Below are 57,671 nucleotides of genomic sequence, written 5' to 3'. Positions count from 1 at the left end.
AAACCTAACCTTGCACAACCTTAATATGGCGTTTTTTACCAGCAGATAATTTGATAAACGACTGACCTTTAAAGCTCTCAAAGTCTATGATATAATCAACTTTGTTTATAATATTATCATTAATTTTGCACCCATTGCCTTCTATTAAACGCTTTGCAGCGCTTTTTGACGATTCTAATTCCGTCATCTTGAGTAGGTCTATCAGTAATATACCGCTTGCAACATATTCTTTTTTTAAAATATAGCTTGGTAATAACGAACTATCCTCACCTTCAAAAGCTGAAATTGCAGCAGATTCTGCAAATTCCGCTTCTTTATCACCATGGCATATTTTTGTTACTTCTGTTGCCAAAATCTTTTTTGCCTCATTTATTTCCTGACCTTTTAAGAACTCTAGTTTTTTGATCTCATCAATTGATAAGTCAGTAAATAGTCTCAAGAAACGCCCGACATCTTGATCATCGACATTGCGAAAATATTGCCAATAGTCGTAGGGCTTAAGCATATCACCATCAAGCCATATAGCTCCACTTTCAGTCTTGCCCATTTTTTTTCCTTGGGAATTTAATAAAAGAGGTGTTGTAAGACCAAATAACTCAGGTAAATTCAACTTTCTTCCAAGTTCAATTCCATTTACTATATTTCCCCACTGATCTGATCCCCCTACCTGTAAACAACAACCATACTTTTTATTCAATTCAATAAAATCGTAAGCCTGCAATAGCATATAATTAAATTCTAGAAAGCTTAGGTTTTGCTCTCTATCCAGTCTAGTTTTCACACTATCAAAACTGAGCATACGATTTACAGAGAAATGTGCTCCTATATCACGTAAAAAGTCTATATATTTTATATTATCAAGCCAATCTGCGTTATTTACTATAATAGAATCCGCATTTCCATTACCAAAAGATATCATTCTCTCCAATATTTTTCTTATACCAGATACATTTTGATTGATATCCTGAGTAGATAGGACGCTTCTTACTTTGTCTTTACCCGATGGATCGCCAATTTTCGTTGTTCCACCTCCAAGTAAAACTATTGGCTTATAACCAAATTTTTGCAGATGGCGGAGCATCATAATCTGAATTAGGCTACCGATATGAAGACTTTGCGCTGTGCAATCAAAGCCAATGTATGCAATTATATAATTATTTTGAAGTAGCAGCTGATCTAATCCTTCAATATTTGTACACTGGTATAGATACCCTCTTTCTTGAATGAAATTTAAAAATTCAGATTTCTGCTTCATTTTGTTTAAAATCCTCCGTCATTCGAGTAGTTCTAAAGATGAAATAGGCTGGATCCCAGTATCACGCACTGTGATGACAAAATAGTTCTTCTATTTTATAATATTCTCTTACTTCTGGCCTAAATATGTGAACCATTATGCCTTGAAAATTCAAAACCACCCAATTACCTTCATCCATACCTTCTACGTCTATCTTATCATACTGTTTGAGATCTTTTATTACATGTTCAGCTAAAGCTTTTACATGACGGCTTGAATCACCAGATGCAATAATCATATATTTCGCAATGACAGTTTTATTTTGCACATCAAAAGTGACTATATTATGGCCTTTGTTCTGATCTATTATACTTTCAATCGTGCTTTTTATTAATTCCATATTATCCATCACATCAGTCATCGCCTACAGATTATATAATTTATTTATTAATTATACACTCAAAATTTCTAAACATGAACTATTTTTGATATGAAAATTTGCTCAAAAAGTATTACTTAAGGTGGTGTTTTTATTTTTTTATTGTGTTTTTGGCATAACGACATATACAATACGTATACTTTTGTGTATAATTAAGAATAGTTTTTACCAGTATTTATTTATGAGCAAGACTCTCATTTACTTAATCGGCTTTCCAGGTAGTGGTAAGCTTACTACTGCAAAGAAGCTGTGTAAAATCATTGACGCAGTGATAATAAGTAATAATTTGTTTAATAATATTATATTGAATATTGTTAATTTACGAAATTCTGAAGTTTCAGATGAACTATGGGAAAGCATTTTTTTAGTAAGAGAAAATATGTTAGCGATACTAGAGAAACATCACATAAAATCAAAGCATTACATATTGACGAATGAATTAATAGACGGTGATCCATATGATCAAAGGATATACGATTCGGTGGTAAACTTGAGTGAAAAAATGAGTGTAGAAATTCTTCCTGTAGTTCTATATTGCAATAACGAAGAATTAGTAAAGCGTGTCCAATCAGAGGAGAGAAGCAAGGAAAATAAAATTACTGATCCGAATTCTATGAGAAAAAGAATTGAAGGAAAAAGACTGTTTGTCCCCAAAGGTGCTCTTGAATTTAATAATTCACACTTAAGCGCAAAAGAAGTTGCAAAGAGAATTGCTGAAAAAATTAAGAATAAACGTAAACGCAAAAGAAAATTGGTTGGGGCTTCTATAACAAATCATGTAGAAAAAGAGCGTACTCATGGCTAAGTATCGCCCTTGCGTTGGTATAATGTTATTCAACAAACAAGGCCATGTTTTTATTGGAAACCGTTTTGATAGCGACTCTTATTGGCAAATGCCACAAGGAGGTGTTGATGAAGGTGAAGAATTAGAGCAAGCAGCATTACGCGAGCTACTAGAGGAAGTTGGTACCGATAAAGCAGAAATTATAGCTAAAAACAAAGATTGGATATACTACGATTTGCCTAAAGAAATTATACCAATGTGCTGGAATGGAAAATATTCTGGCCAAAAGCAAAGGTGGTTTTTAATGAAGTTTTTTGGAGAGGATCAAAACATTAATATTAACTATACCGATCATCCGGAATTCAAAGAGTGGCGTTGGCAAAAGGTAGATGATTTAGTAGCAAACGCTATATCATTTAAAAAGCAAGTTTATAGAACGGTAATAGAAGAGTTTTCTTCTCTAATAAAAGCTTCTATTATTGATATTGAGTAATATTGAAAGTAAACTCATGATAGTAGATTCTCATTGCCATTTAATTTATTTTCCTGATGATGAAGTACCAAAAGTAATTTCAAGGGCAGGACAAAATGGTGTAAACATTTTACATAATATATGTATAAGTATTGGTGATGTTCCTAAATTGTTGAAAATTTCTTCATCATATGGTCAGGTTTATTCATCTGTCGGTGTACATCCACTTGATGCTACTATAGAAAACGGTGAATGCATAAAAGTTGATGAATTGGTTGAGTTTACTAAGGACCAAAAGGTAATTAGTATCGGAGAAACCGGATTAGATTTTTTAAAATCCGGCAACAAAATTAATCAGAAAAAGAGTTTTGCATCGCATATAGAAGCATCAAGAACAACTGGATTACCCTTAGTTATTCACACAAGAAGCGCTGATGACGAGATGATTGATATGTTAAAGTCAGAAATGAAAATCAGTGCTTTTAATGGAGTAATGCACTGCTTTGCTTCCTCTAAAGAACTTGCTTATCAATCTATAGATTTAGGGCTATATATTTCATTTTCTGGGATAATTACCTTCAAAAATGCTAACTTGCTCAGAGAAATTGCACAAAACGTTCCTCGCACACGTGTTTTAGTTGAAACTGATTCTCCATATCTATCACCTGAGCCTTATAGAGGAAAAAAAAATGAGCCGGCAATGGTAAAATATGTTGTGGACTGTTTAGCAGAATTATGGAATGAACCACCAGAACAAGTAGCAGAGATAACTACAAATAATTTTTTTAGGCTATTTTCAAAACTATAGTATTTCCTAAACTAAACAATATATGATGAGCATATCTATAAAGAGAGGCATTTGATCGAATATTTTTTTGGAGGAATAACAACTTCGCATCCTTTGCTCTCAAGACTAGCAACAAAAGCATTACTGTCATAGCCTTTATCAGCCACTACAGTGGAGTTAGTGACGTTTTAGTGAGAACTTCAGCCTGCGTAATTTCGTTCCTCTGGCCAGGAGTTAGGATAAATTTCAGCGGATTACCAAGTGCATCAACAAGTGCGTGAATCTTGGTTGTGAAACCACCTTTGCTCCGTCCAAGTGCTTCTTGAGCCTGAGAATCTTTTCCATAACCAGCGGCACAAGCATGGGCTCGAACGATCGTACCATCAATAGACCCCCTGCGAAAAGGTAGAAAGTAGGTAAAAACGACTAAAAAGCATGTAAAATGAAAGTTTTAGGAGAGGGAAGATGGCAATAAGTTACGTAAAAATAGCAAGAACACCATATATTTTTAGACAATTGACAGGGCTCACAACATCTGAATTTGAAAAAATTGTGGCAAAAGTGCGTCCAGAGTGGGAAAAAATGGAGGCGAAAAAGAAATGTCACGGAAGAAAATCGCATGTTGAGGAGCTAGAAGACAGGATTTTATGTGTTCTAATTTATTACAGAACGTACATAACGCATCCATTTTTAGGGTTTTCGTTTAATTTGCACAACTCAAATATTTGCCGACTTTTTAAGAAAATGTAGCCATTATTGGCCAAAAAAATTACTATAAAAAAGGATAGAACGCTGACGCCAGAAAGGATTTTAAAAATTTTAGCAGACGTCACGGAGCAACCGATACAGCGGCCGAAAGACAGCAAAAAACGTAAGAAAAGTTATTCCGGAAAAAAGAAAGCAACCACGATAAAAACCGAAATTGTGATCGAGGGAAATGGGCAAATTCTGTCGATTTCGAAGTCGCATAGAGGTCGAATGTATGATTTTCGCATAAGGAAACAGGAAAAATTGTTGGCCAAAGATAGCATAAAATATGCCGATTCTGGGTATCAAGGTTGGCAAAAACTGCAGAAAAACGTTGTGATTCCGTACAAAAAACACCGTAAAAAGCCACTAACGGAGGAGCAAAAGGAGCATAATCGGAAGCTGGCATCGTTCAGGATGCGTGTGGAAAATAAGATTCGTGAGATAAAAATCTTCAAAATAATGTCAAATGTTTACCGCAATTTTCAGAAGAAATACAACATGAGATTTAATATTATAGCAGGAATTGTGAATTTGAGGCATAGTTTTTAATAATTTTTGGGCTGGGGATTTCTTACCAGATTTTATCAGCAACTTGCTTCACGTTGTTTCGCAGGAGGTCTTCTGAAAGACAGGTATAGAAAAACTAGAGTATCCACCTTAAATTCGTTGAATTCTTTAACCCTTATCTCTTAACTTGACGCGTATGGTTTATTTAACACTCCCTTTATAAATTTCTCAAACTTGGCTTTTCTCTTGATTTTTCAAGCCTCTCTCTATTTAGTATAGAATTTACTTCTTCCACACTTTTATCAATATCATCATTTACTATCACATAATCATATTTATCACTTTTGCTTATTTCTTTTTGAGCCTCAGATAATCTACGCTCTATTTCGCTCGCACTGTCACCATTACGCTTTTGCAAACGCATTCTAAGCTCTTCTATTGAAGGGGGGAGTATAAAGACACTTACAACTTTCTCTCTTATGATTTTAAATAAATGAAATGCTCCCTGCCAATCTATACTTAGCAGAACACTTATCCCATCACTTAGGTTTTGCTCTATAAAATCCCTTGGTATACCATAAAAATTTTCAAAAACTTTAGCATATTCAAGCATTTGGCCAGCTTGACATAACTCATGAAATCTTTCCTCAGTTACAAAAAAGTAGTCTTTTCCTTCTATTTCTCCAGGGCGAGGTTCACGCGTTGTCGTAGAAACAGATCTAACTAAGTTAGTTGATCGCTCAAGTAGTTTTTCTGATATGGTGGTTTTTCCAGCTCCAGATGGAGATGATAGAACCAATAATATGCCCTCATTGTTTACAGTCATTTTTTAAGCAATTTAACAAACATGTCATAGGGTTTTGTATTCAATCAAATTTTGCATTTTTTAATACAGCACTTTTTAGATCAGATTTTAAAAAGCTAGAATGGTCTAAATTAGAATCTGACAAATTGGTATCAATAAGAGAAGCATTATCAAAAATAGCATAACGCAAATCTGTTTTTTCAAGATTCGCTTTATTTAAATTAACATTTATAAACTTTGCTCTACTAAGTATCGAATTAGATAAATCAGCGTTTTCTAAATTCATGTCCTCAAATTCAAAGTAAGAATAATTTACATCAAATTTTTTACCCTGTGATACTTTTTCTTGAAAATCTTCAACCGAAGTGATAGCGTTTTCTAAACTCGTAAGTTTTTCCTGTCCTTTGCTGTCAATCAAAATTGAATTATCAAACTTACAATCTGTTAAATGAACGTCAACAACTGAGCTTTTATATATGCTTGAGGATTGAAAAGACATATCACTCATTATTGAATTACCAAAATTGCTGCGAAAAAAGCTAGTTTTTTTAAAAACATTATCATGAAGTAAAGAAGATCTAAAATCGCTTTCAATAAAATTTGAGTTAGTTACCCTTAAATTAGACCAGCTTGAATTGTCAGCTATTAAATTAACGAACGTTGAGCTTTCTATCTCGCTAGAATCAATGTTATGATGAGAAAGTGTGCTGTTATAAACCTGAGAATCCTGAACTTTGATCTTGTACATAGAAGTTAAGGAAAGATCTACTTCCTCTACCTTTGCAGAGTTAAATAGTGAATGATTAAAAAATGAACCATGCATGTTAGAATTCGCAACCTTAGTATTATAAAATTTTCCACGGCAAATATCAGCATCAGAGAGATCAGCTTCATTTAGTTCACTAAAGCTAAAATCAATATTGGATAAATCTGCATCCTGAAGATTTACCCCGTAAGCATTCGTATGCTTTACCTTGGAGCCATTCAGTATAGACTGAACAAAAGTTGAGTGATAGCTATTCACATAGGAAATGTGTGTATTGCTTAAATTGGCTCTATTAAAATTACTGTCCATTATAGTAGAAGAATTAAAGCAGGCGTTGGAAATATTGCTACCTGTGAAATCCGATTCTTTTATCTCTGCGCCATATATATTAGCGTTTTTTAACGAAGAAAATTGTATTTTTAATTTATATGAATCCACCCCAAAGAAATTTGCATTATCAAGATAGCTTCTCTGCACAACAGTATCGTTTATTTCACTATCATTAAAATTTACATAGCTGACATCTGAGTTCGATAAGTTAGAAAAGCTCATTTTCACATTCGAAAAATTAGTATGCAAACCAGTGATGTTATACATGGTCACTTTTTTTAAATCAGAATTGATAAACTCAGCATAATGTAAATCAGAATTATCAAATGTTACATCTGTTAAATTTGCAGAGACGAATTTTGCAAAACTTAAATTCGTATCTTTTACTTTAATGCCGTGTAAATTAGCATTGGAGAAATTAGCTCCTCGTAAATCAGCATCAATGAAAGACACGCCAGATAGATCAGTATTAGAAAAATCAGCACCAATTAAGCTCACCCCGTTAAAAATAGATCCATCTAGGTACAATTGACTAAAATTAGCTCCATTTAAGTTAGAGCCAAAACCTTTCTTAAAATCTTCTGGTACACCCTCTTCGTGACACCTTACCAAAAATTTAGCAAAATCTTTTTTACTGTAAGTTACATATTTTATGTCATGGAGGGTGTTCAAAAAATCACCGATCAAATTTTTTTCATTACTTATTTCATTGCCGTAACATAAGTTACAAACTAAAATTAATATCAAAAATCTAATCATTTTGCTTGATCTTCATCACACTGAGACTCATTGTTTTCTTTTGTTTCTCTAGCCCAATCATACATTTCTGAGCTTTCTTTGTTGCTTATCTTTCTATGCTCTAAAAGATATGGAGTCATTTCAGCAATCACATTTATTATATCGATTTGTTTTCTTTCGATTGCTATATCAATAGGGGATTGGAAATTATTATTAACCACTCTAGGGTCAGCACCTTGTAATAAAAGAAAGCGTACTATATCTATTTCACTGTGCTTAACTGCATAAATCAGAGGAGTATCGCCAAATTTATTTCTAAATTTTAACACCTCTTCAGTAGTTAATCCAATTTTTTCTAGTTTACTAATTATTCCTCTTAGACAAGATAAGTTATTCTTTTTAATACAGTAGAAAAGCTGCTTACTATAATCATCAATGAATATTGTTGGTGGAAGATGCTCATTAAGGCTGTCATACTGCCGCTTATATATCGACTTGCTCTGCACGTTTTTATTATTCCACTCTTTTATTGGTTCTTTGTGTAATTTTGTCCATTTTTGTAAACTCTTCTTTTGACTTTGTTCATCATCTTCGTCTTTTTTGGCTATAGGTCTCGCTCTATTTTTTCCATTACGTTCCTTGAAATCACCACTTACTTTTTTTTCAGCAGTGTCTTCTTCTTTTTTTTCTTCTAATGGTTTGCTTACATCGTCTGCTGAGAGCTTACTATCTTTTACATCAATCTCTTTACTAGCTTGTAAATCTTTTTGCAAATCAGCTGCATTTTCATTCAAATTAGCGATTAAAGGGAAAGGCTCTGTCTTCAAATTTTCCTTTTCGATCACATTTGGTAAGTCTCGGGCAATTTCATCTGCATGCAAGCTATTACCCAAATCTTCATCAACTTTCTTGTCTTCACTGATATTCCTTTCACTTGTGGTAGTCTGATTTTTATCATGCTCTACACTGATAATATCATCTGCTTTTTTACTCTCAGACTCTTGTGTTTGGTTCTTGGTATTTAATTTATCAACATTCACAGCATCGTTTTTTAAAGACTCCAATTCGTCTTTCTGATTTATGCTATTTGGTAAATCTTGCTTAAAATCCTTCCTGACATCAACATTATCATGCTGATACAAAGGTTTCACTGATTCATCTGCATTAATTTTCTTATTCCATTCTTCTTCAAAGCGCTCTGCCGCAAATAGATTAGACACTGCAGCTAGCAATACAAAGTATAAAATATTTTTCATAAATATTCCAAGCATAAGCTTAATTAAGATGATACTATAACCAAATAATTAATCTATAGTAAAAAATGTCTTGAGATTTTATCTGTAATTCATTAAAAAATCAATATTTAAATTGCAAATGAAATTAGCAAGAGCAAGAAATGGAATCAAGTTTTAGTAACGGTACATAATACCAAATTTCATTAGTAAACAAACAATTGGGCAATAGTGGAAATGAAGTTATACTAAAGTCAGTATAAAAACACTATTTTGTTGATAAAATTTGAACTAACTGATAAATCTTTTACAAAGCTCATTATAAGATAAAATGTTTTTATTAAAACCTACGAATTTCTCTTCTTTTTCCAAAAAGATGCTACCTTGGCTTGGGGTTATTTGCTGCACATGTTTTTTAATCGGAATGTTTTTGGCTTTATTTTTTTCACCAGAGGATTACAAACAAGGGGAAATTGTACGAATAATGTATCTTCATGTACCTTCTGCTTGGCTTTCTCTTGGAATATATGGATTAATTGCCTCACTAAGTTTTATTTCACTCGTGTGGAACAACAGCATTGCTAGTGTTTTGGCACACGCTGCCGCTCCTGCAGGGATGGTCTTTTCTGCTATATGCTTGATTACAGGTAGCATCTGGGGAAAAGCAACCTGGGGCACTTGGTGGGTATGGGACGCAAGACTTACCTCGATGTTGATTTTATTTTTTCTATATGTTGGATACCTTTCATTATGGAGTGCTTTTGACAATGAAGCGAGAGCTGAAAAATCGGCAGCAATGTTTGCCATTTTTAGCGCTATAAACATTCCTATAGTAAAATTTTCTGTAAATTTGTGGTCTACTCTTCATCAACCAGCAAGCATTATGAGAAAAGGTGGTATTGCTATTGAAGGTTCGTTATTACTTCCACTGGTTGTTATGTTTGTGTTTTGTGCCACGTTTTTTTTAGTAGTGTGGATATTGTACTCACTTCATTTGATCAATTCATATAAAATTAAGAGAGAAATTAGTGTGAGGTATTGATGTACAGCCCAGAGTATGATGGCGTGGATTAAGTACAAATAACTCAGGAGATTGTGTGCACTGGTTGCATATAAATTCATATGGGGTAAGACCCTTAAGCCGCTTTGTATTGCTCTATGCACCGCCTCTGTTGTTCCGGCGCACCCATGTAACCACAACTCCTCCTTTGATGGTAACTTCTCATATATTATGCCATTATACTCTGGGACTATACACCAATGTATCTACAATAATATATAGAATTTCGAAAGAAGTCTGTCTATTATCTCCTCCAACTTGCCCCATGTACATTAGCGTCCTGTAGTGGCTCAACCTCATATACCCATAATGTTGTTCTCTCGTGCCTATCTGTTGATGCAAATGCACGGTAATATGTACTACGTCCAGTATTTCTTATGTTAATATCAACTCTATTTGTAGTTGTGGGTGTGTTATTTTTCTGTGGATTGCTATTTTCCTTATTTGCATCGCTAATGCTATTGTTACTGTGCATAATTAACCCCTTACACATATTAACATTTTACATAATAATATCAATATTTATTTATAAATTGATATTCTTGCCTGCCCATAAGAATATTTTCGTTGTGGTAAAAGTTCTGAAGATGTATATTGATGAGTCTTGTTTTCAGTAAAGAATGAAAGTAATAATTCTGATGATAATGTTGCTCTGTAGTAGTTACACAGTAGCAAGTGAGCACATAAGCCTCGTTGATAAAAAATTATCCCAAGGGTATGTAGCTCCGGTGGTAATAGGTAATAGCCTTATTGTAGCTGATAAACATGGCGCTTTATATTCCTTTGACATTGATAATTCAAGAGCGCTGAATTGGAGGTCCCATCCACCATATAGAAAAAAAATTGGTAACATAAGCTTATCGAGTTATGAAGAAAATGTTTTCTTTATAGTGGATAACATTTTATATAGCATAGATGCAAAAACTGGTGAGGCTCAGTGGGAAAGAGAATTAAGAGCGCCAGTAAGAGGAAAAGCAGTAGTAATAAATAATAAGTTGGTAGTATTAACTATTGATAATTATCTGCATGTGTTTGACGTCAAAGATGGCAGCTCTGTTTGGACTTATCAAAATGGTATCAGCGAGATTCGAGGTTTGCATTCTGTATCGCCAGCAATTTCCGGTGACAAAATAATAGCACCATTTTCAAATGGAGAGCTCATAGCTTTCAGTGGAGATGGCAAAAAATTATGGAGCCAAAAATTATCTACAAATCTTTTGGATACACAGCTAACAGATGTAAATACCACGCCAAAAGTACATGGTGACGTTTTGATAGCTACAAATAATTCATATGTTTGTGGTATTGATATAAAATCAGGGAATGTTTTATGGTCAAAGCCATTGCAAGTAAAAAGTATATCGGATATTGAATCGTATTATAGTCCGCTGATTAAAAATCAAAGAGAAGGTGGCAGGGTTTTTATTATTACTAAAGATAATAAAATAATTGGCATTAATATACTGAGCGGTGAAACAGTCTGGACATCCGGTTCAATAGAAAAGACAGAGTTATTTGCTCCAATTGTCCATGCTCATACGCTGTGGGTGGTAGGCAATAAAGGTTCGATGTTTGCTTTTCCAGGCTTGGATAGTGAAGGGAAGGTAGTAAAAATACCTGGTAATGTGTTTCATACCCCGGTCTTTACTCATGATAAGATATACGTAACAACTGAAAAAAATGGTGTTTATTCTTTAGAAAATAGGTTTGTTCTTTATGACTGATTATTATGATCTGATTGTTATAGGTGGTGGTCCTGGTGGTTACAAATGTGCTATTACCGCTGCAAAGCTTGGGCTCAAAGTTGCATGCGTAGATAAAAATAGTATCTTTGGTGGTACGTGTCTGCGAGTTGGATGTATACCTTCTAAAGCGCTATTACATTCTTCTTATCAGTATGCTCATACAAAAAATAATCTGTCGAAACTTGGTATAAAAGTAAAGGATGTGAGTTTCGACTTGAAAGAAATGCTGAGCTATAAAGATGCTAGAGTTCAAGAGCTAGGGCAAGGGATAGACTACCTGTTTAATCTTTATAAAATCACTAAAGTGAGCGGAATGGGAAAAATCACTTCTTTTGATCAAGGTAATCTTGAAATTTCAGTTGAAGGTAAGGCACTGAAAACAAAAAACATAGTGATTGCAACTGGCTCTGACGTCAGCTCTTTGCCAGGAGTTGATATTGATGAGAAAAATATTATTTCGTCTACCGGTTCACTATCTTTAACTGAAGTGCCAAAAAAGCTTGTTGTGATCGGAGCTGGAGCAATAGGACTTGAAATGTCTTCTGTGTGGAGTAGATTGGGATCAGAAGTTACTGTAGTAGAATTTTTTGATAGAATTGCTGCAGCAATGGATAATGAACTAAGTAAATCATTGCTTGCCAGTCTGCAAAAACAAGGAATAAAGTTTTTACTTAGCACTAAAGTTGAGGAGATAAAACAAAGCGGTAATTTTTTCAATGTAAAAGTCTGTTCTGTAAAAGACAATCAAACGAGTACTATAGAAGCAGACAAAGTTTTAGTTGCAGTAGGGCGAAAACCATGCACTGAAGGTCTTGGTATTGATAGTACAGTAGAAAAAGATAATCGTGGCTTTGTTCAAGTGAGCAATAGATATGAAACTAATGTGAAAGGAATATTCGCAATTGGTGATGTGGTTGGTGGAGCAATGCTTGCTCATAAAGCAGAAGAGGAAGGGGTAGCAGTTGCGGAGATAATAGCAGGGCAATCACCTCATGTTGATTATGAAATAATTCCATCTGTTATTTACACTCACCCGGCTGTGTCTTCAATTGGTAAAACTGAAGAAGAATTGAAAAGCGTTGGACGTAAATATAAAGTTGGTAAATGTCAGTTTGCTGCAAATGGAAGAGCAAGAATTACCGATGATGCTGAAGGATTCGTGAAAGTGCTGACTTGCAGTACAAACGATACAATACTTGGTGTACATATCATAGGAGCATATGCTGATACATTAATTAACGAGGCAGCAGTTGCAATGGCATATGGTGCAGCGGCAGAGGATATATATAGAATTTGTCACTCTCATCCCGACGTAAATGAAGCATTCCGTGATGCATGTATCGATGCTTTCTTTAAAAGGTAATCGTGGACGTTGGTTCAATTATTGAAAAGTGGTATGAGTGGCTGAGGTGCAATAGGTCTTATTCTCCCAATACTTTAGAATCCTATATGAGAGATTTGAGAGATTTTATGAGTTTCTTAAATAAGCACATTGGCGAAGAAGTAAATGTTGGCACTCTGAAAAAATTAAGCATATCTGAGTTAAGGAGCTGGCTTAGTTCACGTTATACAAGAGGTGTAAGCGCAAGATCCAACACTCGTGCACTCTCAGTAATCAGAAATTTCTTCAGATATATAAAAAATAGTTATGAAATAGACAATGACGCTGTATTTTCATTATCAAGGCCAATTCAGAGAAAAACTCTACCTAAAGCATTGTCAATACCTGATATAAAAACCTTGGTAGAAAAAATCAAATTATCTGACATTGGTGAACCCTGGGTGGTAAAAAGAGAAATTGCGATTATTGTGCTGCTCTATGGAGCAGGCTTAAGAATTAGCGAAGCATTAAATCTTAGAGTTAGTGATATCGGTAGCGAGAACTTAATAATTACAGGTAAGGGAGACAAACAAAGGCAAGTGTTCATTCTTCCAGTAGTAAAAAAGTGCATACAAGTATACGTGAAAGCCTGTCCTTATCTTGGTATTAATAATAAAACAGAATATCTCTTTTTAGGTTTAAGAGGAAAAAAATTAGGGAGAACCTACGTTGCCAATCGTTTGCAGAAAATAAGAAGAATGTTAAATCTACCAGAAATTTTATCACCACATGCATTTCGTCATAGTTTTGCTACTCACTTACTTCAGGAAAACGTTGATATCAGATCAATACAACAATTGCTTGGCCATTCAAGTTTGGAGACAACACAGATTTATACTCACTTAAATGATCAAGATGTTTTTGATATGTATAAGAATTTTCAACAGAGCTTGGAGAAAAAGTTAAAGTCTTAAAAGTTAGATATAGCCAACTAAGATAAGGTTTACCTAGATAAATTTTATGGTAAGATGGTAGATTGAATAATAAAGAGATGGAGTTAAAAATGCCCAAACCATACAGCGAGGACTTGCGAGAACGTGTTTTCAAGGTTATTGACGAAAAAAAATGTCCATGAAAAAATTGGTGAAACATTTAAACTCAATATAAAAACAATATATTTATGGCGAAAAAGAAGGGAGGTGTGAGATAGAATCTTGAATATTTTCAATTCCCGGATCTTATTTTCCACCCGCATCCTGAACGATGCCAACTTTCGATTATGCTTCTTTTGCACCTCCGTTAGTGGCTTTTTACGGTATTTTTTGTACGGAATCAAAACGTTTTTCTGCAATTTTTGCCAACCTTGATACCCAGAATCAGCATATTTTATGCTATCTTTGGCCAACAATTTTTCCTGTTTTCTTATGCGAAAATCATGCATTCGACCTCGATGTGATCTTGAAACAGACAGAATTTGCCCATTTTCCTCAATCACAATTTCGGTTTTCATCGTGGTTGTTTTCTTTTTTCCGGAATAACTTTTCTTACGTTTTTTGTTGTCTTTCGGCCGCTGTATCGGTTGCTCTGTGACGTCTGCTAAAATCTTTAAATCCTTTCTGGCGTCAGCGTTCTATCTTTTGTAATGTTGTCATACCGGTTAATTGCCTAAAAATACACTGGGTTTTTGCAACTTTTGCGTAACTTATTGCCATTTTACTCTTCTAAAATTTTCATTTTATATGCTTTTTAATGTTTTTCATCTGTTTTTTTACTTTTTGCAGGGGGCTATTGACTTTTATTAATTTAAACAATATAATTATGATATAATTTAATAAATATTGACGGAGAAAAAATGACAGGCAATTCTGATTCAGACAAGTTACCTAATTCAGGTAAGATATTAGTACTTGATTGGGATCGTACATGTTGTAATTTCCATTTGCATAGACTTCTCGCTGTGCATAATTTGAGTGATTATAACTCTGGTAAAGATAATGCAGTAACAAAGGAATACTTAGATAAATCTTTTTGATTTTAAAGAAGAAGATGAATATTCACCAATCAAAAACCCAGAACAACTAAAATCTGTATTGAAAAATGCATTCAATAATAAAGTGGAAGTTGCTATTGCATCATTCACTAGGTATCCAAAAGCAGTAGAATATGTAGTGCAAAATCACTTAGGTCTGAGCAAAGAGCAAGCAGAAAGTATTAAAGTAGTTGGGGGAATGGATCGAAGCTTTGAGTCAAGCGATTCAAAAATTCGAAAAAACCTACACATTTTGTATCTTTTAAAAAAATACAAAAGTGAACATAAAGGTCAATTACCACAAGAAGTAATGTTGGTTGATGATAGTCAGGAGAACGTTGATAGCGTTAATGACTTTCATAATAATATAGGTGCGTTGTTGGCACAAGAAAAGAATATTAGTAGTATCTTAAAAAATATAGATGAGGAGGTAGCAGAAACTACAATTACTAAGGAAGAATTACAATCAATTAACTTTACGGGAGTTCAAGTACCTGAAGATCCAATAACAGAAATAAGTGAAGATAAACAGAAAGAGCATTATGATTACTTAGATCAAGCAGAAAAGTGGGTTAAAAAGAAAAAGGTACGCTTTGAGGATACTTCAAACGCACGGCAACATAATAAACCACAACCATGGAAAAAATGTGCAGTAATAATTGCTCCTCTAGTGATTGGTTTACTAATAGGAGGTTTAACATTTTCTGCTTTGCCATTAGCAGAGTCACCGTTATTAATTGCAGCCATGTCTGCTGTAGTTACTATAGTTGCAGCATATGTACTTGAGGAGATTTTTTTCAAACCTGAATTAAAGCCTAGCAGCGTTCTCAAAGAGTCGGGAGAGAAAGTAAACAATTTATTTGCAAAGAAAGAAAAAACTCAAGTTGTACAATGATTTGAAAACAAGAGAAGAGTTAATTTCTCGTCTATTACATTCTGGTGCCGTATATCTAAACTTTAAACATAGAAACCACTTTATCGTAGCTTGGCAATGAGTTAATCTCTCCGATTGCAGCTAGAGTGGTTTTTTCGCACTGTGCAAGCAGCTCTTCTGCTGCTTTTTTTATGTCAGCAGTGCTAACTGCGCTAATTTTTTCTATCAATTCATTTTTACTGACGTATTTATTATAGTTTCCATAATAGTGCCCCAACGTTTCAGCACGGGAAGTAACACTCTCGCGTGACATTAAAACTTGTGATTTTATTCGCTCTTTCACTCTACATACTTCTTCTTCCTTTAAGTCATCAGTAGACAATTTTTTTAGCTCTGTCGTTATGGATTTTAAGAGCTTATCTAGATTACTACTATCTGTTCCTGCAAAAATAGAAAACATTCCGGTATCAGCGTAGCCAGAGTCAAATGAATAGATAGAGTAAGCTAGCCCCTGCTTTTCTCTGACTTCCTGAAACAAGCGAGATGACATTCCACTGCCCAATATAGAATCAAGGACCTGAATTGTGTAATATTTATCATCATAGCGAGAAACACTAGGTAAGCCAATTAGCAAGTGTACCTGATCTAATTTGCGATGCTCCAAATATTCGCCGCCGGTGTAGTTCGCACTTTGATTCTTTTTTAGCTCTTTAGAATGAATTTGTGAGAGAAAATCTTTGGTCAATGCAACGACCTCTTCATGGTCAACATCTCCTGCAACAGCAAGCAACATATTCGCACCAAAGTAATGATCATTTATATAGCCATTCAGATCCTCTTTAGTAAATGATTTCACTGTATCTTGTGTACCTAAGATTGACCTACCAAATGGCTGGCCTTTATAGGCTACCTCAACATATTTATCGAAAACAATATCACTTGGTGAATCATTAGTCTGAAAAATTTCTTGTATCACAACACCCTTTTCACGTTCCAGCTCATCTTCTGGAAACGTAGAATTCATTAATATATCGATTAATATGTCAATACCTGTTTTTATATCTTTCTTAAGAACTTTTGCATAGTAACTGGTGCTTTCTCTACCGGTACTTGCGTTGAAAATTCCACCTATATCATCAAAAGCTTGTGCAATCTCAAGTACAGTTCTTGTTTTCGTTCCTTTAAAAGCCATGTGCTCTAGAAAATGGGATATACCATTTTGGCCTGCACTTTCAGCCCTGCTACCAACACCAACCCTTATGTTTAAAGCAACAGAATCAACATCGCGCATTCGCTCAGTTATTATATGCAGACCATTATCCAGTGTCGTTACTTGAGGTTCATTCATAGCTAATTATATATGATATTCTTTATATGCCTTTAAATTTCCTTCTGCAAAATCCCAGTTGATTAAGTGGTCAAGGAAAACCTTTATGTAGTCAATTCTACGGTTCTGACAATCCAAATAATACGCATGCTCCCATACATCCATAGTCAGCAGAGGTACAACATCTCCAGAATCAGAGCCAAGTGGAGTATCTGCATTTGGAGTCTTAGTAATTTTGAGCTTCCCTTTTTCAAGCACTAACCACACCCAACCGCTACCAAACTGGCTTACACCGTAATTGGAAAATTCTTCATAAAATTTATCAAAACCGCCGATGTCATCTTTAATCTTTTTTGCTAACAAGCTATCTTCCTGCGGTTTACTGCCACCATTTTTTTTCATTGAATTCCAATAAAAAGTATGGTTCCAGACTTGTGCTGCGTTGTTAAATATAGGAACTTTATCGCCATTACCATGAACTTTTGCTATTAATTCTTCAATTTTCATATGTGCATAATCTGTGCCTTTAACTAACTCATTGAGCTTATTTAAATATCCTTTATGGTGTTTGTCATAATGAAAATCTAAAGTTTTTGCAGATATGTAAGGTTCTAAAGCCGTTTTATCATATGGCAATTCAGATAAAGTAAAACTCATATAACTTCCTTATTTTTAACTCAAGTGGAATGGTATAATAATATGCACTTTTCTGCAAGGTATAATTCATAGCTCAAGCATTTTGCTTTTAACACATTCTATGACACTTACTCTACTAAATACAACTCATAAATAGACAATTCCTCTCTGAATTTGACATTCCTAAATCCAGTATCACTACTAAAGCTCATTTCAGGTTCGAGTATTTCTAGGAGAGTGCTTAGGTCCCAGAGTGTGATGGTATAATATATGAAAATGTACCGTCAAAGGAGGAGTTGTGGTTACATAGGTGTGCCAAAACAACAGAGGAAGTAGCAAGAGCAATGCAAAATAGTCAAAAGAGCATAGCAAAGCTTGCTGAGCACTATACCAAAGACCAGACCCCCTGCGAAAAGGTAGAAAGTAGGTAAAAACGACTAAAAAGCATGTAAAATGAAAATTTTAGAAGAGTAAAATAGCAATAAGTTATGCAAAAGTTTCAAAGACCCAGTATATTTTCAGGCAATTAACGGGTCTGACAACAGAAGAATTTGAAAAAATAGTGGAAAAAGTGCGTCCAGAGTGGGAATAAAGAGGAAAGACAGAAAAAACGTCACGGAAGAAAATCGCATGTTGAGGCACTAGAAGACAGGATTTTATGTGTTCTAATTTATTACAGAACGTACATAACGCATCCATTTTTAGGGTTTTTGTTTAATTTGCACAACTCAAATATTTGCCGACTTTTGAAGAAAATGTAGCCATTATCGGCCAAAAAATTACGATAAAAAAGGATAGAACGCTGACTCCAGAAAGGATTTTAAAAATTTTAGCAGACGTTACGGAGCAACCGATACAACGGCCGAAAGACAGCAAAAAACGTAAAAAATCTTATTCCAGAAAGAAAAAAATGACCACAATAAAAACCGAAATTGTGATTGAGGGAAATGGGCAAATTCTGCCTGTTTCAAGATCACATCGAGGCCGAATTCACGATTTTCGCATAAGAAAACAGGAAAAATTGTTGCCCAAAGATAGCATAAAATATGCTGATTCTGGGTATCAAGGTTGGCAAAAATTGCAGAAAAACGTTGTGATTCCATACAAAAAATACCGTAAAAAGCCACTAACGGAGGGGCAGAAGGAGCATAATCGAAAGTTGGCATCGTTCAGGATGGGAGTGGAAAATAAGATTCGCGAGATAAAAATCTTCAAAATAATGTCAAATATTTACCGCAATTTTCAGAAGAAATACAACATGAGATTCAATATTATAGCAGGAATTGTGAATTTGAGGCACGGGTTTTAATAATTTTTGGGCTGGGGATTTCTACCTGATTTTATCAGCAACTTGCTTCACGTTGTTTCGCAGGGGGTCTACTGTAGTGGCTGATAAAGGCTATGACAGTAATGCTTTTGTTGCTAGTCTTGAGAGCAAAGGATACGAAGTTGTTATTCCTCCAAAAAAGAATCGAAAAGTGCAGAGGTACTATGATGAGCATATCTATAAAGAGCGGCATTTGATCGAATGTTTTTTTGGTAAAATCAAAAACTTCAGACGGATTTTCTCCCGCTTTGATAAAACTGCTGAGGTTTTTATGGGATTTTTGAACTTCGTTGGGGCACTTATATGGCTCTCATAAAATTTTGTTCACAGAGCCTAGCATCTTAAGTTTCTCTTCTAGGTTCTCTCCATACGCCTCCACTGTGACCTGGTCTATACCACAAGCCTTATTACGTTTTAGCTCTTTATAACACTCTGCAAGATTTTCCTTATTGATAAGGTGTATTAGCGATGTAAATTTTACCCGCTTATCTTGCTTCGCTCTTACCGCTATCTGGTTTAGTTTTTCTTGCATATTCCTCCAATCTCTGTTGTATTAGTATTGCAATCCCTATTCCAGTTGCTATATTGCTGACCGCTTTCCCTTGTATGTGGCTTTCCCACACTCTGAGTACTATCAGTCAGTCCGACTTCCCTTTGTATCTTCTATTAGTTCTCGCCTTTGTTGACTTGTTCCAACGTACCTTAATAGGGATACAAAGGATCTCCCCAGTTCATTTAGAACCCATCTCAATACATGACACGGCCTCTGATCCCGATAGAGTGAGTGATAACTTGCCTTATCGTTACCCTTCATACTGTCTTCCACCATATGTAAAGTGTCGACCTCTATGATTTCGGGTATTTCGGGACTCAACACCTTCACTTTCGTTGTACCCTGCATTGTCCATTCCATTAGCTTTACTACGCTCGTTACCTTACGCAGCATAATGGTCTGTTCTAGGCTGTTGGCTAGACTTTGCATAGGTTGGATTTTCACCAAACTGTATTCTAAACGCTTTCCTTGGCGCGCTCATTTTTTAACCTCCAAAAATCTCCTCTTTATTTCTTTTGCAGCAGGTCTTAAGATGCCCTCCTCACAACGCTTTAGTGGAGCTTAACAAGTTTATCTATAGTTTTAGTAATAATTCTTGGAGTATCCGGAGCAACTTCTGAGCTCAGCCTGTTTAATTGCTGTATAGCACATTTGCTATCCTCACTTTTTATAAAATCATACAAAATGTTTTCTATATCCCTAGCAACATTTTCATGCTTTCTCAGAGGATGATTGTGAGGGTACTTATTGATGGTTTTGATGCTAGAGTATTCAACAAAAGCTTGATCCTTAAAAGCAAGCTGTCTCAGTTTTTCTTTTAGCTTTCCTTCTTCTTCCTTCGCTAAGAAGCAGGATTTTATCAGTGAATTTAAAATTGAATTTATGGCTTGGTGTATTGCAGAATGCACTGCAATTTCAATGGCATTTTCCGTTACCATGCAGTCATACATACTTTTTTCGCTTTTTAATAATTCTATGAATATTTTGCTATTTTGTGAATTGAATTCCAAATTTTCTTCACTCATAGGTGTTATTGTAAAAGTATTTTTATTGACTCTAATATTAAGTTGTGGAAAGCCCTCAAAAAAGGAAAATGCTACATCTTTATACTCAAGTGCATTATTATATGCAGTAAGGAGAGTATGTGCTATAACGCTGTTAGTTACCTTAATTCCATGCTTACTTAAATGATGTAACATATTTTCAACATCATGATATGTAAAGCTTGTATCTTTTAACAATTCAACAACTTCTATGCCATTATGTTGTTTGTAATCTATCTTCACTTCTTCTGTGAAAAGTGTTCTAGCTGCTATGTGTTTGTCAAGAACTGTGAAAATCTTAATGAAATTTTCTAAATCTTGTTTATCAACTAATTCAATAGTGATCAAATTTCTACTATTGATTGAAATATTTTTTATCATTTTTTCCTCATCTAAAAAAATTTACTAAATGAATTGTATTTTTAATTCGTTAAGTTTCTCTTAAAATGAGTATGCTAATTTTTGTTCGCGCATCACGCGATAAGAATTAAGATAAAAATTATACTAAATCATCATTTGATGTAGCATATACTCCACATTCATCATATTCCATATCATTGTGTGGATTATCTATTATATCAAGTTTATCATAATTATTGTTTAACATATCATCGAGTTTTCCTTCCTTATTAAGTTTTTGTAAATTATCATTTCCACCTATGTGCTCACCGTTTATAAAAATTTGTGGCACTGTTCTCACATTGTATTCAGATTTGATATCTTTGAATGGTTTTATACCTTCAGGTAAAGGTATGTTTTTGTCCACATCAATTTCTATGTATTGCACATCTTTTTTAAGGAGTAATTTTTTTGCTTCTTTGCAGTGAGGGCAATACTGCTTCACATATATTACAACTTTTTGTTCAGTGTTTTTCACGATTTATCTCCGCAGTTTATAAAATTATAGTTATTATATGTAAAAAATATGTATAAGCCATCAAATTATATGAAAATTATTTATGATTGTGAGCAAGAGATAGAAAATAGTGTAGCATTAACCTTCGGAAATTTTGATGGAGTGCATTTAGGACACGCGCTTGCAATTTCCGCTGTAAAGAAGATAGCACGAGAAAGAGGATTGCCTTCTGCAGTTTTAACTTTTGAGCCTCACCCATCAACTGTTCTAGTTAACAAAAATAACTTTAGGTTGATAGATCAAGAGCAAAAAAAGGCACTAATCAGCAGCTATGGCATTGATTATTTATACATTATTAATTTTAATGAAGGTTTTTCTGAGATTAGCTGTGATAACTTTATCAGTAAGATTTTGATAGGTAGGTATAATACCAAACATATAATTGTCGGTGGCAATTGTACCTTTGGCCATAAACGATTAGGTAACATATTAACTCTAGAGAAAAATTCAGAAATGCATGGATATTCTCTGAATAAATTGGAACCATTAATTATTGATGATAAAATTTGCTCTTCCTCCTCAATTAGAGAATATATACAAAAAGGTGAAATAGAAGTTGCTAATAAATTGCTCGGCAGACCTTATCAAGTTTCTGGTGTTGTAACAAAAGGGGCTTGTAGAGGAAGGGAAATAGGATTTCCAACTATAAATATTCCTATAGAAGATTGTATGATAAAACCGAAATTTGGTACATATTACGCCAGAGTGGCATTAGATCCTTTGCATAATTGTGATTTAACTGAAAAGCCAACAGCCAACTCTTCGGTGTCATTCCAGCGCGTGACGCTGGAATCCAGAAAAAAAGAAGATATGGATCCAAGTAGTCAAGCTACTCAGATGACAGAAGGTTATACTAGAATGGCACTTTCTGATGAAGATCAAAATTGGCTATATGGAGCAGTTAACATAGGCATGAGGCCTACATTCAAGGACCTAAAAAAGCCCATAATAGAAATGCATATATTTGATTTCAATGAAGATTTATATGATCATAAAGTCAAGATACAGCTTTTAAAATTCATAAGGTCAGAAAAAAAATTCCATAGTGTTGATGAATTAACAAAACAAATAAATTATGATATACTTGATATTTATCAGCTAAAGGCAGATTTATGAAAAAATTATGCTTCATTATTATACTGATTATGGTATTGACTGATCAGGCGAGCAAGCTATACATCAATTCATTGATTGATGAGGGGGAATCTATTGAAATTTGTAGTTTTATAAAATTAGTTGAAGTTTGGAATGCTGGCATTAGTTTTGGGATGTTTAGCACTTTACCATATAGTGATATTTTTTTTTCAGTGTTTTCAATACTGATAACTAGTGTGCTTGGATATTTGATATATAAGTCAAATGATAAATTAACTTGCTTAGGGTTTTCTCTTATGATTGGTGGAGCGGTAGGAAACGTGGTTGATAGGATTTATTGGGGAGCCGTATATGATTTCATATATTTCCATATTGATGATTGGTACTTCCCAGCTTTCAATCTAGCTGACGTGTATATAGTGTGTGGAGCATTGACACTGCTGTACAAAGGGTATATATACGATATGTTTATTTCTAAGCAAAATGAGGAATAAAATCATTGTTAATAAATGTTTGATATACTCATTCAATCATATTAGGTGGAAATAATGCTTCGTAATTTTTTTTTATTAACCGTATTTTTTTTTAGCTGTCCGGTTTTTTCAGAACAATTGAATGTAAAAAAAGATGTAAACATTCAACATGCAAAGCTCAATAACGGTTTGGATGTTTATGTTGTGCCTAATCACCAAATTCCAGCTGTATTACACTCTGTGATATATAAAGTTGGGGGCATGGATGATCCAATTGGTAAAGCGGGATTAGCTCATTATTTTGAACATTTAATGTTTGAAACTACGGGAAATTTTAAGGACATTAAAGCTACTCTTGCTAATATTGGCGCTCAGTCCAATGCATTTACTACAACTGAATATACTTGTTACTATGAATTAGTTCTCAAAAAAGATTTACCACTTGTAATGGAAGTTGAAGCAGATAGAATGGGCAGCTTTAATGTTACTCAAGATAAAGTAGACAGAGAAAAAAACATAGTACTAGAAGAAAGGAAGATGAGACTTGATAATAATCCTCATAATTTGCTGTGGGAAGAGATGAATAGTGCATTTTACCGTAATGGTTATGGCAGATCCGTTATTGGCTGGGAAAGTGATATCAAAACTTACAATCAGGACGATATAAAAAGATTTCACGATAACTATTACCACCCTGGTAATGCAATGCTGCTTATTGTAGGTGATGTAGAGTTTGATGAAGCGTTGGAGCTTGCAAAAGAAAAATATGGTGATATTGAATCCAGGCCAGTAATTAGGCATTATCCAAATGAAGAGCCAGCCCATAATGCAGATATGGTGTTAACTGTTAAAAGCTCTGAAGTAAAAGAGCCAATATTAACTTATCGTTACAAAGCGCCTAAGTTTAAACATACTGAAGAGGTTTTTGCTGTTGATTTGGCAGTTGACATTTTAGGAAGTGGCAAGTCTAGCCGGCTATACAAAGACTTAGTTCTAGACAAAGATGTAGCAGTATCAGTCTCTTCTTATTACAACAATTTGGCTTTTAGTAATGGATACATTGACATTGAAATAATCCCAAAAAGTGGTGTCGATTTGGACATTGTTGAAAGAGAATTAGAAAATGCTATTAGTAGCTTTATGTCTGAAGGAGTGAATAGCGAAGAATTACAAAGCTCAAAATATAGATATAAAGCAGCACAGTTTGATAATTTATCCAGTTTGTTTAACATAGCATATTTTTATGGTTCGCATTTAGCCCTAGGAATTCCTATTGAAGATATAGATATTTCATACAGCAAAATAGATGATGTTAATTTAGGGGATGTAAATAATAAAATTCGTACTATTTTTTCTGCTAATAAGCTAATTGGTCGTTTGTTGCCGAAGGAGGGTAATAATAATGATGAAAATAAATAAAATTATATTTTTACTATTTTTATGTCTCAGCTGTAATTTACAAGCAAGTAGCAAACTAAATATAGAGGAAGTTATTACCCGCAAAGGGTTTAATTTTCTATTTGTTGAAAATCATTATTTACCAAAAGTTTCATTGAGAATTTCTTTTAAAGATGCAGGACCTGTATATGAAAATTCGGAAAAACAGGGACTAGGTTGGTTTACTTCCCTTATAATTCAAGAAGGAGCAGGGAAAAATGACGCTAAGGATTTTGCGAAAAAACTTGAGGCTAAAGGAATAATCTTACGTTTTTATCCCTATTTAGAAAATTTCGGAATGTCATTAGATACTTTATCTGAAAATTTGGAAGAGGGAATTTCATTATTAAGTGATGCTATAATGCGTCCTAAAGTTGATTCAGAAGGATTAACCAGGGTCTTAGAGGTTGCCAAGGTTAATTTTAGTAATCTTGAAAAAAACCCTTATATGGTTGGAGCACAAGCATTAGATGAATTACTATTTAAAAAGCACCCTTACTCAAAAAGTCAATATGGAACTCTGGATACCATAACAAATATTACTCGAGATGATGTTTTAACATATATAAAGCGCAATTTTGCTAAAGACAACATAGCTATCAGTGTTGTTGGCTGTGTAAAAAAAGAAGAAATAATAAATTTATTGGATAAATATTTATTCAAATTACCATCAAAAAGATCAAAAGTTAGAAAAATACCTGTAAAAGACAATTTTGGTACTGCAGAAAATAAGCATATTTTTATGGATATACCACAAAGCGTAATACTTTTTGCACAAAAGGGACTAGCTTATGAAGATCGAGACTACTATAATGCTCAAGTTTTGGTTAATGCGCTTGGTGGAATGGGGCTGAATTCAGTGTTGATGAAAGAATTAAGGCAAAATCTCGGAATTACCTATGGTGTTGGTGTCTCTATGGCCAATTTTAAATATGGAAATGCTATAGCTGGGGGGTTGAGTACAGATAGCTCCACTGCTGATAAAGCTATAGCAGCAATAAAAGAAGCATTTAGCAAGGTGAAGAAAGAAGGAATTGATGAGCAATTGTTTAAAGATACAAAAATTAGCATGGTAAATAATTTTATCTTTCACCTATCTAATAACGCAAATGTAGCAGCGCTCTTGGATGCGATGCAGGTATATAATCGCGATATTGATCGTATAAATAATTTTGCGGATATCATTAATGATGTAAAGCTAGAAAAGATAAATGGATTAGCAAATTCGTTACTAGATCCTGAAGGTTTATTCTTTGTTGAAGTTGGAAAAAATATTGCAGCTAACTAATAAGGTCGCCTTTATGCCATGTTCTTCTGATTTTGATGAAATAGAACATCATCGTGAAAAGGGCTGTACTAATTCGTCTTCAATCTAGCTGATTTTTTCATCGTTCATGTAATGGCGTCAAAATGCTCAAACTACAGAATTCCAGGATTCTATGACAGTAGACCCCCTGCGAAACAACGTGAAGCAAGTTGCTGATAAAATCTGGTAAGAAATCCCCAGCCCAAAAATTATTAAAAACTATGCCTCAAATTCACAATTCCTGCTATAATATTAAATCTCATGTTGTATTTCTTCTGAAAATTGCGGTAAACATTTGACATTATTTTGAAGATTTTTATCTCACGAATCTTATTTTCCACACGCATCCTGAACGATGCCAGCTTCCGATTATGCTCCTTTTGCTCCTCCGTTAGTGGCTTTTTACGGTGTTTTTTGTACGGAATCACAACGTTTTTCTGCAGTTTTTGCCAACCTTGATACCCAGAATCGGCATATTTTATGCTATCTTTGGCCAACAATTTTTCCTGTTTCCTTATGCGAAAATCATGCATTCGACCTCTATGCGACTTCGAAATCGACAGAATTTGCCCATTTCCCTCGATCACAATTTCGGTTTTTATTGTGGTTGCTTTCTTTTTTCCGGAATAACTTTTCTTACGTTTTTTGCTGTCTTTCGGCCGCTGTATCGGTTGCTCCGTGACGTCTGCTAAAATTTTTAAAATCCTTTCTGGCGTCAGCGTTCTATCCTTTTTTATAGTAATTTTTTTGGCCAATAATGGCTACATTTTCTTAAAAAGTCGGCAAATATTTGAGTTGTGCAAATTAAACAAAAACCCTAAAAATGGATGCGTTATGTACGTTCTGTAATAAATTAGAACACATAAAATCCTGTCTTCTAGCTCCTCAACATGCGATTTTTTTCCGTGACATTTCTTTTTCGCCTCCATTTTTTCCCACTCTGGACGCACTTTTGCCACAATTTTTTCAAATTCAGATGTTGTGAGCCCTGTCAATTGTCTAAAAATATATGGTGTTCTTGCTATTTTTACGTAACTTATTGCCATCTTCCCTCTCCTAAAACTTTCATTTTACATGCTTTTTAGTCGTTTTTACCTACTTTCTACCTTTTCGCAGGGGGTCTAGAAGCCCCCCCTGCGAAACAACGTGAAGCAAGTTGCTGATAAAATCTGGTAAGAAATCCCCAGCCCAAAAATTATTAAAAACCATGCCTCAAATTCACAATACCCGCAATAATATTAAATCTCATGTTATATTTTTTCTGAAAATTGCGGTAAACATTTGACATTATTTTGAAGATTTTTATCTCGCGAATCTTATTTTCCACACGCATCCTGAACGATGCCAGCTTTCGATTATGCTCCTTTTGCACCTCCGTTAGTGGTTTTTTACGGTATTTTTTGTATGGAATCACAACGTTTTTCTGCAACTTTTGCCAACCTTGATACCCAGAATCGGCATATTTTATGCTATCTTTGGGCAACAATTTTTCCTATTTTCTTATGCGAAAATCATGCATTCGACCTCGATATGACTTTGAAATCGACAAAATTTGCCCATTTCCCTCGATTACAATTTCGGTTTTTATTGTGGTCATTTTTTTCTTTCCGGGATAACTTTTCTTACGTTTTTTTGTGTCTTTTGACCGCTGTATCGGTTGCTCCGTGACGTCTGCTAAAATTTTTAAAATCCTTTCTGGCGTCAGCGTTCTATCCTTTTTTATCGCAATTTTTTTGGCCAATAATGGCTCCATTTTCTTCAAAAGTCGACAAATATTTGAGTTATGCAAATTAAACAAAAAGCCCAAAAATGGATGCGTTATGTACGTTCTGTAATAAATTAGAACACATAAAATCCTGTCTTCTAGCTCCTCAACATGCGATTTTCTTCCATGACATTTCTTTTTCGCGTCCATTTTTTCCCACTCTGGACGCACTTTTGCCACAATTTTTTCAAATTCAGATGTTGTGAGTCCTGTCAATTGTCTAAAAACATATGGTGTTCTTGCTATTTTCACGTAACTTATTGCCATCTTCCCTCTTCTAAAACTTTCATTTTACATGCTTTTTAGTCGTTTTTACCTACTTTCTACCTTTTCGCAGGGGGCTATTCAAGCAACTATTTCATAGACTATAAAAAACCAAAAGTGCAGCATGGGATGCCGCAGGATCAGGAAGAAGGTTATGTTACTGGCAACCAGAGAGAGGTAGCATAAATAGCTTACTTTCCCATAATCTTGAAACTTTGCGCAGTCGCTCTTGAGACATGGTCAGAAAAAATCCCTATGCTGCAAATATTATCGATACGATAGTTTCAAATTGTGTTGGCACGGGAATAAAACCACAATCAAAGGCAAAAGATGCGGTATTCAGAAAAAAGGCTCAAGAGTTATGGCTCAGTTGGACTGATGAGGCAGACAGCAGCGGAACAAGTGATTTTTATGGACTGCAAGCTCTGGTATGCAGAAGTATGGTTGAAGGCGGGGAATGCTTTGTAAGACTCAGAACTCGCAAGTCCGAGGATGGATTTTCTGTTCCTCTGCAGCTGCAAGTTTTAGAATCAGAGCATTTGGATAATAAAAGCAATCAAACTCTTGCAAATGGTAATGTGGTTCAGAGTGGCATTGAGTTTAATAGACTGGGGCAAAGAGAAGCGTATTACCTCTTTAGAGAGCACCCTGGTGAGAGTAGTTTTGGTGAGTCAGTTCGTGTTCCGGCAAATGACGTTTTACATATTTATAAACCCTTAAGACCCGGACAAATAAGAGGAGAGCCATGGCTCAGCACTGTACTTTTAAAGCTTTATGAACTTGATCAATATGATGATGCAGAGCTCGTTCGAAAGAAAACTGCTGCAATGTTTGCGGGATTTATTACCAGGCTTGACCCAGAGGCAAATATACTGGGTGAGGCACAAGCAAATGAGCATGGGGTAGCATTATCAGGACTTGAGCCAGGCACTATGCAGCTGCTTGATCCAGGTGAGGACATAAAATTTTCAGAGCCGTCAGATGCTGGCGGAAGTTATGAAGCTTTTATGAGGCAGCAGCTGATGGCTATAACAAATTATTTGCACAATCTGTAATTTTGTATAAGATTAATATCACAGGTAACGTTTAGCATTTATTCTATTTCTACACAAAAAATATATATATTACTTCATGGAGCGTGGCACGCAGGTTGGTGTTGGCTCCGTGTTGTTCCTATTATCACAGAACAAGGACACAAAGTGTTAGCTCCGGATCTTCCTGGCCACGGTAATAACAAAGCATATTTCAAGAGTATAACGTTAAAAATCTATATAGATGAAGTGACTAAGTTAATAAAACTTCAAGATAAGCCTGTGATTTTGGTTGGTCATAGTATGTCAGGTGTCATTATTTCTCAGCTAGCTGAAAATATACCAGAACACATTGAAGCACTTGTTTATGTAAGTGGTTTTATTCCAGATAACAATGGTTCTCTTGTTCATGAAGAGAGAAAAGCAAAAATACAAGGAGTTGTCAAAGAAGTAATAGTTGATGAATCGAATAATAAGATTACACTTAAGTTATCTTCTAATATACAGAAATTATTTTTTAATACCTGTAGCCAAGAAGATGCAAATTGGGCAATGAGCAAATTCCAAGCTCAACCTTTCCGTCCATTTATTGACACAGTTACTCTTAGTACTCAGAAGTTTAAAAATGTACCTAAATTTTATATCGAGTGTTTGAAAGATCAGGCAATAAGAATAGAAGACCAAAAAAGAATGTATTCTAAAATTAACGTAGAAGTTTTTAGCTTAGATACAGATCATTCACCATTTTTGTGTGCTCCACAATTACTCAGTATGTTGTTAATTAATATCGGAGTAAAAAAATAATTTGTAAGGTATTATATATTATGGTAAATACTCTTGTGATATAACATAAGAGATTTTTCATGCTCTCAGAACAAACAGATAATAGAGTATTTAATAAAGATTACGGCAAAAATGCACATTGCCAGACAAGTTTTAATGAAGAGAATATTGCAAAAATTGCTTCCCTTGTTTTTGAGCGTTTTTCTAAGCAAGCAATTAATATATTAGACTTGTGTTGTGGTAATGGTGAGCCAACTTACAATTTATTGAAAAAACTAGAAGAAAAAGGGATGAAGGTCAATAAAATTATTGGGTATGATATTTCACCCGAACAAATAGAAATTGCCAATGACAAATACAAAAATGAAAGGCTACAGTTTAAGGTGCAAGATGTTGAAGAAATGAAAGAAGAAAATTCATATCATGTTATTGTGAGCTTATTCGGGTTACACTGGATACATAATATTAATGAAGTTGCATACAAAGTTTATCAAGCATCAAAGCCAAATGCCTTAGTTTTTTCTTTATTCCATTAGAAAAAATGGATTTATTTAATATAAGGAAAAAATGTCTAGGTGAGTATTATGATGATACTTTTAGAGATTTTAGTTGTAAATCTTTTATTGAAAATAGTCGTTCATATATTAGAGCTTTTAAACCTTATTTTTCTTTAGGTGATGAAGCATTTTCTGGCACAAGAGAAATGATTTACACTGAAGAGAAATTTAAAAAATTCCTTTTAAGTTGGCTTCCTGAAGTGCGTTATTTAAAAAATTACTCGGAAGATCAGGGACAGCATATAATAGAAAAGTATCTAAAAAGATTAGTTGAGCTTATTCCTGAAAGAAAAGGGATTAGCATAAATAGGGGACATGGAGAATAATGCTCCTTCGAATAAGTGTGAAGATATGCAATTTGAAAATGACGCTTTTGTTAGTAAATTCAAGGAAGAAAATAACAATTATATGGTTAAATTTACAGAGAGATTTTTCTATTTTACGGGTTGTAAAAAAGCGCTTGAATTATTCCCTCGTTCAGTTATATCCGAGTTATCGGTGGTGCAAAATACAGAACTATCTTACAATATAAAATAACATATAACTTTGGCCGTACGGAAAGTTTAAAATTATTTCCAAGTAAATCGGTGAGGTTTCGTCATATTACTATTGAAGAGCAAAACGGTGTTTTGAACCTGTTACCAACACAAGTACCAGGAGCATCAGCAACAGTTGGAAAGCGTGGAAAGAGAAAGGTAAGAACGTTTACAATTCCGCATATTCCCCATGATGATGTCGTTTTGCCAGAGGAAGTTCAAGGAATACGTAGCTTTGGTTCAGAAAATGAACTTGTAGCTCTTGCTGATGTTGTCACTAGACCCCCTGCGAAACAACGTAAAGCAAGTTGCTGATAAAATCTGGTAGAAATCCCCAGCCCAAAAATTATTAAAAACCATGCCTCAAATTCACAATACCCGCAATAATATTAAATCTCATGTTATATTTTTTCTGAAAATTGCGGTAAATATTTGACATAATCTTAAAAACTTTGATCTCGCGAATTTTATTTTCCACCCGCATCCTGAACGATGCCAACTTTCGATTATGCTCCTTTTGCTCCTCCGTTAGTGGCTTTTTACGGTGTTTTTTGTATGGAATCACAACGTTTTTCTGCAGTTTTTGCCAACCTTGATAGCCAGAATCAGCATATTTTATGCTATCTTTGGGCAACAATTTTTCCTGTTTTCTTATGCGAAAATCATGCATTCGACCTCTGACCCCCTGCGAAAAGGTAGAAAGTAGGTGAAAACGACTAAAAAGCATGTAAAATGAAAGTTTTAGAAGAGGGAAGATGGCAATAAGTTACGCAAAAGTTTCAAAGACCCAGTATATTTTCAGGCAATTAACGGGTCTGACAACAGAAGAATTTGAAAAAATTGTGGCAAAAGTGCGTCCAGAGTGGGAAAAAATGGACGCGAAAAAGAAATGTCATGGAAGAAAATCGCATGTTGAGGTGCTAGAAGACAGGATTCTATGTGTTTTAATTTATTACAGAACGTACATAACGCATCCATTTTTGGGCTTTTTGTTTAATTTGCATAACTCAAATATTTGTCGACTTTTGAAGAAAATGGAGCCATTATTGGCCAAAAAAATTGCGATAAAAAAGGATAGAACGCTGACTCCAGAAAGGATTTTAAAAATTTTAGCAGACGTCACAGAGCAACCGATACAGCGGCCAAAAGACACAAAAAAACGTAAAAAATCTTATTCCAGAAAGAAAAAAATGACCACAATAAAAACCGAAATTGTGATCGAGGGAAATGGGCAGATTCTGTCGATTTCAAAGTCACATCGAGGCGGAATTCACGATTTTCACATAAGAAAACAGGAAAAATTGTTGCCCAAAGATAGCATAAAATATGCTGATTCTGGCTGTCAAGGTTGGCAAAAACTGCAGAAAAATGTTGTGATTCCATACAAAAAACACCGTAAAAAGCCACTAACGGAGGAGCAAAAGGAGCATAATCGAAAGTTGGCATCGTTCAGAATGCGAGTGGAAAATAAGATTCGCGAGATCAAAATTTTTAAGATTATGTCAAATATTTACCGCAATTTTCAGAAAAAATATAACATGAGATTTAATATTATTGCGGGTATTGTGAATTTGAGGCATGGTTTTTAATAATTTTTGGGCTGGGGATTTCTACCAGATTTTATCAGCAACTTGCTTCACGTTGTTTCGCAGGGGGTCTACTGTTGCAATATCCCTCAAATGCACATGGAGGGCCAACTTTTCCCTCATTTAGAGCTCCAATAATACTAATTCTTTTTTTCTTAAATGCAGGCTTTTCAAATAATTAATTAGTAAATCCTCTTTTCTGGAGCTATGAAATCAATCTCATCACTCAGAGTTTTTTCAGCCACTTTTTTATAATCAAATTTTACATTAATTTGACCTTTCTTTTCTTCGAACCATGCAATAGTGTGTTTCATCCAGTTTGCGTCATCACGTTCAGGAAAATCTTCACGAGCATGCGCACCTCTACTTTCTTTTCGATTAGCTGCGCATTCCATGGTAATAAGAGCTTGTGGGATCATATTTGCAAGTTCGAGTGCCTCAACTAAATCACTATTCCATATCATACTGCGATCTTCAATTGCAATATCAGGCATCATTTTTGCTACTTCTTTTATTGCTTTTTTACCTTCCTCTAGAACTTTAGCAACACGGAATACCGATGCGTACTTTTGCATAGTGTTCTGCATTTCGCTACGTATTTTTGCTACTCTGAGTTCTCCAGAAGCAAATCGCATTTTATTAAATCTATCTATTATCCAGTCTGTACAGCTTGAGCTCAATTTTTTATGTGGTGTTCCAGATTTTAATGTCTCTTTCACTCTCAGTGCTGCAGCTCTACCAAACACTACTAAATCAAGTAATGAGTTGGAACCGAGTCTATTTGCACCGTGCACAGATACACAAGCAGCTTCACCAATTGCAAATAATCCCTTTACTACTTCTTCTTTACCTTTCTTTAAGGTAATCACTTCTCCATGATAATTAGTCGGAATGCCACCCATATTATAATGGACAGTTGGAATTACAGGAATTGGATCTTTAGTAACGTCAACTCCAGCAAAAGTCTTTGCAGTTTCACTAATTCCAGGAAGTCTAAGTTTTATTACTTCAGGATCAAGATGTGCTATAGTTAGGTACATATGGTCCTTTTTTGGTCCTACGCCTCTTCCTTCTCTAATTTCGACTGTTATGGCACGACTTACCACATCACGCGATGCCAAGTCCTTCGCCTTTGGTGCATAGCGCTCCATGAATTTCTCACCTTCAGAGTTTACTAAATAACCACCTTCACCGCGACACCCTTCTGTCATTAAACATCCCGATCCATATATTCCAGTTGGGTGAAATTGCACAAATTCCATATCTTCAAGTGGTAAACTAGCCCTTACCACCATACCATTACCATCTCCTGTGCAGGTATGTGCACTTGTTGCAGAAAAGTAAACACGTCCGTATCCACCAGTTGCTAACACCACTCTATGCGCACGAAATCTATGCAATGTGCCATCGCAGAGTGACCAAGCAATCACCCCACAACATGCACCAGTTTCATCATCCATGATTAGATCTATTGCAATATATTCAACAAAGAACTCGGCACCAAATTTTAGACACTGTTGATATAGAGCATGGAGAATCGCATGCCCAGTTTTATCTGCTGCTGCACAAGTGCGCTGGGCTGATTTTCCTTTACCAAAATGAGTTGTCATGCCACCAAAAGCACGTTGATATATTTTGCCGTCCTCTGTGCGAGAAAAAGGTACACCGAAATTTTCCAGTTCAATAACAGCTTTTTCAGCATTTTTACACATATATTCTATTGCATCTTGATCTCCAAGCCAATCTGAACCCTTGATTGTATCATATGCATGCCAACGCCAATCATCCTCACCAATGTTACGAAGGGCGGCACTAATTCCACCTTGTGCTGCAACCGTGTGACTACGAGTTGGGAAAATTTTAGATACACAAGCAACCGAAAATCCAGCAGCCTTCATACCAATAGTAGCACGCAAACCCGCTCCACCTGCACCAACTACTACTACATCGTACTCATGTTCTACGATATCATACGCTGACTTATCCATACTTCTTACTTTGTGATTACGAGGATATAATATCATAGCAAAGGAAAAAATCTATATTAAGTTTTCTGGATATTACAAAGAGACCTGCTGCAAAACAAGAGAAAAGAGGATGAAAGTATGGCATAAAGAAGAATAGTACAAACAAAAATGAGGCAGAATGGGGTTAAATTACCATAATCCAAAGAAACATCCAAGAAATTTCCGCGATATAACAGGGCTAAAAGTAGAGGAATTTGAAAAAATCATGGAAAAAGTCCGTCCAGAATGGGAAAAACTTGAGAAAAAAAAGAAATGTCATGGAAGAAAGTCGCAGCTACCGACCTTGGAAGATAAAATATTCTGCGTAATTTTGTACTATCGCAGCTACATGACGCATAGGTTTTTAGGCTATTTGTTTAATTTGCATAATGCAAATATTTGAGTTGTGCAAATTAAACAAAAACCCTAAAAATGGATGCGTTATGTACGTTCTGTAATAAATTAGAACACATAAAATCCTGTCTTCTAGCGCCTCAACATGCGATTTTCTTCCATGACATTTCTTTTTCACCTCCATTTTTTCCCACTCTGGACGCACTTTTGCCACAATTTTTTCAAATTCAGATGTTGTGAGCCCTGTCAATTGCCTAAAAACATATGGTGTTTTTACTATTTTCACGTAACTTATTGCCATTTTACTCTTCTAAAATTTTCATTTTACATGCTTTTTAGTCGTTTTTACCTACTTTCTACCTTTTCGCAGGGGGGTCTACCGTAAAAAGCTACTAACGGAGGAGAAACCGGAATTGTGAACTTGCGGCACGGGTTTTTAATAATTTTTGGGCTGGGGATTTCTTACCAGATTTTATCAGCAACTTGCTTTACGTTGTTTCGCAGGGGGCTACAGATTTTATATCTAAGGCCTATTTCAGAGTGCCTCCCTTCTCCATCTAATGCTTAAGCTTAAAACATTAGATGCTTTTTTCAAGATACAAGGTCTATTTTCATGCGTGGTCCTGACCAAAAGACTTGAATTTCTTATTAATTTAATGTACTCAGGATGATGTGGATATACAGTTTTTTATGACGCATTTTGTTACCGATAAATGTATAAAGTGTAAGTATACGGATTGTGTGGAGGTTTGTCCTGTTGACTGTTTCTATGAAGGCAAAAATATGCTTGTCATTAATCCAGATGAATGCATCGATTGTGGGGTATGCATACCTGAGTGTCCAGTGGATGCAATTGTAACTGATGATGCTGTAAAAGACGTTTTGGAGCTGGATGAAAAGCTACTTACTAGCGAACAAAAAATTTTTAAGTCATTTTATGATATAAATATAGAATATTCAAAAAACTGGCCGAATATTACAGCTAAAAAACAACCTTTAGATACAGCGGAGGAATACAAAGAGAAAAAAGGTAAATCAACGTATTTTGATGAAAATCTAGAGTAATATTATTAAAAATTTGATAAAATGTATTATGCAAGATGCCATCCATCGCGCTTTTTTTGATTTCTATCTTGATTCTCAATGTCTTATATAAATGCCATAGTTTTAGCACTTACTTTTTGCATGGTCTCTTCAGTAAAATATTTAACTAATATAATATGACTATTTATCCTATTTGACGCTCTAGATGTATACCCATTTGATTCTCTAGATTTATCCTCGTCAATATGCCGTTTTAACTCTGTTATAATTTCTTCAGGGTTATAAAATGCTGATAAAGACATTTCACAAGCTTGAGGTCTATTTCCATATCACCTTTTAACTTTTCTTGGCACCGACGTTGTACAAAATTTTTTAATTTACTGATCACTACTTTTAATTCACTAATATCTGCTTCTAATTCACTGATATCTGCTTTTAACTCCTCTATAGCCTTGTGATATTCCAGGGATATTAAGTGATCGATCCAGCTATACCAATCATATTCAGATTTATCATTATCTGTAAGCTGTAATTTGTCTTTTCCTAGTGCTGACAGCTCTTCTTGACCATTAGAATTAGCAAACATATCTATTACCTATTTAGCATTATTAGCATATATTTTAATATTACCTAAAATCTTAACATTTGTCAATCCAGGCGCCCACTGCTTGAAACAAACTGGAAGTAAGCAACAAAAACTTTACATAGCGCAAGTAGTAGGGTTAACTTATTGCAACTATAATCTATAGGGCTGTAATGAATGATTATCTTGCGCTACTGAATCCTGAGCAGCAATCAGCTGTAACTAGGGTAGATGGACCGGTTTTGATATTGGCAGGTGCAGGGACGGGGAAAACCAGGACGATCACTTCGAGAATCGCGCATATAATTAAAAATAACTATGCTTTTTCTGACGAAATATTAGCAGTAACATTTACAAACAAAGCAGCAAATGAAATGGTGTCCAGGGTCTTGGAGCTGACAAACACGAATATACCATGGCTTGGCACTTTCCACGCAATTGCAGCAAAGATTTTGCGCCAGCATGCTGAAGTTGTGGGATTAAATTCCAATTTCACAATTATTGGCGTGGATGATCAATTGCAAGTAATCAAAAATATTGTTAATGAAATAACCCCTGATAAGTTGTCAGAAAAGCATAGTGTCATTATGAATATAATTCAGAAATGGAAAGAGAAATGTTGGATGCCATCTGAGGTGGAAGATGTGCAGTCGTTCAGGTCAGTATATGTAACTGCGTTAAAAGTTTATCATCAATATCAAGAGAGGTTACAATTTTTAAACTCTGTCGATTTTGGCGATTTGCTGCTGTATAATATACAGCTCTTCAATAAAAACACTGAGATTCTGTCTTACTACCAAAATAAGTTTAAGTATATCATGGTAGATGAATACCAAGATACAAATGCAATACAATATCTTTGGCTAAAATATCTGGCAAAAGAACACTCGAATATTTGTTGTGTGGGAGATGATGACCAGTCAATATACAGCTGGCGTGGCGCAGAAATTGAAAACATTTTAAAATTCTCGGATGATTTTAAAAACGCAAAAACCTTCAAATTAGAATGCAATTATAGGTCAACGTCTCACATACTTGCAACTGCATCATATGTCATCAATCATAATAAAACTCGTTTAGAAAAAGAATTGTGGACGACAAACATCGAAGGAGAAAAGGTAAATCTAATAAAATTATGGGACGGAAAAGCTGAAGCAAGATTTATAAGTGAACAAATATTAAAGCTTAATCAATTTAGATTCAGCGACATTGCAGTACTGGTAAGGGCTACTTTTCAAACTAGAGTTTTGGAGGAGTATTTTATAAAATATTCAATTCCTTATAAAATTATAAGCGGTATGAAATTCTATGAACGTCAGGAAGTTAGGGATTTAATTGCATATTTAAGACTTATTACAAATAATAATGATGATCTTGCTTTTGAAAGAATTGTAAATCGACCAAAAAGAAGCATCGGAGCCACAACTCTAAGAAAGATATATGTAGCTGCTCAGGATAGCAGAATTTCTTTTTTTGAAGCAGCAAAAATTCTAGTTGAGAGTAATCAAGTAACAGAAAGAATTAAGTTCTCACTAAATGATTTTTTAAATAAAATTGAGACCTGGGGAGGAATAATAAACACAAAAACACTTTCTGAGTTTGTTGGAACCATAGCAAATCAATCAGGATATATTGAAATGCTTGAAAGTGAGGGGGTAACAGGTGTAGCGCGAATAGAGAATGTGAAAGAGCTCATCTCATCCTTAAAAAATTTCGATAACGCGACAACTTTCTTAGAACATATAAGCTTGGTGATGGAAGTGGACAACATGAATAGTGACGACACCGTATATGTTATGACTCTTCATGCAGCAAAAGGGCTTGAATTTCCATGTGTATTTCTACCTGGTTGGGAGGAAGGATTATTTCCTCACCAAAGATCTTTTGAGGACAAAACTGGTAAAGCTTTAGAAGAAGAAAGAAGACTTGCATATGTTGGCATAACCAGAGCAAAAGAAAAGCTGATCATTTCATGCGCAGATAGAAGAGAAATTAACAATCAGTGGCAACCGATGCGCACTTCTCGATTTATTAAAGAATTGCCAAGAGAAAATGTTCAGGTTATTAAGAGCAGTGTTGCTTATTGTTAAATAAATTCCATGGATCTTTTGGACGTATGGCATTTATTTGTGTTTAGTTAAAAAAGAAACTGCTGTTAACCGTGTCGGCGAGCTGATCTATCTGACTGCACAGAATCAGTTTGCATGGCTGTTACTAGGGTTTGCGGAGAATCCTCTGTTTCTATCCCTTTTAACATACTAGATAAGTTGTCTACAAGTAAGTCTGATTTAGTGCAAATCTGCTCTATTTTCTCAGTGGATAGATATGAATCTACTGAACCTGTGACATCAGATACTCCTTTTAAAACCACCGCAGCACCATATGGTACATATGATACAGCGTATATCACACCTGATGTAAAATTTAGTACATGCTGAGAAGCAGTGGTAATTGTATATCCTACTGTATTTTCATCTTTTCCTTTACACTTTTCAAGCACTCTTGATGAGCCATGAGGAATATAAGATGCACCAGCTACAACATATGAAGTTCCGCTTAAGGCATACGATACAACTACTGTTGTTGTAGATAGTACCTTAGTTCCACATTTTGTAGTATAAAGTAATGGCTTCAGAACATAAGAAACAGTACTTTGCGTAAATTCTCCAGATTCTACAGGATTAACTCCAACATCACTTTCAATAACAGCCTGGCTATTAGAACCCCTGCCAAAAAGATTTGAAAACATTTTTTTTACCTACACTTAAACATAATACTAATATATTAACTTAATATTAATTAAGCGTCAAGCATTCATATCATTTCCATAATTTTTATTGAAAAATATCAGTTTTTTATATTTAAAGTAACACAATGTGCATATACTGTTGATGTACTGTATTGAGTTTAGCTATGAGTGAAATTATCACATTTAAAAGATTAGGCAAAGAGCATTTCCCACTGTTATTAAAATGGTTAGAAACGCCTCATGTCAAAAAGTGGTGGGATAAAGAAATAAAATGGACACCAGAGTTAATTGAGAAAAAATATAGTACTTACGTTGAGAGATATAAGCGTTTGGTACTCACAACACAAGAGATAATAAAACCAATATATGCTTTTATTATCAATGTTGATGGAGTTGATATTGGTTATATTCAATGTTATGACAAGCACGATTTTCCACCTGAACAAGGCTATGATACTTCGTGGGTTCCAAAAGGCTGCGCTGCTATAGATTGGTATATTGGGGAGCTGGATTACGTAGGTCGGGGTGTTGCTACAAAAGCTTTGAATACGTTTTTAAATGAATTTGTCTTTAAAAGTTTTGCAGGCGTATTTGTTGATTCTGAAACAGCAAATGTTTCTGCAATTTGCGTTTACGAAAAAGTTGGATTTAAAAAAATCAAGAAAGTTAAGGATTTAACCATGATGGTCAAGAGTGGTCATTGGTAAAGATTCAGAAAAAATGCACTGTGCCTTATTTGGCTGACTAGTAACTGTAGTTGGTTATTATAACATAAATATTAACTTGGTTTTAACGTATAAATAACTTTATCTAAAACAAAAGTTTGACTTGGGCAGTTTATCTATAAAATAACAAAAGATATGCGCTTGTAGCTCAGCTGGATAGAGCGTTGCCCTCCGGAGGCAAAGGCCGCGGGTTCGAATCCCTCCAAGCGCACTTTTAATTCAATTTGACAAAAATAATTTTATACAAGATAATTAAACATATTTAATTGTCTATTTTAGAGCATAATCATGTCTGGTGGTACTATAAACAAAGTCATACTAATTGGAAATTTAGGAAAAGATCCTGAGATTAGAACTACACAAAATGGAAAGGAAATGGCTAATTTTTCAATAGCAACGTCTGAAAGCTGGACTGATAAATTTTCTGGGACACGATCTGAAAAAACAGAGTGGCATAATATTGTAGTTTTTAGTGAAGGGCTAGTAAAAATTGTAAAAGATTTTGCATGCAAGGGCAGTAAGGTTTATATTGAAGGATCACTAAGAACTAGAAAATGGACTGATCAAAATGGTAATGAAAAATATACAACGGAAGTTTTACTACAAAACTTTAATAGTGTCCTTACTCTGCTTGATTCACGTAGCAGTATACCAAACTCTGATTATAAACCAAACGAATACAAACAAAATGAGCCAGAGCACAAAGGTAAACATGATAGTTTCAACGATGATATAAAAGATGAACTAATTGATGATGAAATACCGTTTTAATAATTTAATTAATCTCATTGTAAACTTTCCAAAAGCATGAAAAATTACAATTTTACGCGGGCCTGTTTTTATATGAGATAAACAGTGTTTTTATGGACTGCTTGTGTTACTCCTTTTAGTCATAACGGAGATAGCATAGATTATAAAAGTTTGAAGCATTTGCTGATAATGCAAGCTGAAGCTAGCAATGGTGTAGTACTACTTGGCAGCACAGGTGAAGGTTTATCGCTTATTGAGTCTGAAAAACGTTCATTAGTTGAATTTGTATGTAAGTTAAAGTTAAATACAAAAATTATAGTTGGTGTACCAGGAGTTAATCTGTATCAGACCCTGGAATGGCTTGATTTTTGCAAAGATATGCCAATTCATGGCTATCTGATGACGACACCTATTTATACAAAACCTGGTATTATTGGACAGACTTTATGGTTTGAAAAGCTACTTGAAAAATCACATTTACCAGCTATGCTTTACAATATTCCGTCAAGAGCAGGAGTAAACCTCCACTCTGAAACTGTACGTAACTTATCCAACCATGATAAGTTTTGGGCTATTAAAGATTCAAGTGGCACTATAGATACTCTAATTGAATATAAAAAAATTGCTTCAAATATTGAGGTATTTTGCGGAGATGATAGCATGATGCCGGCTATGTCTGCCATGGGAGCTTCTGGTTTGGTTTCTGTTGCATCTAATCTTTGGCCACATGAAGTGCATAAATATGCTAAAAAATGTCTAAGCGGTGAAAGTTGGGAAACAAATGTTTGGCTCAAAGCTTTTAAGGCTCTATTTACTGCCAGCAATCCAATACCTGTTAAAGCACTACTGCATGATATCGGGTTTATAGAGCATAATACTGTCCGGCTACCACTCAGCACACAAGACTTGCTTTCTCTTGATGGACTGAAAGAAGCAAGTCAAATAATTTCAAACTGTAAAAAAGAAGATAGTTAGATTAGTTAGATAATTTGTTTGATATCAGAGACAATACCCCTGGGAGAGCATGTAAACTTTGTATCCGTTCAGGGCAGCGGTAAAAAATCACTAACGGAGGAGCAAAAGGAGCATAATCGAAAGTTGGCATCGTTCAGGATGCGAGTGGAAAATAAGATACGCGAGATAAAAATCTTCAAAATAATGTCAAATGTTTACCGCAATTTTCAGAAAAAATACAACATGAGATTTAATACTATTGCCGGAATTATGAATTTGCGGCACGGGTTTTAACTTACCTTACTTTTGGGTTATCTAATATTCTAAATTTTCATCCTTTGATTCGCAGCAGGTCTACTTTTTTATGATGGTAATTTTAAAAAATTTTCTACTTGCCTCTGGTTTGACTAACTTTTTTATCAATAAACAGACCTCATTGTGAGGATTAAATCTAATAAAGAAATTTAATCATAGGGTGGAAAATGCCAATTCTTAGGTGATAATGTGAATATCTCAACGCCATCTTTTGTAACACCAATTGTGTGTTCAAATTGAGCAGAAAGTGAAAGGTCACGCGTTGTTACCGTCCAGCCATCAAGTTTGCTGAGCAGAGTCTCATTTCTTCCAGCATTGATCATTGGCTCTATTGTAAAAAACATTCCCTCTTCCATGGTTAAATTTTCATCTTCGTCATAAAAGTGCACTACATTTGGCGGAGCATGAAAGACCTGTCCTATACCATGCCCACAATAATTACGCACAATAGAATATCCAAAGTCACTAATGTATTTTTCTATAGCAAGCCCTATTTCATTTAATTTATTGCCAGGTTTTACTTGTTTGATTGCTTCCATTAACGCATGATAAGTGGCATCGCATAAGCGTTTTGCCTTTATTGATGGTTTACCAGCCCAAAACATACGACTTGTGTCACCATACCAGCCATTTAAAATCACTGTGACATCGATATTTAAAATATCTCCATCTTTAAGTGGTATATCATCAGGAATGCCGTGGCATACAACAGCATTCTTTGAAGTACAAATTGACTTGGGATATCCCTTATAGTTGAGAGGTGCTGGAATTGCACCTGCTTTTATAATAAAATTATGACATAAATCATTTAATTCATTAGTCGTTGTTCCTACCTTTACATGTGGCGCAATGAAATCAAGCGTCTCGGCAGCAAGTCTGCCAGCTTTGCGCATAAATTCAAAATCTTCTTGTGAGTGTATAGTTATGCTCATATTTCAAGTCTCTAATTTCCAAGAAAAATAAGGAATTTTAGTTTATCATCTATAATATGAATAAATTTATTAAATTCCAGTGTCAAGGACTGCTCAGTAATAAACTTAAGGATAGCATTAAAATATTCACGTTGCCACCCAAAAGTTGGCATTACTCTTTGCTTTAAGTCTCTCTATCTTCTTGCAGAAGGCATCGTGCTGATCAATGCTTTTAGTGAAAGATCCTTTAATTTTGGCATTGGATCATTTGTAGTATCATTTTGACTTTCTATAAACATACCATCGATTATTTCGTCCATACTTGAAGTTACATTATCACTTGCATCAGTCAATTCAACATTTTTAATAAATTCATTATTTTTTAAATCATTTTTTATTTTCTCACTATCAAATAAATAATCAATTGTAATGTTTTCGATGATCCCTTTGCTCAACAATGCTAGAGCTAATTGGCAATTTCTTACAAGACATCCTGAATGTTCTGTGTACTTAGGATGACTTATAAGTTCCTTTATGCCGTCAGTACCTAATACTTCTACTAAGCTATCCATATTTAATATTGTTTGGGAAGGGTTGTTTTGTATATTTGTTATAAGATTTTCTTTTTTTAATAACTCGCCTATATCTTTAATATTTTGTATAAACCTCTTATTAACTAATATTTTAAGTAAACCACAGCCAATAATATCAAGGTCATTAACTTCCTTTTGAATATCAGATATAGTTATATAAAGTGATTCAATATCATCACGACTTTTTATGATTTCTTTATCAACAAGAACTTTTATGGTTTTAAGAGAAAGAATTGTATATAATCTATCACTTTCTCGATCTACTCTATATATGCTTTCTCTTCCCCGTGTACCATTATACACTACAAATATGGCGTTAGTTTCAACTATGGAATTATATCGTATTATCTGCTTATCAAGTAAAGTTTTAACTAAATCTAGGTCAAGATTACATAGCATCTCAACTTGCTCTCTATTTTTAAAGCAACGCAATATATCTTGTATATCTTCCACTATACTTTTATTAATCAAAGTCTTAAGTAGATCTAAGTTAAGGTTTAATGTATTAATAGTATCTTGAGTAATACGAGGAAAAAGCTTACATATCAAATCAACTGTGTGTCGTAAATCACTACAAGTTCTATAATACTTATCTTCCTGTTCATCTTCGTGAGAACCCCAGAAGTTTCGCATTGTTACAGCTTTGCTTGTAGCAACATTAACCAAGACATTAATTAGCTCGTGATTCATGCTATTAAACTTTTTAGTGTTTTCTTTGATGTCAAAAATAGTGAAAACTTCACTTAAGTTACTCAATACTGGATTATAGCCATAATTTAGGTTTTCATTGGCTAATTTCTCAGCCTCTCTTAAGTTAAGTTTATCAATAACGCTGTCAATTAAAGTGCTAATCAAATCTACATCAATACTGTTAAGGTTATCAAATCTTGTTTCATTTTTAAAAATGCTAAGAAATGCTTTCCCTATAATTCCTTTGTCGTGAAACAACTTTAACAAAGCAGGATTAGCACTACTCAACTTATTTAAGTTTTCAATCTCTTCTTTAGTTAAGCCATTAAAAAAGCCTTTTATCATACAAAGAGTGTCCTGAAATTCAGACCAAAATATAGATGACTCTCTTTCGCACGGATCTTCTTTTTTGTCTATTGTTTTCTTTAAATAATAAGATCTAGTGCCTTTAGGAATAGTTGCATAGCTCATCAAAGCATCAAGCGAATCAAGGCTAATCCTATTAAATTTCTCAACATTTTCTTTAGTCTGAAAGAAAGCAAGAAATTCATAGAATGAACTGCTGTTTACTAAATTACCACCGCGATAATCACGTAATTGCTCATACTCCTTTGAGTGACACTGATTAATAATACTGTCAACTAGAGCACTGAATAAGTCAAAATTCACATTATTAAGGCCATTAATTATTTCTTTTTCTGATAGTAGAACATTACTAAACCTGCTATTACTACCTATAACTTTTTTATCTAAGAGGAATTTTAGCCAAGTAAGATCAATACTGTTCAATATATCAACTTGCTCTTGAGTGCAAAAAAATTGGTCAAGGTCAAATTTATTGTGCCAAATGCTTTTGAATCCAAATAACGATAAACCTACTGAGGCAGAATTGCCAATTACTATAGAATGGGAGAGTAGACCGGTGGAACTTCCCCACCAGTCTCTCGCAGAACTGTGCATGAACCTCGCGACTCACACAGCTCCCATTATTCAGTCTTTTGCCCTAAACCAAGTGTCCAGTGGTAAAAAGTATTTGGCTCTTCTTTCCTCATTTTTCCTAGAAGTTGCCTTGCTAGTCTTCCATGATTTCGAAGCTTCTTATACTTTCTTCTGACCCACTTTTCTAGGTGCCGCTCTATGTTTCTCAGAGGTTTGTATATCTCTTTCCTGTAAAACCTGCCATAGTACTGATACCAGCCTCTGACTATTGGATTTACTATCTTTGATATTTCCTCTGATGTTTTGTGTGTATTTCGTAGTATTTTCCATGACCTTATGGTTGTAGTAATATTTTTCTTGGCCTTGTTGCTAATCGCAGGAAGAAATGAAACAAAATGCTTTCCTATTTTATTTCTTGCTAACCTGGGTCTAAATGTATAACCCAGAAAATCAAAACTTTGTTTAGGAAATTCACTTTTCCTATTGTCATCCTTGCAGTACACAATTTGTGTCTTTTCAGGATGTAATTTTAGCTTATACTCAGCCAATCTTTCTTCTATTGCTACCCTCATAAATTCTGCCTGCCTACTACTCTTGCAGTGCACTATCGCATCATCTACATACCTCTCAAATGCTATTGTTGGGCACTTTCGTCTCATCCACTCATCAAATACATGATGCATAAATATGTTTGAGATCAGCGGGCTTGTTGAACCTCCTTGCGGAACTCCTTTTTCCCTAACTACCTTACCGCCATCTGCTTGCTGAATTGGAGCTTTTATCCATCTTTCAACATACAGTATGACCCATTTGCAGTCTGTGTGCCTTTTGATAGCTTGCAATGCCAACTCGTGGTCCAAATTGTCGAAAAATCCTGCTATATCAAGATCTATCGTCCAATCGTACCACCAGCATCTTTTCCTCGCAGTTCCTACCGCATCCAGTGCAGATTTGTTTGGTCTATAACCATATGAATCTTCATGAAACTTCGGTTCTACTAACGGTTCTAGATACATTGTAGCTGCTGTCTGCGCTATCCTGTCCGATACTGAAGGAACACATAAAATTCTTTGTCCCCCTCCCGTACCTTTTGGTATTGCTACAGCTTTTACAGGCTCTGGAAAATAACTTCCAGATGACATCCGATTCCATAGTTTATAGAGATTATCTTTTAGATCTTCCTCAAACTTTGTTATCGAAACCTCATCTACACCAGCAGCACCCTTGTTTTTGGACACTTGTTTATAAGCTCTCCTAATAAGTTGCTTCGGTATATCAAAAGACTTTGTTTTATTCATTTACTCCTCCCTTTCGGTTGACAAATAACTAAAACTGAATAACTCAGCCCCTTCGCTCCATTCCCATTACAGAAACTTCTTCACTACTACGAGCTGATCCGCCCCTGTTTTCCGTATCGGTACTCTCACCCTTGGAGTTTAGCTCCTTGGATTTCTCCCTTATCATCGAAACGACAGGTTCCCGTAGTTCCACACAATAGCCTGAAATAGATTCATGCCACCTCTATGCCGGACGCCATCTACCCAGTAAACAAGTTCCTGATAGACTTATCCCAGGTTAATCAAGACCCCCTGGTTTTGACGCCACCTAATTGTTTTCGACACTTCATCAGTGGTTCACTTTCGTTCATCTTTCTATTCCATACATGACGCATAATTACGCCTTTTCCATAATGCTCACTACCTTGGCTCTTTACCAAAGCAGCTTATGGTTGTTTGAAGCCTGCTCTTGTAAACCGGCTTCGAGGGGCCCACCCTCATCTATTGCGTAGCTTTTGCACTTAGTTTGCTCTTTTCAGAACATTCTTTGTGTCTCTATGGCACACCTTGATCAACGATTTTATTCAGTTCAACCATATTCTGAGCTTTTGATACTAGATCTAAAAATTTATTCAACTTTAATTCTTCATGCTTTATAAGCTTAGCCCGTCCAAGATGGCTTCTTTCTTCTACATTTACTTCTTGTGTAGAAGAGTCCGAAAGTATAGTACTCGGTTCTTTACTATTAATATCAGTAGTTGGCGCTGCTTTTTGCACATCACTTTTAATTTTGTCACTACTTTCTATTCCCCACCCATATTCATCATATTCGCTGTATCCGAAATCTATAGAGCTTTTGGTTACTGGTCCTGGATATTTTTGCTTAGCATTAGACCACGCAGATGTACCACAGTTTTCTGGAATATCACCTTCTTCTCCCCACCAAGACTCTTCAATTTTTAACTCTTTAGCCCATTCAGATTTAATTTCTTCTGCTGTTACTTCTTCTTGATATCGCAACCCTTCATGATCACCTTGAAGATCCCATTTATCCACTACGTAATCACTGCGAGTTAGTCCATTTACTTTATTATAAGCATTGTCAAGATAAAGATCTGGAACTTCTTTTACATGTGAACCTACTTCATGGTAAAAATTTTTACCAGGCAAAGGAGCACTTTTTTCTACCGGAGCAGTGCATTCTGTATTACCATCCCCATTACGGTCAACTGCATTAAGGATCTCGTTTAGCTTCTCTTTTTCTTGCTTATCTCCATCAAGAACTTCTATAAATTTTTTATACCGTAAAGGATCATTAGTAGAAGAGAGAATCAATCTTTCAAACATTTCATAGATTTCTTCTCTCTTTTGTTCTTCATAATCTTTATTGAGGATTCTTGCAGTAACAACATGCAGAGGAGTTGCTCCTATTTTATTTGGAATATTGAAATTTGCCTCTTCTGATATAAACATATGTATTGCGTCTGCATTAAGATTATCAGCAGCAATAAATGTAGGGGGTGCGCCTTTATAACTAGTATCATTTTTCGGACTTACAACGCTACTTGCATCCATATTACCATCGTGCATGGTAATAAAATTATTTTCTAAAATTTCAGTATCTGCTTTTGTGAAATTACCGCACTGAACATTTAAATCAGCTTCGTTTCTAATGAAAAACTCCATTTGACTGACCTTTCCATATTTAGCTGCAATATGGATTGGTGCTACGCCATGTTTATTTTTCGCATTAACATCCATGCCACTGCTTACGAGAAAATCTAAAATTTCTTCACCACAACCCCATTTTACTGCGTGATGCAAAAGTGTATTTCCTTCTTTATCACGAACACTAAATCTTGCATGAGTTTCTTTAACTGCTGACGTTATAATTCTTGATAATTCACCTTTTACAGAATTATAAGATTCCTTATCTTGTCTTATAATATCTGGAATCACAGCCTCTATCTGTTCGTCTATATCTTTGATACCCAGGCTATGGTGAAGAAGAATAGGATGCAATATCTTATCCTTAATAGACTTTGATATCGAATACCAAAGTAAGTTTGAGAAGCATTGCATATGTGAAGGTACATTTAGCGCACCTTCAATTTTTTCTTGTGTTACTTCTGAATCAATTGTAGAAGAAACAAGCAACTTTAATATTTCAGGATCTTTATTTTTAATAGCATAGTGAAACGGTGTATAACCATTTTTATCTGTTACTACAACTTTTGCTCCTTTTTCATCTGTAACAATGATTCCCGCTCCCTTTTCCAGCAGGGTGTTTATTACATCGTGATTTCCGCTTTCAATAGCAAAAAATAAAGGTGTATTACCATTTTGATTTTTGGTATTTACATATTTTTTTGCCTTAACTTCGCGCTCCAGTTCAAGATTGTATACTTCGTATAGAAGTTGAGTGCGAGCTTCCTCATCTGTTTCTTGGTAATACTCTACCATTTTTTCATAAATAAGCTCAGCAAGATCTTTTACGTGACAGCTAACAAAAGAGCTAATCATGGCAATAATGTTTTCACCATTATCATAATCAAACTCGCGTTCTTCATCTTTATTGTCAGCACCATAGAATTTGTGATTATTGTAAATAATATAATGTAAAGGATTATTACCTTCACTATCTACAGCACTAACGTTTGCTCCTTGTTCAAGAAGTAATTGAATCATACTCCTTTGTCCGATAAAAGCAGCTCTGTGTAATATAGTCACTCCATTTTCATTGCTTATGTTAAAATCAATTTTTTTTCCACTTTTTATTATTAAGTCTAAGATATTTGTACTATTTCCTTTGCTTTCAACAGCATCAAAAATAGGCGATTCTCCGGTTCTTTCGTGTACGAGGTTAATGTCTGTTTCATTATTTTCTAAAAAGAATTGTACAATATCCAAGGATTCGTCCATGATTGTAAGACGAAACGGTGTATTACCGTCCATATCTTTAGCGTTAGGATCAGCTCCTTCCTTTAGTAACAACTTCGCACTTTCTTGATAACCGTATTGCGCAGCAATATGTAAAGGAGTTTTTCCCTCTATATCTTGTACATTCAGATCAGCACCAGCACCTAAAAGTAAACTTAACGTCTCAGTGTAGAAAAGGCTTTGAGTATTGTGTAATATCGTTGATCCAAACTTCCCCCTTGGAAGATTAAGTACAATCTTCAGATCTTCACTGTTCTCTTTTTTATGGTAGTCTAAAAACTTCTTTAAAGCTGCAATTTTACCATTATCAACCTTTTATCTAATTCTTTCAGCTCGTCAGGTAATTTCTGCTGCTTATTATCTAAAAAGGCGCCAACAGCAATAAGATAATGGCAATCAGCTGCCATTTGCAATGGAGTCTTGCTGTCATTACCTTTCATATCGGGATTCGCTCCTGCATTTAAAAGCGTTTCAATACTTCCAAAGCACTTGAATTCAGTAGCATAATGTAGAGGAATTTTCCCTTCTTTGTCTTTTATATTTTGGTCAGCTCCTGCATTTAAAAGCATTTCAATACTTTCAACGCAATCAAACTGAGCAGCGTGATGTAATGGAGTTCTTTCTTTATTATCTTGTATATTAGGATCAGCTCCTGCATTTAAAAGCAATTTTGTCATCTCATGATGAAAATCTGCAGCATCGTGTAATATTGTCGTTCCATCTTCTCTCTGAAAATTAAGGACAGACTTAAGATCTTCACTATCTTCAGCATCTAAAAAATTCTCCAGGTACTCAATATTATTTGGCTCTTCTCTTTCAAATTTATTTTCAAAAAAATCAGATCCATAGGTTTGGAAGGATTCCTTTAGCTCATCCAGAATACTCAGTAGCTTTTCACGTATTTCCTTCTACTTTTCTGTCAATTCTAGCAAACCTGATAAGCCTGGTTCTTTAGAACTAGATTCTATGTTTTTATAACCTGTTAATCCCGGATTTTTAGCAGCTGATACTGCAGAACGGTTATTTGTTGTAGTCTCGACCATTTGTCCCTCTACTTTTAATATCACACATATAGATTATGGCTATATACTTATCAAATTTTCATTAACCATACTTTCAATAAAAATTGTGTACTAATTTCAATATGTCAAGTATAAATTACATATGATTGATTTTAAAAAACTGAAAGAGGAGCTTACTAGGCTGAAAATCAAAATAAGCTACCATAATAAGTTATACTACCAGAAAAATGCACCGGAAATCACTGATGCTGAGTATGATGAACTGAAGAAAAAGGCAGCTGAAATAGAGAAACAATTTCCAGAAACCGGTGATACGCAAAATAGTGTTGGTGCTGCGCCTGATGAAAGGTTTTCTAAAGTAAAGCACATAGAACCCATGCTTTCACTTGATAACGCTTATAATGAACAAGGTGTAGAAAAGTTTTTACTCAAGATAAAAAGGTTTTTAACTGAAGATAAAATAGAGATATTATGTGAACCAAAAATTGATGGGCTATCATTTTCTGCAGTTTATGAAGATGGAATATTCGTTAAAGCTGCAACTCGTGGTGATGGCTATATAGGTGAGGATGTAACTCACAATGTTGCAACAATAAAAGACTTTCCTAAATTTTTGCAAGGTGTGCAAGGTAGATTGGAAATAAGAGGTGAAATATATATTTCGAATGATGATTTTTTACAATTAAACGCAAGCAACGAGTTTGCAAACCCACGCAATGCAGCTGCAGGCTCTTTGAGACAACTGGATGCAAGCATTACAGCAAGCAGGCCACTGAAGTATTTTGCTTATTCCTTAATAGGTGGAGCAGAGAAAAGCCAACATGAAGTGCTAAGTAATCTTAAAGCACTTGGTTTTTGTGTAAACCAGCACCAATCTTTAGCAAATAATCTGAATGAGATGCTAGAGTTTTATAATAAGATTTATAACTGTCGCTATGATTTAGGCTATGATATTGATGGAATAGTTTTTAAAGTAAATGATTTAGCATTGCAGGAACGCCTTGGAAGCACTCATAAAGCTCCACGCTCAGCACTTGCATACAAATTTCCTGCAGTTTGTGCAAAAACAAAATTAAACAAAATATCTATACAGATTGGTAGAACTGGAATGTTAACTCCAGTTGCAGATTTAGTGCCAATCAATATTGGTGGAGTATTAGTTAGTAGAGCAAGTCTGCACAATCAAGATGAGATCAAACGAAAAGACATAAGAGAAGGTGATATTGTAACGGTAAAAAGAGCAGGAGATGTCATTCCACAAATTATTGAAGTTGATAAGAATTCTCGTATTCCAAATACACCTGAGTTTGTATTTCCAGAGGTCTGCCCTGAATGCGGAAGTGCAGTACATCAAATTGAAGGAGAAGCAGCAGCAAGGTGCTCTGGAGAATTTATCTGTAAAGCTCAAATCATAGAAAAATTAAAGCATTTTGTATCTAAAGACGCATTTGATATTGTTGGTTTTGGAGAAAAACAGATAGAATTTTTTTATAATCTTGGTCTAATAAAACAAATTTCTGATATTTTCACTTTAGAGAAAAAATTAAACGAGTTTAACTTGAGTGAGCAAGAAGGATGGGGTGAGAAATCAATAGCTAGCTTGTTAAGTTCTATACAAAATAGAAGAGTAATAACTTTCAATAGGTTTATATTTTCTTTGGGTATTAGATCTATCGGTCAAGTGACAGCAAAATTGCTTGCAAATTATTATATATTTTATGAAAATTGGTATTCTTCTATGATTAAATTGTCACCTGATAAAGAAGTTTTTTCTGAGCTAGTAAGTATAGATGGTATAGGAAAAAAAACAGCAAAGTGTTTGGAGCTATTTTTTTCTGAGAAACGTAATGTTGAAGTATTAAACAATCTTACTTCTTACCTACAAATTCTTTCCGTCGATACCAATAATGGTGATTCTATTCTGAGCGATAAAATTGTAGTGTTTACTGGTTCATTATTAACTATGAGTAGAAGTGAAGCAAAAGCAAAAGCTGAAGCTCTAGGAGCGATAATTAGCTCAAGTCTTTCTGCTAAAACTGGTTATCTAATTGTAGGAGGTAAGCCTGGATCTAAATATAAAAAAGCACTGGAATTAGGTGTAGAAATTTTAAATGAAAATCAGTGGAATGAAATTATAGGTCTGTAATATTTATAACTTTTCTCACAATATAGTACTTCCTAAACTAAACAATAAATCTCCATAATCTCCTGCCTACCAAAAGTGTAGATTTTCTTGGCCAATAACGGCTCCATTTGAGAACAGACCCCCTGCGAAAAGGTAAAAAATAGATGAAAAACACTAAAAAGTGTATAAAATGAAAATTTTAGAAGAGTAAAATGGCAATAAGTTACGTAAAAATAGCAAAAACACCATATGTTTTTAGACAATTGACAGGGCTCACAACATCTGAATTTGAAAAAATCGTGGAAAAAGTCCGTCCAGAATGGGAAAAACTTGAGAAAAAAAAGAAATGTTATGGCAGAAAATCACATATCGAGACGCTGGAAGACAAAATTTTGTGTGTATTAATTTATTACAGAACGTACATAACGCATCCATTTTTGGGTTTTTTGTTTAATTTGCACAACTCAAATATTTGCCGACTTTTGAAGAAAATGGAGCCATTATTGGCCAATATTGGCCAAAAAAATTACTATAAAAAAGGATAGAACGCTGACTCCAGAGAGGATTTAAAAATTTTAGCAGACGTCACAGAGCAACCGATACAGCGTCCGAAAGACAGCAAAAAACGTAAGAAAAGTTATTCCGGAAAAAAGAAAACAACCACAATAAAAACATACTGTAATTGCTATTGAATGATGGAGATACATACTCCATTATTTTAGCACGAAGTAACAAATTCAATGAATTAGTTCTTCAAAAATAATTTAAACTTTTACAGTAGGAGTAGTCTCATGAAATATTATAGCGGATTAGATGTCTCACTCAAAGAAACTTTTATTAGCATCATTGATGAGAAAGGAAAAATTGTTAAAGAAGAAGTTGTTTCAAGTGAAAGCAGCACAATAGCTAAATTTCTGCTTAGTCAAAGCAAAGAATATGAATCCATAGGAATAGAAAGTGGACAATTATCAATATCGATGTGTAAAGAATTAAGGGATTTTGGGTTACCAGTAATTTGTGTAGATGCAAGACATATGGCAGCAGCGTTATCTGCAAGAATCAATAAGAATGATAAAAATGATGCAAGAGGCATAGCACAAATGATGAGAGTTGGGTTATACAGAGAAGTATGGGTAAAATCAGATGAATCTTGCCAAATCAAGATAGCAGTTGGAAGCAGAAGACAATTAATATGTAGCAGAGAGCAAATTGTAGGAACAATGAGAGGATTATTGAAAATACATGGGATAAAAATTGGTCAAAGTTCTAGTTTTGCGAGTTTCTCTTTAAAAGTACAAGAAATGACTAACAACCTAGATGAAATTAGCAAAAACTCAATTGAATCATTAGTACATAGTCTAGAAACAATAGAAGAATCAATAGGAAAGCTTGATAAAATACTTTCAGAGCAAGGCAAAAAAGACGAAGATTGTAAATTATTAACTACTGTACCAGGAGTTGGTATTATAGTAGCAATGACATATAAAGTTGCAATAGATGATCCGTATAGGTTTGAAACATCTTATGCAGTTGGAGCCTATATGGGATTAAGCCCAAGGCAGTACGCTTCTGGGGAGATTAATTGTCATGGAAGTATATCAAAAATGGGGCCAGTGGAATGTAGGAATATGTTGTACGAAGCTGCGCAAACCTTACTGACAAGATGTAAAAAGACATTTAAATTGAAGAGCTGGGGATTAAAGCTTGCAAAAAAGAAGGGTATGAAGAAAGCAATTATTGCTGTAGCAAGAAAACTATCTGTAATTATGCATAGGATGTTGGTTAACAAAACAGAATTTTGTTATCAGTAAATGCAAGAAAAATAGATAATTTCATGTAAAGTAAAGATAGCAATGCCGATGGAAGGGATAAGCAAGAATTCCGGTTGAAGCATAGACTTCGTTGTAAACATATTGCCGTCCACTTCCGCCCTAACAAGTATAATGCGGCTTGGCAAATTAAAGTTTTAGCCATATCAGATCGCGGAGAGAACCATGGAAAGCATGCTACTTTCAACTTATGTAAAATTATCAAGAGTTGTGGAGGAAAATATGAAGCTTTAGATTTAACAAGTTAATGAATATGTGCATAAGTACTTTTAATGTGTGTAGGCGTACTTATGCACATATTTATTAACCACATCTATTTAAAAAAGATTAATTAAAAATGTAGTACTGGTATTTTATTTGCTAATAAAACGATTTTTAGTTGAATAAAATAGTACAATAGTAAGTAAAAATTTTATTAGAGCTGAATTTCGCACTAGAAAATATTTTTAGTGATATAAAAAATTATTATTGACTTTTATGCAATTAGAGAACTGGTATAGTTTTATTAATTTAGTGAGGTTTATATGGAAAAGGAAATTGGAAAGGTAATATCAATTGATACTATCAAGGAACATCTTAAAAAGAATGATCAGGCTAAAGAAATTGCTAATTACAATGCTGAAGTGATGCAAGATGCAAGGTTGTATAATATAGCGCGATATCTGTATGGTAAATTTGATCTAACTATAGAGAGTGAAACTCAAAATGATTTAGGTAAAACACCTTTACATTTGGCTGTTGAAAAGAATAACTTGTACCTAATTGTATGCTTAAAAAATGAAAAGGCTAATTTAAATGCAAAAGATAAATATGGCTGGACTCCGTTACATTATGCAGCTGATATGTGCTATTTTGATATAGTAAAATTCCTTATAGATAATGGTGCTGACTTTAGGATTACTGATGACCAAGATAATACGCCTATGTTCTATGCATTTGAGCATGGTAATTTTGAGCTTATTAAATATTTTCTAGAGGAAAAATCTGTTGATCCAATGCAAACTGAAAGTGGTATTGATTGGACTCTCTTTGACAGAGCTGTTTCAAGTGGTAACTTAGATGTGATACGATATCTCATAGATGAGAGGAATGTTATTTATGATGGAAATGATCTGCTTGCAGGAGCGGTATCAAATGGTCATATGGAAACTATCAAATATCTTATAGAAGAAAAAGGAATTGATCCAAATTTTGCTAATGAGAATGGCTGGTCTCCACTACTTGATGCTGTTGCAAATGGTCACATTGAAATAACAAAGTATTTACTAGAGAAGAAGGCTAACATACATGCTACATTTAAAGATGGTTCCACTGTATTACATGTAGCTGCTCACGACTGTAATTTTGAAATAGTGCAACATCTTATAGAGAAAGGAGCAGATGTTAATGCTATGGATCATAAAGGAAATACTCCGTTACACTTGGTTGCTAAAGGTCATGAATTTCAAAATAAAAAAATCAACAAGATGTAGCAAAATACCTTGCAAGTTGTGGTGCTGAAGTTAATGCAAAAAACAATGATGGCATGACTGCTCTTGATATTGCAGCAAACCGTAATGTAATAAAACACCTAAATTCTATTAGTAAATGAGATGGAGGATAGTATGAAAAAGGAAATCAAATCAATGGATATAAATGAACATGACTCATTACATTCTGCTGTGCAAAGAGGTCTCTTTAATCTAGTGAAATGTCTCATAGAGGAGAGGAAGCGTGATATCAATGAGAGAGATAGTAGAGGTCGTACACCTTTACATTGTGCTGTAGAAAATGGTCACCTAGAAATACCTTATTGATAACGGAGCTGATCTTAATGTTGATGGCAAGGATTATAGAACTCCCTTACACATAGCTGCTTCCAATGGTCACTTAAATATAGTTGAATACCTTGTAAAAAAAATAGATCCAGTTCGACTGGATGAGTTCATTAATGCTAAAGATAAATATGGTTACACTCCTTTACACTATGCTATTCAAATTCCCCGAGAGGAATGAGATATCAATCAATAAAAAGGGTATCTTTTAATCTCATCAAGGAAACTTAGAATCTAGCAGATTTAAGAGACTTGAGGTTAAGAAAAAAACATGTCATTAAGATGTTGAAGTGACTATTTTCTACGCTGCTTTAATAAAATTTTAAAGTTATTAGCAGTATCTATTATATTTGGCTTATTATAGCCGTAATACCTAAAAAGGAGGCTCAGAAATGACTATTACCAATGTGAAAAATGACTCTTTTACTATAATAGAAAGAGCTGATACTGGATGCCCTAAAATAGGAAAAAAAATAAAGGAATTGAGACTATTACGAGGCTTGAGTCAGGGGGATTTAGGCAATATTGTTGGTGTTTCATTTTAGCAAATACAGAAATATGAATCTGGAAAAAATGCTATTTCAATTGATAAGTTATTAGCCTTAGCAAAAGCTCTATCTGTTGATTTGGCTGTTTTACTACCTACTACTATGGAAAGCAATTCAGCACTACATGAAGACAGCAATGGTTTTCAATATGACAGCGATGAAGAATGTGAGTTAGAAAATGATATGTTAGCTCTCATGAAAGGATATAGGAAAATTAAGAATAAAGAATTGCGCAAGATCGTTTATTCATTGGTAAAATCTTTATCTTCTTTTCAAGATTAGTGTGAATTTTAAATATCTTCTATTAGGCCTATACATGCCCTTGAATTTATGCTTCTTTTTGTCTTGAGCTGTCCTTAAAAGTTTTATTTTTTTATGCTGGTATTGGAAGTACGCAGAGGTAGGAGAAAGTTTTTATAAATGATTAAATTTTTATTAAGCTTTGAAGATAATCAGGTTAAAAATATATTGTTTTAATAATACTAATCTATATGCTAACTCTTATATATTATTGTTAGAGGTTATATATGTTAGCAGAAAAATCTATTCAAGCTACCGTTGAAAGTACGAGAGACAATCACAGTGGAGAAATCATTTTTTTCAATGGTCAGCCAGCTGGTTTAATAAAACAAAATGAAAAACAAGGTCCTAGGTATTTACCTGACGATCATGAATTGGCTAAAAAAGTTAAAGAAGAAATCATTAAATATATAACGACTAATAAGCTTGAAAAAGTACATATAAGAATAAGGGACAATGAAGAGAGAGGCTATACATCAAGAGTAAGGCTTTCAGGAAACAAAGAAGTAACAGTCAGTAAGTTTTTGACTAGTGATTTTTGTAAGGCCAATAAAATTTCAAGATTTGCTTTGATTAATAGTGATGGAAGCAACGGGCTATCCTGCGATATGGATGAAAACAATGTCAGATACTATAAAGTTCAGAATGGATCACCTATAATAATGACTTTGAATTGGCAGACAAATGGTAAGCAG

Annotated in this window: 52 protein-coding genes, 1 tRNA gene and 16 pseudogenes (1 of these 69 only partly in view); 42 read left to right on the top strand and 27 right to left on the bottom strand. The window is 34.5% G+C overall.

Annotation, left to right across the window (positions count from 1 at the left end; all coding sequences use genetic code 11):
* Nucleotides 1-4: 4 nt before the first annotated feature.
* Together tyrS and rsfS are read right to left on the bottom strand one after the other, a co-directional pair.
* On the bottom strand, nt 5-1,255 hold the full coding sequence (gene tyrS, locus AAGD89_RS02075) for a tyrosine--tRNA ligase (RefSeq protein ID WP_341808627.1): 1,251 nt from the start codon (nt 1,253-1,255) through the stop codon (nt 5-7).
* A 61-nt stretch (nt 1,256-1,316) separates the two neighbouring features.
* Complete coding sequence (gene rsfS, locus AAGD89_RS02070) at nt 1,317-1,655, bottom strand: ribosome silencing factor (protein ID WP_341808626.1); 339 nt, start codon at nt 1,653-1,655, stop codon at nt 1,317-1,319.
* A gap of 199 nt (nt 1,656-1,854) precedes the next feature.
* Here rsfS and AAGD89_RS02065 point away from each other — a divergent pair, with 199 nt between their 5' ends.
* From AAGD89_RS02065 to AAGD89_RS02055, 3 genes are read left to right on the top strand one after another with little or no spacing between them, the layout of a single operon-like run.
* Nucleotides 1,855-2,478 (top strand): AAA family ATPase, encoded by a 624-nt coding sequence (locus tag AAGD89_RS02065; protein WP_341808625.1) that lies wholly within the window; start codon nt 1,855-1,857, stop codon nt 2,476-2,478.
* Nucleotides 2,471-2,950, top strand: coding sequence for an RNA pyrophosphohydrolase (locus tag AAGD89_RS02060; RefSeq protein ID WP_341808624.1), 480 nt, complete (start codon nt 2,471-2,473; stop codon nt 2,948-2,950). The genes AAGD89_RS02065 and AAGD89_RS02060 overlap by 8 nt, the downstream gene beginning before the upstream one ends.
* A gap of 16 nt (nt 2,951-2,966) precedes the next feature.
* Nucleotides 2,967-3,737, top strand: a complete 771-nt coding sequence (locus tag AAGD89_RS02055) for a TatD family hydrolase (RefSeq protein ID WP_341808896.1) — start codon at nt 2,967-2,969, stop codon at nt 3,735-3,737.
* 56 nt (nt 3,738-3,793) lie between these two features.
* On the opposite strand, the pseudogene AAGD89_RS02050 reads toward AAGD89_RS02055, so the two are convergent.
* Nucleotides 3,794-4,104, bottom strand: a pseudogene (locus AAGD89_RS02050) (transposase); the annotation flags it as partial.
* 77 nt (nt 4,105-4,181) lie between these two features.
* Here AAGD89_RS02050 and AAGD89_RS02045 point away from each other — a divergent pair.
* Nucleotides 4,182-5,015: pseudogene (locus AAGD89_RS02045) on the top strand (transposase family protein).
* Nucleotides 5,016-5,190: 175 nt separating this feature from the next.
* Here AAGD89_RS02045 and gmk read toward each other — a convergent pair.
* From gmk to AAGD89_RS02030, 3 genes are read right to left on the bottom strand one after another with little or no spacing between them, the layout of a single operon-like run.
* The gene (gmk, locus tag AAGD89_RS02040; RefSeq protein WP_341808623.1) at nt 5,191-5,799 is read right to left on the bottom strand and encodes a guanylate kinase; all 609 of its coding nucleotides are present in this window, start codon (nt 5,797-5,799) and stop codon (nt 5,191-5,193) included.
* 40 nt (nt 5,800-5,839) lie between these two features.
* Complete coding sequence (locus AAGD89_RS02035) at nt 5,840-7,633, bottom strand: pentapeptide repeat-containing protein (RefSeq protein ID WP_341808622.1); 1,794 nt, start codon at nt 7,631-7,633, stop codon at nt 5,840-5,842.
* Complete coding sequence (locus AAGD89_RS02030) at nt 7,630-8,868, bottom strand: ankyrin repeat domain-containing protein (RefSeq protein WP_341808621.1); 1,239 nt, start codon at nt 8,866-8,868, stop codon at nt 7,630-7,632. The genes AAGD89_RS02035 and AAGD89_RS02030 overlap by 4 nt, the downstream gene beginning before the upstream one ends.
* Before the next feature lie 307 nt (nt 8,869-9,175).
* Between AAGD89_RS02030 and ccmC the strand changes: the two genes are divergently transcribed.
* Nucleotides 9,176-9,886 carry a heme ABC transporter permease CcmC gene (gene ccmC, locus AAGD89_RS02025; protein WP_341808620.1) on the top strand — a complete coding sequence of 237 codons (711 nt, stop codon included), beginning with the start codon at nt 9,176-9,178 and terminating at the stop codon, nt 9,884-9,886.
* On the opposite strand, the pseudogene AAGD89_RS02020 reads toward ccmC, so the two are convergent.
* Both AAGD89_RS02020 and AAGD89_RS02015 read right to left on the bottom strand, forming a co-directional pair.
* A pseudogene (locus AAGD89_RS02020) lies at nt 9,848-9,991 on the bottom strand (IS481 family transposase); the annotation flags it as partial. The gene ccmC and the pseudogene AAGD89_RS02020 sit on opposite strands and share 39 nt — an antisense overlap.
* 157 nt (nt 9,992-10,148) lie before the next feature.
* On the bottom strand, nt 10,149-10,379 hold the full coding sequence (locus tag AAGD89_RS02015) for a hypothetical protein (RefSeq protein ID WP_341808619.1): 231 nt from the start codon (nt 10,377-10,379) through the stop codon (nt 10,149-10,151).
* Nucleotides 10,380-10,524: 145 nt separating this feature from the next.
* On the opposite strand from AAGD89_RS02015, the gene AAGD89_RS02010 reads away from it, so the two are divergent.
* From AAGD89_RS02010 to AAGD89_RS02000, 3 genes are read left to right on the top strand one after another with little or no spacing between them, the layout of a single operon-like run.
* Nucleotides 10,525-11,628 carry a PQQ-binding-like beta-propeller repeat protein gene (locus tag AAGD89_RS02010; protein WP_341808618.1) on the top strand — a complete coding sequence of 368 codons (1,104 nt, stop codon included), beginning with the start codon at nt 10,525-10,527 and terminating at the stop codon, nt 11,626-11,628.
* Nucleotides 11,621-13,012 (top strand): dihydrolipoyl dehydrogenase, encoded by a 1,392-nt coding sequence (gene lpdA, locus AAGD89_RS02005; RefSeq protein ID WP_341808617.1) that lies wholly within the window; start codon nt 11,621-11,623, stop codon nt 13,010-13,012. Before AAGD89_RS02010 ends, lpdA begins: the two co-directional genes overlap by 8 nt.
* Nucleotides 13,013-13,014: 2 nt before the next feature.
* The gene (locus AAGD89_RS02000) at nt 13,015-13,944 is read left to right on the top strand and encodes a tyrosine-type recombinase/integrase (RefSeq protein ID WP_341808616.1); all 930 of its coding nucleotides are present in this window, start codon (nt 13,015-13,017) and stop codon (nt 13,942-13,944) included.
* A 200-nt stretch (nt 13,945-14,144) separates the two neighbouring features.
* Here the strand turns inward: AAGD89_RS02000 and AAGD89_RS01995 are convergent.
* Nucleotides 14,145-14,617: pseudogene (locus AAGD89_RS01995) on the bottom strand (transposase family protein); the annotation flags it as partial.
* Between the two features lie 205 nt (nt 14,618-14,822).
* On the opposite strand from AAGD89_RS01995, the gene AAGD89_RS01990 reads away from it, so the two are divergent.
* Complete coding sequence (locus AAGD89_RS01990) at nt 14,823-15,002, top strand: hypothetical protein (RefSeq protein ID WP_341808615.1); 180 nt, start codon at nt 14,823-14,825, stop codon at nt 15,000-15,002.
* 58 nt (nt 15,003-15,060) lie between these two features.
* Complete coding sequence (locus tag AAGD89_RS01985; protein ID WP_341808614.1) at nt 15,061-15,894, top strand: hypothetical protein; 834 nt, start codon at nt 15,061-15,063, stop codon at nt 15,892-15,894.
* 55 nt (nt 15,895-15,949) lie between these two features.
* Here the strand turns inward: AAGD89_RS01985 and AAGD89_RS01980 are convergent, their stop codons facing one another.
* Both AAGD89_RS01980 and AAGD89_RS01975 read right to left on the bottom strand, forming a co-directional pair.
* Complete coding sequence (locus tag AAGD89_RS01980) at nt 15,950-17,221, bottom strand: pitrilysin family protein (protein ID WP_341808613.1); 1,272 nt, start codon at nt 17,219-17,221, stop codon at nt 15,950-15,952.
* 6 nt (nt 17,222-17,227) lie between these two features.
* Nucleotides 17,228-17,857 carry a superoxide dismutase gene (locus AAGD89_RS01975; protein ID WP_341808612.1) on the bottom strand — a complete coding sequence of 210 codons (630 nt, stop codon included), beginning with the start codon at nt 17,855-17,857 and terminating at the stop codon, nt 17,228-17,230.
* 454 nt (nt 17,858-18,311) lie between these two features.
* On the opposite strand from AAGD89_RS01975, the pseudogene AAGD89_RS01970 reads away from it, so the two are divergent.
* Both AAGD89_RS01970 and AAGD89_RS01965 read left to right on the top strand, forming a co-directional pair.
* A pseudogene (locus AAGD89_RS01970) lies at nt 18,312-19,145 on the top strand (transposase family protein).
* A 52-nt stretch (nt 19,146-19,197) separates the two neighbouring features.
* Complete coding sequence (locus AAGD89_RS01965) at nt 19,198-19,479, top strand: transposase (RefSeq protein ID WP_410541861.1); 282 nt, start codon at nt 19,198-19,200, stop codon at nt 19,477-19,479.
* Nucleotides 19,480-19,648: 169 nt separating this feature from the next.
* On the opposite strand, the gene AAGD89_RS01960 is transcribed toward AAGD89_RS01965, so the two are convergent.
* From AAGD89_RS01960 to AAGD89_RS01950, 3 genes are all read right to left on the bottom strand, one after another.
* The gene (locus tag AAGD89_RS01960) at nt 19,649-19,786 is read right to left on the bottom strand and encodes a hypothetical protein (protein WP_341808611.1); all 138 of its coding nucleotides are present in this window, start codon (nt 19,784-19,786) and stop codon (nt 19,649-19,651) included.
* A gap of 481 nt (nt 19,787-20,267) precedes the next feature.
* Entirely contained in the window at nt 20,268-21,140 is an 873-nt protein-coding gene (locus tag AAGD89_RS01955) for a hypothetical protein (protein ID WP_341808610.1), read from the bottom strand.
* Between the two features lie 118 nt (nt 21,141-21,258).
* The gene (locus tag AAGD89_RS01950; protein WP_341808609.1) at nt 21,259-21,636 is read right to left on the bottom strand and encodes a glutaredoxin domain-containing protein; all 378 of its coding nucleotides are present in this window, start codon (nt 21,634-21,636) and stop codon (nt 21,259-21,261) included.
* A 69-nt stretch (nt 21,637-21,705) separates the two neighbouring features.
* Here AAGD89_RS01950 and ribF point away from each other — a divergent pair, with 69 nt between their 5' ends.
* Genes ribF through AAGD89_RS01930 form a run of 4 tightly spaced genes read left to right on the top strand, consistent with a single transcriptional unit; the run spans nt 21,706 to nt 25,968 of the window.
* Entirely contained in the window at nt 21,706-22,791 is a 1,086-nt protein-coding gene (gene ribF, locus AAGD89_RS01945; protein WP_341808608.1) for a riboflavin biosynthesis protein RibF, read from the top strand.
* The gene (gene lspA, locus AAGD89_RS01940; RefSeq protein WP_341808607.1) at nt 22,788-23,264 is read left to right on the top strand and encodes a signal peptidase II; all 477 of its coding nucleotides are present in this window, start codon (nt 22,788-22,790) and stop codon (nt 23,262-23,264) included. The genes ribF and lspA overlap by 4 nt, the downstream gene beginning before the upstream one ends.
* Before the next feature lie 54 nt (nt 23,265-23,318).
* Nucleotides 23,319-24,662, top strand: coding sequence for a pitrilysin family protein (locus AAGD89_RS01935; RefSeq protein ID WP_341808606.1), 1,344 nt, complete (start codon nt 23,319-23,321; stop codon nt 24,660-24,662).
* Nucleotides 24,649-25,968, top strand: coding sequence for a pitrilysin family protein (locus tag AAGD89_RS01930; RefSeq protein WP_341808605.1), 1,320 nt, complete (start codon nt 24,649-24,651; stop codon nt 25,966-25,968). Before AAGD89_RS01935 ends, AAGD89_RS01930 begins: the two co-directional genes overlap by 14 nt.
* 230 nt (nt 25,969-26,198) lie before the next feature.
* Here the strand turns inward: AAGD89_RS01930 and AAGD89_RS01925 are convergent.
* Both AAGD89_RS01925 and AAGD89_RS01920 read right to left on the bottom strand, forming a co-directional pair.
* A pseudogene (locus AAGD89_RS01925) lies at nt 26,199-27,032 on the bottom strand (transposase).
* A gap of 152 nt (nt 27,033-27,184) precedes the next feature.
* Nucleotides 27,185-28,018, bottom strand: a pseudogene (locus tag AAGD89_RS01920) (transposase family protein).
* 104 nt (nt 28,019-28,122) lie between these two features.
* Here AAGD89_RS01920 and AAGD89_RS01915 point away from each other — a divergent pair.
* The 6 genes and pseudogenes from AAGD89_RS01915 to AAGD89_RS01890 form a co-directional block, all read left to right on the top strand.
* Nucleotides 28,123-29,046, top strand: a pseudogene (locus tag AAGD89_RS01915) (phage portal protein); the annotation flags it as partial.
* A gap of 30 nt (nt 29,047-29,076) precedes the next feature.
* Entirely contained in the window at nt 29,077-29,850 is a 774-nt protein-coding gene (locus tag AAGD89_RS01910) for an alpha/beta fold hydrolase (protein ID WP_341808894.1), read from the top strand.
* A gap of 59 nt (nt 29,851-29,909) precedes the next feature.
* Nucleotides 29,910-30,365, top strand: coding sequence for a class I SAM-dependent methyltransferase (locus tag AAGD89_RS01905; protein ID WP_341808604.1), 456 nt, complete (start codon nt 29,910-29,912; stop codon nt 30,363-30,365).
* A 5-nt stretch (nt 30,366-30,370) separates the two neighbouring features.
* Nucleotides 30,371-30,712 carry a hypothetical protein gene (locus AAGD89_RS01900; protein WP_341808603.1) on the top strand — a complete coding sequence of 114 codons (342 nt, stop codon included), beginning with the start codon at nt 30,371-30,373 and terminating at the stop codon, nt 30,710-30,712.
* On the top strand, nt 30,702-30,923 hold the full coding sequence (locus tag AAGD89_RS01895; RefSeq protein ID WP_341808602.1) for a hypothetical protein: 222 nt from the start codon (nt 30,702-30,704) through the stop codon (nt 30,921-30,923). The genes AAGD89_RS01900 and AAGD89_RS01895 overlap by 11 nt, the downstream gene beginning before the upstream one ends.
* Nucleotides 30,872-31,201: pseudogene (locus tag AAGD89_RS01890) on the top strand (major capsid protein); the annotation flags it as partial. The gene AAGD89_RS01895 and the pseudogene AAGD89_RS01890, both read left to right, overlap by 52 nt.
* A gap of 70 nt (nt 31,202-31,271) precedes the next feature.
* Here AAGD89_RS01890 and AAGD89_RS01885 read toward each other — a convergent pair.
* A pseudogene (locus AAGD89_RS01885) lies at nt 31,272-31,598 on the bottom strand (transposase family protein); the annotation flags it as partial.
* 79 nt (nt 31,599-31,677) lie between these two features.
* Here AAGD89_RS01885 and AAGD89_RS01880 point away from each other — a divergent pair.
* Nucleotides 31,678-32,511 carry a transposase family protein gene (locus AAGD89_RS01880; protein ID WP_341808601.1) on the top strand — a complete coding sequence of 278 codons (834 nt, stop codon included), beginning with the start codon at nt 31,678-31,680 and terminating at the stop codon, nt 32,509-32,511.
* A gap of 179 nt (nt 32,512-32,690) precedes the next feature.
* On the opposite strand, the gene sdhA is transcribed toward AAGD89_RS01880, so the two are convergent.
* Nucleotides 32,691-34,496, bottom strand: coding sequence for a succinate dehydrogenase flavoprotein subunit (gene sdhA, locus AAGD89_RS01875; protein WP_341808600.1), 1,806 nt, complete (start codon nt 34,494-34,496; stop codon nt 32,691-32,693).
* Nucleotides 34,497-34,653: 157 nt separating this feature from the next.
* Here sdhA and AAGD89_RS01870 point away from each other — a divergent pair.
* Nucleotides 34,654-34,914: pseudogene (locus AAGD89_RS01870) on the top strand (transposase family protein); the annotation flags it as partial.
* Here the strand turns inward: AAGD89_RS01870 and AAGD89_RS01865 are convergent.
* Nucleotides 34,906-35,169, bottom strand: a pseudogene (locus tag AAGD89_RS01865) (transposase family protein); the annotation flags it as partial. The pseudogenes AAGD89_RS01870 and AAGD89_RS01865 overlap by 9 nt on opposite strands.
* A gap of 389 nt (nt 35,170-35,558) precedes the next feature.
* On the opposite strand from AAGD89_RS01865, the gene AAGD89_RS01860 reads away from it, so the two are divergent.
* The gene (locus AAGD89_RS01860; RefSeq protein WP_341808599.1) at nt 35,559-35,933 is read left to right on the top strand and encodes a ferredoxin family protein; all 375 of its coding nucleotides are present in this window, start codon (nt 35,559-35,561) and stop codon (nt 35,931-35,933) included.
* A gap of 241 nt (nt 35,934-36,174) precedes the next feature.
* On the opposite strand, the gene AAGD89_RS01855 is transcribed toward AAGD89_RS01860, so the two are convergent.
* Nucleotides 36,175-36,498 (bottom strand): hypothetical protein, encoded by a 324-nt coding sequence (locus tag AAGD89_RS01855; RefSeq protein ID WP_341808598.1) that lies wholly within the window; start codon nt 36,496-36,498, stop codon nt 36,175-36,177.
* Between the two features lie 170 nt (nt 36,499-36,668).
* Between AAGD89_RS01855 and AAGD89_RS01850 the strand changes: the two genes are divergently transcribed.
* Nucleotides 36,669-38,585, top strand: coding sequence for an ATP-dependent helicase (locus tag AAGD89_RS01850; protein ID WP_341808597.1), 1,917 nt, complete (start codon nt 36,669-36,671; stop codon nt 38,583-38,585).
* A 65-nt stretch (nt 38,586-38,650) separates the two neighbouring features.
* Here AAGD89_RS01850 and AAGD89_RS01845 read toward each other — a convergent pair whose 3' ends face one another.
* Complete coding sequence (locus AAGD89_RS01845) at nt 38,651-39,244, bottom strand: hypothetical protein (RefSeq protein WP_341808596.1); 594 nt, start codon at nt 39,242-39,244, stop codon at nt 38,651-38,653.
* A 164-nt stretch (nt 39,245-39,408) separates the two neighbouring features.
* Here AAGD89_RS01845 and AAGD89_RS01840 point away from each other — a divergent pair, with 164 nt between their 5' ends.
* The 5 genes and pseudogenes from AAGD89_RS01840 to AAGD89_RS01820 all read left to right on the top strand — a co-directional run.
* Complete coding sequence (locus AAGD89_RS01840) at nt 39,409-39,951, top strand: GNAT family N-acetyltransferase (RefSeq protein WP_341808595.1); 543 nt, start codon at nt 39,409-39,411, stop codon at nt 39,949-39,951.
* Between the two features lie 155 nt (nt 39,952-40,106).
* Nucleotides 40,107-40,180: transfer RNA gene (locus AAGD89_RS01835), tRNA-Arg, on the top strand.
* 77 nt (nt 40,181-40,257) lie between these two features.
* Nucleotides 40,258-40,740, top strand: a complete 483-nt coding sequence (ssb, locus tag AAGD89_RS01830) for a single-stranded DNA-binding protein (protein WP_341808594.1) — start codon at nt 40,258-40,260, stop codon at nt 40,738-40,740.
* A gap of 84 nt (nt 40,741-40,824) precedes the next feature.
* A complete protein-coding gene (dapA, locus tag AAGD89_RS01825) occupies nt 40,825-41,694 on the top strand; it encodes a 4-hydroxy-tetrahydrodipicolinate synthase (RefSeq protein WP_341808593.1) in 870 nt (289 codons plus the stop codon).
* Nucleotides 41,695-41,769: 75 nt separating this feature from the next.
* Nucleotides 41,770-41,967, top strand: a pseudogene (locus AAGD89_RS01820) (transposase family protein); the annotation flags it as partial.
* Nucleotides 41,968-42,137: 170 nt separating this feature from the next.
* Here AAGD89_RS01820 and map read toward each other — a convergent pair.
* The 6 genes from map to AAGD89_RS01790 form a co-directional block, all read right to left on the bottom strand.
* Entirely contained in the window at nt 42,138-42,920 is a 783-nt protein-coding gene (gene map, locus AAGD89_RS01815; protein WP_341808592.1) for a type I methionyl aminopeptidase, read from the bottom strand.
* A 173-nt stretch (nt 42,921-43,093) separates the two neighbouring features.
* Entirely contained in the window at nt 43,094-45,142 is a 2,049-nt protein-coding gene (locus AAGD89_RS01810) for a hypothetical protein (protein WP_341808591.1), read from the bottom strand.
* A 26-nt stretch (nt 45,143-45,168) separates the two neighbouring features.
* Nucleotides 45,169-46,419, bottom strand: coding sequence for a group II intron reverse transcriptase/maturase (ltrA, locus tag AAGD89_RS01805; protein WP_341807935.1), 1,251 nt, complete (start codon nt 46,417-46,419; stop codon nt 45,169-45,171).
* Nucleotides 46,420-46,953: 534 nt separating this feature from the next.
* Nucleotides 46,954-49,635 carry an ankyrin repeat domain-containing protein gene (locus tag AAGD89_RS01800; protein ID WP_341808893.1) on the bottom strand — a complete coding sequence of 894 codons (2,682 nt, stop codon included), beginning with the start codon at nt 49,633-49,635 and terminating at the stop codon, nt 46,954-46,956.
* Nucleotides 49,623-50,048, bottom strand: coding sequence for an ankyrin repeat domain-containing protein (locus AAGD89_RS01795; RefSeq protein WP_341808892.1), 426 nt, complete (start codon nt 50,046-50,048; stop codon nt 49,623-49,625). The genes AAGD89_RS01800 and AAGD89_RS01795 overlap by 13 nt, the downstream gene beginning before the upstream one ends.
* 198 nt (nt 50,049-50,246) lie before the next feature.
* The gene (locus tag AAGD89_RS01790; protein WP_341808590.1) at nt 50,247-50,381 is read right to left on the bottom strand and encodes a hypothetical protein; all 135 of its coding nucleotides are present in this window, start codon (nt 50,379-50,381) and stop codon (nt 50,247-50,249) included.
* A 121-nt stretch (nt 50,382-50,502) separates the two neighbouring features.
* Here AAGD89_RS01790 and ligA point away from each other — a divergent pair, with 121 nt between their 5' ends.
* The 11 genes and pseudogenes from ligA to AAGD89_RS01750 form a co-directional block, all read left to right on the top strand.
* A complete protein-coding gene (ligA, locus tag AAGD89_RS01785) occupies nt 50,503-52,506 on the top strand; it encodes an NAD-dependent DNA ligase LigA (protein ID WP_341808589.1) in 2,004 nt (667 codons plus the stop codon).
* Nucleotides 52,507-52,697: 191 nt separating this feature from the next.
* Nucleotides 52,698-53,159: pseudogene (locus AAGD89_RS01780) on the top strand (helix-turn-helix domain-containing protein); the annotation flags it as partial.
* 117 nt (nt 53,160-53,276) lie between these two features.
* Nucleotides 53,277-54,296, top strand: coding sequence for an IS110 family transposase (locus AAGD89_RS01775; protein WP_341808235.1), 1,020 nt, complete (start codon nt 53,277-53,279; stop codon nt 54,294-54,296).
* 542 nt (nt 54,297-54,838) lie between these two features.
* A complete protein-coding gene (locus AAGD89_RS01770) occupies nt 54,839-55,786 on the top strand; it encodes an ankyrin repeat domain-containing protein (RefSeq protein ID WP_341808588.1) in 948 nt (315 codons plus the stop codon).
* Between the two features lie 26 nt (nt 55,787-55,812).
* Nucleotides 55,813-55,905, top strand: a pseudogene (locus AAGD89_RS07260) (hypothetical protein); the annotation flags it as partial.
* A gap of 13 nt (nt 55,906-55,918) precedes the next feature.
* Nucleotides 55,919-56,110: an ankyrin repeat domain-containing protein gene (locus AAGD89_RS01765; protein ID WP_341808587.1), complete on the top strand. Its 192-nt coding sequence runs from the start codon at nt 55,919-55,921 to the stop codon at nt 56,108-56,110.
* Complete coding sequence (locus tag AAGD89_RS07255) at nt 56,106-56,309, top strand: ankyrin repeat domain-containing protein (protein WP_410541871.1); 204 nt, start codon at nt 56,106-56,108, stop codon at nt 56,307-56,309. The genes AAGD89_RS01765 and AAGD89_RS07255 overlap by 5 nt, the downstream gene beginning before the upstream one ends.
* A 211-nt stretch (nt 56,310-56,520) precedes the next feature.
* Nucleotides 56,521-56,673 carry a helix-turn-helix transcriptional regulator gene (locus AAGD89_RS01760; protein ID WP_341808586.1) on the top strand — a complete coding sequence of 51 codons (153 nt, stop codon included), beginning with the start codon at nt 56,521-56,523 and terminating at the stop codon, nt 56,671-56,673.
* 3 nt (nt 56,674-56,676) lie between these two features.
* Nucleotides 56,677-56,724: pseudogene (locus AAGD89_RS07250) on the top strand (hypothetical protein); the annotation flags it as partial.
* A gap of 30 nt (nt 56,725-56,754) precedes the next feature.
* A complete protein-coding gene (locus tag AAGD89_RS01755; RefSeq protein WP_341808585.1) occupies nt 56,755-56,958 on the top strand; it encodes a hypothetical protein in 204 nt (67 codons plus the stop codon).
* Nucleotides 56,959-57,203: 245 nt separating this feature from the next.
* Nucleotides 57,204-57,671, top strand: the 5' portion of a protein-coding gene (locus tag AAGD89_RS01750; RefSeq protein WP_341808584.1) for a hypothetical protein. It continues 267 nt past the right edge of the window; the window shows 468 of its 735 coding nt (coding positions 1-468); its start codon is at nt 57,204-57,206; the stop codon falls past the right edge of the window.

Source organism: Wolbachia endosymbiont (group E) of Neria commutata, from assembly GCF_964026735.1.
Lineage (GTDB): Bacteria > Pseudomonadota > Alphaproteobacteria > Rickettsiales > Anaplasmataceae > Wolbachia.
This window is presented reverse-complemented; position numbering and strand designations above follow the sequence as displayed.

What these genes read in the sequence shown, in the direction of transcription:
- AAGD89_RS02010 (WP_341808618.1), top strand. Translation starts at nt 10,525, where the DNA reads ATGAAAGTAATAATTCTGATGATAATGTTGCTCTGTAGTAGTTACACA.
- AAGD89_RS01935 (WP_341808606.1), top strand. Translation starts at nt 23,319, where the DNA reads ATGCTTCGTAATTTTTTTTTATTAACCGTATTTTTTTTTAGCTGTCCG.
- AAGD89_RS01975 (WP_341808612.1), bottom strand. Translation starts at nt 17,857, where the DNA reads ATGAGTTTTACTTTATCTGAATTGCCATATGATAAAACGGCTTTAGAA.
- AAGD89_RS01990 (WP_341808615.1), top strand. Translation starts at nt 14,823, where the DNA reads ATGACAGGCAATTCTGATTCAGACAAGTTACCTAATTCAGGTAAGATA.
- lpdA (WP_341808617.1), top strand. Translation starts at nt 11,621, where the DNA reads ATGACTGATTATTATGATCTGATTGTTATAGGTGGTGGTCCTGGTGGT.
- map (WP_341808592.1), bottom strand. Translation starts at nt 42,920, where the DNA reads ATGAGCATAACTATACACTCACAAGAAGATTTTGAATTTATGCGCAAA.
- AAGD89_RS01760 (WP_341808586.1), top strand. Translation starts at nt 56,521, where the DNA reads ATGACTATTACCAATGTGAAAAATGACTCTTTTACTATAATAGAAAGA.
- AAGD89_RS01775 (WP_341808235.1), top strand. Translation starts at nt 53,277, where the DNA reads ATGAAATATTATAGCGGATTAGATGTCTCACTCAAAGAAACTTTTATT.
- ligA (WP_341808589.1), top strand. Translation starts at nt 50,503, where the DNA reads ATGATTGATTTTAAAAAACTGAAAGAGGAGCTTACTAGGCTGAAAATC.
- AAGD89_RS02015 (WP_341808619.1), bottom strand. Translation starts at nt 10,379, where the DNA reads ATGCACAGTAACAATAGCATTAGCGATGCAAATAAGGAAAATAGCAAT.
- AAGD89_RS01860 (WP_341808599.1), top strand. Translation starts at nt 35,559, where the DNA reads ATGACGCATTTTGTTACCGATAAATGTATAAAGTGTAAGTATACGGAT.
- AAGD89_RS02055 (WP_341808896.1), top strand. Translation starts at nt 2,967, where the DNA reads ATGATAGTAGATTCTCATTGCCATTTAATTTATTTTCCTGATGATGAA.
- AAGD89_RS02035 (WP_341808622.1), bottom strand. Translation starts at nt 7,633, where the DNA reads ATGATTAGATTTTTGATATTAATTTTAGTTTGTAACTTATGTTACGGC.
- ltrA (WP_341807935.1), bottom strand. Translation starts at nt 46,419, where the DNA reads ATGAATAAAACAAAGTCTTTTGATATACCGAAGCAACTTATTAGGAGA.
- AAGD89_RS01980 (WP_341808613.1), bottom strand. Translation starts at nt 17,221, where the DNA reads ATGAATGAACCTCAAGTAACGACACTGGATAATGGTCTGCATATAATA.
- AAGD89_RS01930 (WP_341808605.1), top strand. Translation starts at nt 24,649, where the DNA reads ATGAAAATAAATAAAATTATATTTTTACTATTTTTATGTCTCAGCTGT.
- ribF (WP_341808608.1), top strand. Translation starts at nt 21,706, where the DNA reads ATGAAAATTATTTATGATTGTGAGCAAGAGATAGAAAATAGTGTAGCA.
- AAGD89_RS01900 (WP_341808603.1), top strand. Translation starts at nt 30,371, where the DNA reads ATGGATTTATTTAATATAAGGAAAAAATGTCTAGGTGAGTATTATGAT.
- lspA (WP_341808607.1), top strand. Translation starts at nt 22,788, where the DNA reads ATGAAAAAATTATGCTTCATTATTATACTGATTATGGTATTGACTGAT.
- AAGD89_RS01955 (WP_341808610.1), bottom strand. Translation starts at nt 21,140, where the DNA reads ATGATAAAAAATATTTCAATCAATAGTAGAAATTTGATCACTATTGAA.
- AAGD89_RS01770 (WP_341808588.1), top strand. Translation starts at nt 54,839, where the DNA reads ATGGAAAAGGAAATTGGAAAGGTAATATCAATTGATACTATCAAGGAA.
- AAGD89_RS01895 (WP_341808602.1), top strand. Translation starts at nt 30,702, where the DNA reads ATGGAGAATAATGCTCCTTCGAATAAGTGTGAAGATATGCAATTTGAA.
- AAGD89_RS02065 (WP_341808625.1), top strand. Translation starts at nt 1,855, where the DNA reads ATGAGCAAGACTCTCATTTACTTAATCGGCTTTCCAGGTAGTGGTAAG.
- AAGD89_RS01905 (WP_341808604.1), top strand. Translation starts at nt 29,910, where the DNA reads ATGCTCTCAGAACAAACAGATAATAGAGTATTTAATAAAGATTACGGC.
- tyrS (WP_341808627.1), bottom strand. Translation starts at nt 1,255, where the DNA reads ATGAAGCAGAAATCTGAATTTTTAAATTTCATTCAAGAAAGAGGGTAT.
- AAGD89_RS01840 (WP_341808595.1), top strand. Translation starts at nt 39,409, where the DNA reads ATGAGTGAAATTATCACATTTAAAAGATTAGGCAAAGAGCATTTCCCA.
- rsfS (WP_341808626.1), bottom strand. Translation starts at nt 1,655, where the DNA reads ATGACTGATGTGATGGATAATATGGAATTAATAAAAAGCACGATTGAA.
- AAGD89_RS02060 (WP_341808624.1), top strand. Translation starts at nt 2,471, where the DNA reads ATGGCTAAGTATCGCCCTTGCGTTGGTATAATGTTATTCAACAAACAA.
- AAGD89_RS01850 (WP_341808597.1), top strand. Translation starts at nt 36,669, where the DNA reads ATGAATGATTATCTTGCGCTACTGAATCCTGAGCAGCAATCAGCTGTA.
- AAGD89_RS01810 (WP_341808591.1), bottom strand. Translation starts at nt 45,142, where the DNA reads ATGCACAGTTCTGCGAGAGACTGGTGGGGAAGTTCCACCGGTCTACTC.
- AAGD89_RS01845 (WP_341808596.1), bottom strand. Translation starts at nt 39,244, where the DNA reads ATGTTTTCAAATCTTTTTGGCAGGGGTTCTAATAGCCAGGCTGTTATT.
- AAGD89_RS01880 (WP_341808601.1), top strand. Translation starts at nt 31,678, where the DNA reads ATGGCAATAAGTTACGCAAAAGTTTCAAAGACCCAGTATATTTTCAGG.
- AAGD89_RS01765 (WP_341808587.1), top strand. Translation starts at nt 55,919, where the DNA reads ATGAAAAAGGAAATCAAATCAATGGATATAAATGAACATGACTCATTA.
- AAGD89_RS01790 (WP_341808590.1), bottom strand. Translation starts at nt 50,381, where the DNA reads ATGGTCGAGACTACAACAAATAACCGTTCTGCAGTATCAGCTGCTAAA.
- AAGD89_RS01855 (WP_341808598.1), bottom strand. Translation starts at nt 36,498, where the DNA reads ATGTTTGCTAATTCTAATGGTCAAGAAGAGCTGTCAGCACTAGGAAAA.
- sdhA (WP_341808600.1), bottom strand. Translation starts at nt 34,496, where the DNA reads ATGGATAAGTCAGCGTATGATATCGTAGAACATGAGTACGATGTAGTA.
- AAGD89_RS02030 (WP_341808621.1), bottom strand. Translation starts at nt 8,868, where the DNA reads ATGAAAAATATTTTATACTTTGTATTGCTAGCTGCAGTGTCTAATCTA.
- gmk (WP_341808623.1), bottom strand. Translation starts at nt 5,799, where the DNA reads ATGACTGTAAACAATGAGGGCATATTATTGGTTCTATCATCTCCATCT.
- ssb (WP_341808594.1), top strand. Translation starts at nt 40,258, where the DNA reads ATGTCTGGTGGTACTATAAACAAAGTCATACTAATTGGAAATTTAGGA.
- ccmC (WP_341808620.1), top strand. Translation starts at nt 9,176, where the DNA reads ATGTTTTTATTAAAACCTACGAATTTCTCTTCTTTTTCCAAAAAGATG.